Annotated in this window: 50 protein-coding genes and 3 pseudogenes (2 of these 53 cut by a window edge); 29 read left to right on the forward strand and 24 right to left on the reverse strand. The window is 64.2% G+C overall.

Annotated features, from left to right (window positions below):
* From CTP10_RS22250 to CTP10_RS22275, 6 genes and pseudogenes are all read left to right on the forward strand, one after another.
* A protein-coding gene (locus tag CTP10_RS22250) for a YbfB/YjiJ family MFS transporter (protein ID WP_116321140.1) crosses the window boundary here: on the forward strand, window positions 1-4 show its final stretch. 1217 nt of this gene lie to the left of the window's left edge; the window shows 4 of its 1221 coding nt (coding positions 1218-1221); its start codon lies beyond the left edge, outside the window; it ends in the stop codon at window positions 2-4.
* 90 nt (window positions 5-94) lie between these two features.
* Window positions 95-1210 carry an NADH:flavin oxidoreductase/NADH oxidase gene (locus tag CTP10_RS22255; RefSeq protein ID WP_116321139.1) on the forward strand — a complete coding sequence of 372 codons (1116 nt, stop codon included), beginning with the start codon at window positions 95-97 and terminating at the stop codon, window positions 1208-1210.
* 117 nt (window positions 1211-1327) lie between these two features.
* A pseudogene (locus tag CTP10_RS22260) lies at window positions 1328-1966 on the forward strand (RNA-guided endonuclease InsQ/TnpB family protein); the annotation flags it as partial.
* A 203-nt stretch (window positions 1967-2169) separates the two neighbouring features.
* The gene (locus tag CTP10_RS22265; protein ID WP_271815899.1) at window positions 2170-2670 is read left to right on the forward strand and encodes an RNA-guided endonuclease InsQ/TnpB family protein; all 501 of its coding nucleotides are present in this window, start codon (window positions 2170-2172) and stop codon (window positions 2668-2670) included.
* 12 nt (window positions 2671-2682) lie between these two features.
* Window positions 2683-3105, forward strand: a complete 423-nt coding sequence (locus tag CTP10_RS22270; RefSeq protein ID WP_116321138.1) for a VOC family protein — start codon at window positions 2683-2685, stop codon at window positions 3103-3105.
* Between the two features lie 214 nt (window positions 3106-3319).
* Complete coding sequence (locus tag CTP10_RS22275) at window positions 3320-3487, forward strand: hypothetical protein (protein WP_165971435.1); 168 nt, start codon at window positions 3320-3322, stop codon at window positions 3485-3487.
* A 44-nt stretch (window positions 3488-3531) separates the two neighbouring features.
* Here CTP10_RS22275 and CTP10_RS22280 read toward each other — a convergent pair whose 3' ends face one another.
* The 4 genes from CTP10_RS22280 to CTP10_RS22295 form a co-directional block, all read right to left on the reverse strand.
* A complete protein-coding gene (locus CTP10_RS22280) occupies window positions 3532-5388 on the reverse strand; it encodes an ATP-binding response regulator (RefSeq protein WP_116321137.1) in 1857 nt (618 codons plus the stop codon).
* A complete protein-coding gene (locus CTP10_RS22285) occupies window positions 5385-6023 on the reverse strand; it encodes a response regulator transcription factor (protein WP_116321136.1) in 639 nt (212 codons plus the stop codon). Before CTP10_RS22285 ends, CTP10_RS22280 begins: the two co-directional genes overlap by 4 nt.
* 348 nt (window positions 6024-6371) lie before the next feature.
* Window positions 6372-8036 carry a hypothetical protein gene (locus CTP10_RS22290; RefSeq protein ID WP_116321135.1) on the reverse strand — a complete coding sequence of 555 codons (1665 nt, stop codon included), beginning with the start codon at window positions 8034-8036 and terminating at the stop codon, window positions 6372-6374.
* Window positions 8037-8241: 205 nt separating this feature from the next.
* The gene (locus CTP10_RS22295; protein ID WP_116321134.1) at window positions 8242-8946 is read right to left on the reverse strand and encodes a Crp/Fnr family transcriptional regulator; all 705 of its coding nucleotides are present in this window, start codon (window positions 8944-8946) and stop codon (window positions 8242-8244) included.
* 156 nt (window positions 8947-9102) lie between these two features.
* Here CTP10_RS22295 and CTP10_RS22300 point away from each other — a divergent pair, with 156 nt between their 5' ends.
* Window positions 9103-10737 (forward strand): acyl-CoA synthetase, encoded by a 1635-nt coding sequence (locus CTP10_RS22300; RefSeq protein WP_116321133.1) that lies wholly within the window; start codon window positions 9103-9105, stop codon window positions 10735-10737.
* 19 nt (window positions 10738-10756) lie between these two features.
* Here CTP10_RS22300 and CTP10_RS22305 read toward each other — a convergent pair whose 3' ends face one another.
* The 3 genes from CTP10_RS22305 to CTP10_RS22315 all read right to left on the reverse strand — a co-directional run bounded on the left by CTP10_RS22305 (window position 10757) and on the right by CTP10_RS22315 (window position 11839).
* A complete protein-coding gene (locus CTP10_RS22305) occupies window positions 10757-11029 on the reverse strand; it encodes a hypothetical protein (protein WP_116321132.1) in 273 nt (90 codons plus the stop codon).
* Window positions 11030-11043: 14 nt separating this feature from the next.
* Window positions 11044-11322 (reverse strand): hypothetical protein, encoded by a 279-nt coding sequence (locus tag CTP10_RS22310; protein WP_116321131.1) that lies wholly within the window; start codon window positions 11320-11322, stop codon window positions 11044-11046.
* A 268-nt stretch (window positions 11323-11590) separates the two neighbouring features.
* Window positions 11591-11839: a hypothetical protein gene (locus tag CTP10_RS22315; RefSeq protein ID WP_116321130.1), complete on the reverse strand. Its 249-nt coding sequence runs from the start codon at window positions 11837-11839 to the stop codon at window positions 11591-11593.
* A gap of 178 nt (window positions 11840-12017) precedes the next feature.
* Between CTP10_RS22315 and CTP10_RS22320 the strand changes: the two genes are divergently transcribed.
* Entirely contained in the window at window positions 12018-13139 is a 1122-nt protein-coding gene (locus tag CTP10_RS22320) for an AGE family epimerase/isomerase (protein WP_116321129.1), read from the forward strand.
* A gap of 88 nt (window positions 13140-13227) precedes the next feature.
* On the opposite strand, the gene CTP10_RS22325 is transcribed toward CTP10_RS22320, so the two are convergent.
* From CTP10_RS22325 to CTP10_RS22345, 5 genes are all read right to left on the reverse strand, one after another.
* Window positions 13228-13434 (reverse strand): hypothetical protein, encoded by a 207-nt coding sequence (locus CTP10_RS22325; protein WP_116321128.1) that lies wholly within the window; start codon window positions 13432-13434, stop codon window positions 13228-13230.
* Between the two features lie 180 nt (window positions 13435-13614).
* The gene (locus tag CTP10_RS22330; protein WP_116321127.1) at window positions 13615-13983 is read right to left on the reverse strand and encodes a hypothetical protein; all 369 of its coding nucleotides are present in this window, start codon (window positions 13981-13983) and stop codon (window positions 13615-13617) included.
* 67 nt (window positions 13984-14050) lie between these two features.
* The gene (locus CTP10_RS22335) at window positions 14051-14734 is read right to left on the reverse strand and encodes an alpha/beta hydrolase (protein ID WP_116321126.1); all 684 of its coding nucleotides are present in this window, start codon (window positions 14732-14734) and stop codon (window positions 14051-14053) included.
* 155 nt (window positions 14735-14889) lie between these two features.
* Window positions 14890-15189, reverse strand: coding sequence for a hypothetical protein (locus CTP10_RS22340; RefSeq protein ID WP_116321125.1), 300 nt, complete (start codon window positions 15187-15189; stop codon window positions 14890-14892).
* Window positions 15190-15366: 177 nt separating this feature from the next.
* Window positions 15367-16413, reverse strand: coding sequence for an alpha/beta hydrolase (locus CTP10_RS22345; protein ID WP_116321124.1), 1047 nt, complete (start codon window positions 16411-16413; stop codon window positions 15367-15369).
* Window positions 16414-16777: 364 nt separating this feature from the next.
* Between CTP10_RS22345 and CTP10_RS22350 the strand changes: the two genes are divergently transcribed.
* The 4 genes from CTP10_RS22350 to CTP10_RS22365 all read left to right on the forward strand — a co-directional run bounded on the left by CTP10_RS22350 (window position 16778) and on the right by CTP10_RS22365 (window position 19999).
* The gene (locus CTP10_RS22350) at window positions 16778-17206 is read left to right on the forward strand and encodes a hypothetical protein (protein ID WP_116321123.1); all 429 of its coding nucleotides are present in this window, start codon (window positions 16778-16780) and stop codon (window positions 17204-17206) included.
* A gap of 266 nt (window positions 17207-17472) precedes the next feature.
* On the forward strand, window positions 17473-18039 hold the full coding sequence (locus tag CTP10_RS22355) for a TetR/AcrR family transcriptional regulator (RefSeq protein WP_116321122.1): 567 nt from the start codon (window positions 17473-17475) through the stop codon (window positions 18037-18039).
* A 422-nt stretch (window positions 18040-18461) separates the two neighbouring features.
* A complete protein-coding gene (locus CTP10_RS22360) occupies window positions 18462-19196 on the forward strand; it encodes a copper resistance protein CopQ (RefSeq protein ID WP_116321121.1) in 735 nt (244 codons plus the stop codon).
* A gap of 215 nt (window positions 19197-19411) precedes the next feature.
* A complete protein-coding gene (locus CTP10_RS22365) occupies window positions 19412-19999 on the forward strand; it encodes a TetR/AcrR family transcriptional regulator (RefSeq protein ID WP_116321120.1) in 588 nt (195 codons plus the stop codon).
* On the opposite strand, the gene CTP10_RS22370 is transcribed toward CTP10_RS22365, so the two are convergent.
* The 10 genes from CTP10_RS22370 to CTP10_RS22415 form a co-directional block, all read right to left on the reverse strand.
* Window positions 19985-20737, reverse strand: a complete 753-nt coding sequence (locus CTP10_RS22370; protein WP_116321119.1) for an alpha/beta fold hydrolase — start codon at window positions 20735-20737, stop codon at window positions 19985-19987. The genes CTP10_RS22365 and CTP10_RS22370 overlap by 15 nt on opposite strands.
* A gap of 16 nt (window positions 20738-20753) precedes the next feature.
* Window positions 20754-21779, reverse strand: coding sequence for a M14 family zinc carboxypeptidase (locus tag CTP10_RS22375; RefSeq protein ID WP_116321118.1), 1026 nt, complete (start codon window positions 21777-21779; stop codon window positions 20754-20756).
* Window positions 21776-22663: a LysR substrate-binding domain-containing protein gene (locus CTP10_RS22380; RefSeq protein WP_116321220.1), complete on the reverse strand. Its 888-nt coding sequence runs from the start codon at window positions 22661-22663 to the stop codon at window positions 21776-21778. Before CTP10_RS22380 ends, CTP10_RS22375 begins: the two co-directional genes overlap by 4 nt.
* Window positions 22664-22870: 207 nt before the next feature.
* Window positions 22871-24547: a glucosamine inositolphosphorylceramide transferase family protein gene (locus CTP10_RS22385; protein ID WP_116321117.1), complete on the reverse strand. Its 1677-nt coding sequence runs from the start codon at window positions 24545-24547 to the stop codon at window positions 22871-22873.
* Window positions 24548-24766: 219 nt separating this feature from the next.
* A complete protein-coding gene (locus CTP10_RS22390) occupies window positions 24767-26920 on the reverse strand; it encodes a phosphocholine-specific phospholipase C (RefSeq protein ID WP_116321116.1) in 2154 nt (717 codons plus the stop codon).
* A gap of 96 nt (window positions 26921-27016) precedes the next feature.
* Complete coding sequence (locus CTP10_RS22395) at window positions 27017-27205, reverse strand: hypothetical protein (protein WP_116321115.1); 189 nt, start codon at window positions 27203-27205, stop codon at window positions 27017-27019.
* 73 nt (window positions 27206-27278) lie between these two features.
* Complete coding sequence (locus tag CTP10_RS22400) at window positions 27279-29333, reverse strand: LamG-like jellyroll fold domain-containing protein (protein ID WP_116321114.1); 2055 nt, start codon at window positions 29331-29333, stop codon at window positions 27279-27281.
* A 237-nt stretch (window positions 29334-29570) separates the two neighbouring features.
* Entirely contained in the window at window positions 29571-29699 is a 129-nt protein-coding gene (locus CTP10_RS22405; protein WP_116321113.1) for a DUF2474 domain-containing protein, read from the reverse strand.
* On the reverse strand, window positions 29699-30706 hold the full coding sequence (cydB, locus tag CTP10_RS22410) for a cytochrome d ubiquinol oxidase subunit II (protein ID WP_116321112.1): 1008 nt from the start codon (window positions 30704-30706) through the stop codon (window positions 29699-29701). Before cydB ends, CTP10_RS22405 begins: the two co-directional genes overlap by 1 nt.
* A 4-nt stretch (window positions 30707-30710) precedes the next feature.
* On the reverse strand, window positions 30711-32144 hold the full coding sequence (locus CTP10_RS22415; RefSeq protein WP_116321111.1) for a cytochrome ubiquinol oxidase subunit I: 1434 nt from the start codon (window positions 32142-32144) through the stop codon (window positions 30711-30713).
* A 394-nt stretch (window positions 32145-32538) separates the two neighbouring features.
* Between CTP10_RS22415 and CTP10_RS22420 the strand changes: the two are divergent.
* Window positions 32539-32827: pseudogene (locus tag CTP10_RS22420) on the forward strand (sulfite exporter TauE/SafE family protein); the annotation flags it as partial.
* A 15-nt stretch (window positions 32828-32842) separates the two neighbouring features.
* Here the strand turns inward: CTP10_RS22420 and CTP10_RS22425 are convergent.
* Entirely contained in the window at window positions 32843-34120 is a 1278-nt protein-coding gene (locus CTP10_RS22425; protein WP_116321110.1) for an RNA-guided endonuclease InsQ/TnpB family protein, read from the reverse strand.
* Between the two features lie 36 nt (window positions 34121-34156).
* Here CTP10_RS22425 and CTP10_RS22430 point away from each other — a divergent pair.
* Window positions 34157-34531, forward strand: a pseudogene (locus tag CTP10_RS22430) (TSUP family transporter); the annotation flags it as partial.
* Here the strand turns inward: CTP10_RS22430 and CTP10_RS22435 are convergent.
* Window positions 34528-35463: a LysR substrate-binding domain-containing protein gene (locus tag CTP10_RS22435; protein WP_116321109.1), complete on the reverse strand. Its 936-nt coding sequence runs from the start codon at window positions 35461-35463 to the stop codon at window positions 34528-34530. The pseudogene CTP10_RS22430 and the gene CTP10_RS22435 sit on opposite strands and share 4 nt — an antisense overlap.
* Before the next feature lie 143 nt (window positions 35464-35606).
* Between CTP10_RS22435 and CTP10_RS22440 the strand changes: the two genes are divergently transcribed.
* The 15 genes from CTP10_RS22440 to CTP10_RS22510 all read left to right on the forward strand — a co-directional run.
* The gene (locus CTP10_RS22440) at window positions 35607-36623 is read left to right on the forward strand and encodes a tripartite tricarboxylate transporter substrate binding protein (RefSeq protein WP_116321108.1); all 1017 of its coding nucleotides are present in this window, start codon (window positions 35607-35609) and stop codon (window positions 36621-36623) included.
* Window positions 36624-36688: 65 nt separating this feature from the next.
* Entirely contained in the window at window positions 36689-38212 is a 1524-nt protein-coding gene (locus CTP10_RS22445; protein ID WP_116321107.1) for a UxaA family hydrolase, read from the forward strand.
* 36 nt (window positions 38213-38248) lie between these two features.
* On the forward strand, window positions 38249-39724 hold the full coding sequence (locus CTP10_RS22450; protein ID WP_116321106.1) for an NAD-dependent succinate-semialdehyde dehydrogenase: 1476 nt from the start codon (window positions 38249-38251) through the stop codon (window positions 39722-39724).
* Between the two features lie 39 nt (window positions 39725-39763).
* Window positions 39764-40573 (forward strand): 4-hydroxy-2-oxoheptanedioate aldolase, encoded by an 810-nt coding sequence (gene hpaI / locus CTP10_RS22455; RefSeq protein WP_116321105.1) that lies wholly within the window; start codon window positions 39764-39766, stop codon window positions 40571-40573.
* A gap of 60 nt (window positions 40574-40633) precedes the next feature.
* Window positions 40634-42037: an FAD-binding oxidoreductase gene (locus tag CTP10_RS22460; RefSeq protein ID WP_116321219.1), complete on the forward strand. Its 1404-nt coding sequence runs from the start codon at window positions 40634-40636 to the stop codon at window positions 42035-42037.
* A gap of 226 nt (window positions 42038-42263) precedes the next feature.
* Entirely contained in the window at window positions 42264-43337 is a 1074-nt protein-coding gene (locus tag CTP10_RS22465; RefSeq protein WP_116321104.1) for an MBL fold metallo-hydrolase, read from the forward strand.
* Window positions 43338-44478: 1141 nt separating this feature from the next.
* Window positions 44479-45270 carry an ABC transporter permease gene (locus CTP10_RS22470; RefSeq protein ID WP_116321103.1) on the forward strand — a complete coding sequence of 264 codons (792 nt, stop codon included), beginning with the start codon at window positions 44479-44481 and terminating at the stop codon, window positions 45268-45270.
* Entirely contained in the window at window positions 45267-45929 is a 663-nt protein-coding gene (locus CTP10_RS22475) for an ABC transporter ATP-binding protein (RefSeq protein WP_116321102.1), read from the forward strand. Before CTP10_RS22470 ends, CTP10_RS22475 begins: the two co-directional genes overlap by 4 nt.
* The gene (locus CTP10_RS22480) at window positions 45926-47056 is read left to right on the forward strand and encodes a chain-length determining protein (RefSeq protein ID WP_116321101.1); all 1131 of its coding nucleotides are present in this window, start codon (window positions 45926-45928) and stop codon (window positions 47054-47056) included. The genes CTP10_RS22475 and CTP10_RS22480 overlap by 4 nt, the downstream gene beginning before the upstream one ends.
* A gap of 2 nt (window positions 47057-47058) precedes the next feature.
* Window positions 47059-48807 carry a polysaccharide biosynthesis/export family protein gene (locus tag CTP10_RS22485; RefSeq protein WP_116321100.1) on the forward strand — a complete coding sequence of 583 codons (1749 nt, stop codon included), beginning with the start codon at window positions 47059-47061 and terminating at the stop codon, window positions 48805-48807.
* Between the two features lie 73 nt (window positions 48808-48880).
* On the forward strand, window positions 48881-50299 hold the full coding sequence (locus CTP10_RS22490) for a mannose-1-phosphate guanylyltransferase/mannose-6-phosphate isomerase (protein WP_116321099.1): 1419 nt from the start codon (window positions 48881-48883) through the stop codon (window positions 50297-50299).
* 57 nt (window positions 50300-50356) lie between these two features.
* Window positions 50357-52810, forward strand: a complete 2454-nt coding sequence (locus CTP10_RS22495) for a capsular polysaccharide export protein, LipB/KpsS family (RefSeq protein ID WP_116321098.1) — start codon at window positions 50357-50359, stop codon at window positions 52808-52810.
* A 10-nt stretch (window positions 52811-52820) separates the two neighbouring features.
* The gene (locus CTP10_RS22500; protein ID WP_116321097.1) at window positions 52821-54752 is read left to right on the forward strand and encodes a glycosyltransferase; all 1932 of its coding nucleotides are present in this window, start codon (window positions 52821-52823) and stop codon (window positions 54750-54752) included.
* A gap of 14 nt (window positions 54753-54766) precedes the next feature.
* Window positions 54767-56149: a tetratricopeptide repeat protein gene (locus CTP10_RS22505; RefSeq protein WP_147316226.1), complete on the forward strand. Its 1383-nt coding sequence runs from the start codon at window positions 54767-54769 to the stop codon at window positions 56147-56149.
* Between the two features lie 5 nt (window positions 56150-56154).
* Window positions 56155-56871 carry the 5' portion of a hypothetical protein gene (locus CTP10_RS22510; protein WP_147316225.1) on the forward strand. The gene runs 363 nt beyond the window's last position, so only the first 717 of its 1080 coding nucleotides appear in the window; it begins with the start codon at window positions 56155-56157; its stop codon lies beyond the right edge, outside the window.

Consider the following 56871-nt stretch of genomic DNA (forward strand, 5'->3'; position numbering starts at 1 on the left):
GTGAACGCCGCCGGCAGCAATCCCGGCATCGGCCTAGAATCCAGATTTCCCCGGCCCCGCTGCGGGCCAGCAAGACCTGCAAGGAGCAGCACGCATGAGCCATCTGTTTGAACCTCTCGAAATCGGCAACCTCCGCCTCGCCAACCGCATCATGATTGCGCCGATGTGCCAGTACTCGGCGCACGACGGCAACGCCGGCGACTGGCACATGATCCACCTCGGCACGCTGGCGCTGTCCGGCGCCGGCATGCTGATCGTGGAAGCGACCGCGGTCTCGCCGGAAGGGCGCATCACGCCGCAGGACCTGGGCCTGTACTCGGACGACAACGAGGCGGCGCTGGGACGCGTGGTGCAGGCGATGCGCGCGCATTCGCCGATCGGCATCGCGATCCAGCTTGGCCATGCCGGGCGCAAGGCCTCGAGCCACGCGCCGTGGGATGGCGGGCAGCAGATCGCGCCGGACGCGCCCCGCGGCTGGCACGCCGTGGCGCCATCGGCCGTGCCGCATGGCGACGGCGAAGTGCCGCCGGCCGCGCTCGACCGCGCCGGCATGGACAAGGTGCGCGACGACTTTGTTGCTGCGGCACTGCGCGCGGCGCGGCTCGGGCTGGACGGCATCGAGATCCATGCCGCGCACGGCTACCTGCTGCACCAGTTCCTGTCGCCGCTGGCCAACCATCGCGACGACGAATACGGCGGCAGCCTGGAAAACCGCATGCGCTTCCCGATCGAAGTCTTCGACGCGGTGCGCGCCGCGTTTCCCGCGGAGCGGCCGGTGTGGATGCGCATCTCGGCCACCGACTGGGTGCCGGGCGGATGGGACATCGATGGCACCGTGGCCTTGTCCAGGGCAGTGAAGGCGCGCGGCTGCGCGGCCATCCACGTCACCACCGGCGGCGTCTCGCCGCAGCAGGCGATCAAGCTCGGCCCAGGCTACCAGGTGCCATACGCACAGCGCGTCAAGGCCGAAGTCGGGCTGCCGACGATCGCGGTCGGCCTGATCACCGAGCCCGAGCAGGCCGAAGCGATCATCGCCAACCAGGAGGCCGATGCCGTCTCGCTGGCGCGCGCGATGCTGTACGACCCGCGCTGGCCGTGGCATGCGGCCGCTCGGCTGGGCGCCAGCGTCCATGCGCCGAAGCAGTACTGGCGCTCGCAGCCGCGCGAGCTGAAGGACCTGTTTGCCGGCGCAGCGTTCGGGATGCGCTAGGCCCACGACATGTTCAGGAGATGCCTCTAGGTAGCATGAACGTGTCGATAGGTGCATAATCGTGCATGCCCAGCGTACGCTCTTAAGCCGCGATCTGGAACACAAAGGCCGCTGCCAATGCTGCTCGCCCATACGATCGAACTTGTGACCAGCCAGCGCGAAGTCGATTACTTCGCGAGGGCGGCTGGGTGTGCGCGTTTCGTATGGAACTGGGCGCTGGCAGAATGGAACCGCCAACGCGCAGCCGGCGGTAAGCCGAGCGCAATGGCGCTGAAGAAGTCCTTTAACGCCATCAAGTATCAACAGTACCCGTGGATGGCCGACATCCATCGTGACGCGCATGCCCAGCCATTCGCTAATCTATCCAAGGCTTGGTCGAAATTCTTCTCTGACATTAAGTCGGGGATAAAAGCGCATGCCCCGAGGTTCAAGAAGAAAGGTCAATGCAAGGACGGATTCTACGTCGCCAATGATAAGGTAAGGTTTGACGGACGGTCGGTTGTGCTGCCATTGATTGGGCGGGTTGCCATGCGGGAGGCGCTGCGGTTCCCCGGGCGAGTCATTGGCGCCACCGTGAGCCGACGCGCTGATCGTTGGTTCATCTCGGTCCAGGTAGAGGTGGCGGACGACGTGGCGTTCGTCCCTCGCACCGGCAATGGCGTGGTTGGCGTGGACCTTGGGATCAAATCGGCCGTCACGCTTTCGACGGGGGAAACGTTCGAGGGCCCAAAGCCATTGAAAGCAGCGCTACGGCGCCTGCGAATCCGGTCTCGACGCCTTTCCCGGAAGGTTGAGATGGCGAAGCCAGGGCGCGCGGCCTTCAGCCGAGATTTCATTGGGCCGCTACGTCCGAACACCAAACCACAGCCGGCGCGGTCTTCTGGCCAGATCGACAGTGCTGCACGGCTGGCACGCCTGCACGCCTGCACGCCCGCGTCGCTAATATCAGGCAGGATTTCCTGCACAAGACAACCACCAGGCTATGCCGTGAAAACCAAGCGATTGGCCTGGAGGATCTCAACGTCGGCGGTATGCTCAAGAATGAGCGTCTTGCACGCTCACTATCAGACATGGGGCTGAGTGTGTTTCGCCGGCAAATGGAATACAAGGCGAAGAAATACGGCACGCACCTTGTGTTTGCCGATCGCTGGTTTCCCTCGAGTAAGCTGATGTCCTGCTGTGGCCATAAGCTCGACAGGCTTGCGCTTAGCGAGCGTCGTGTCGTGTGCCCGGCCTGCGGCATGAGTCATGACCGCGATTACAACGCAGCGATCAACCTTGAACGGCTCGCAACCGAAACTGCGCTACCCGTGGCGAGTGATTCGGCAACGAATCGCACTGCGAGAGGCATGTTGCCAATCGCAGGCGGGAAAGTTACGTCCGTCAGAGACGAGGTCGGCCAGCAAGGAGCCACGGGGCGGGAAGGAAACGGCGCGCACATTTGCGCACGTTTTTCATAGCAGGGTAGTGCCATGAAGCCTCGCATCACACTCGTCACGCTGGGCGTCGACGACCTGGAGCGCGCCGTGCGCTTCTATCGCGACGGTTTGGGATTGTCGACACCCGGCATTGTCGGCCAGCAGTTCGAGCACGGCGCGGTCGCGTTCTTCGACCTGCAGTCCGGGCTGAAGCTGGCGCTGTGGCCGCGCACGAGCCTGGCACACGATGCCGGCCTGACCATGACACCGCGGGCGTCCACCGATTTTTCGCTGGCCCACAACGTTGGCGACAAGACGGAAGTCGATGCCGTGATGGCGCAGGCACTCGCAGCGGGCGCCACCGAGGTCAAGCCGGCGCAGGACACGTTCTGGGGCGGTTATGCCGGCTATTTCCAGGATCCCGACGGACACCTGTGGGAGGTCGCCTGGAACCCGGAAATGCCGCCTGCCAGCTGATTTGCCACGACTCCTTGTTGCGGCGCCGCACCAGCCGTGGTGCGGCGCCGCAAAGGGATTTCCATGATTGCCACGACCCCGCGAACTCCCGACTATCCTTGTAGACAGCCATAGCATGTCGGCGGAGCGCCCCCCCACGCATTGCCTTTGCATCACGCTTCGTCGGCAGACCACCGAAGTAAAGCAATAAGAACAAATGGCAAGGGAGACATCCATGCAAGTCTATGACAGCCTGCTGTATGTGACTGCGATGGTGCTGGTGTGCTTGTATGTGTACCTGGGCGTGCTGTCGCGCAGCGCCGCGATTCGCCTGGGTTCACCGGCGATCGTGGCGGGACTGGTGCTCGCCTATTCGCTGTCCCCGCTGCATTCGGGCGGCTGACGCCCGCAGCGGTGCGCGGCCTTCCTTGATGCGGAAGGGCCGTCCTACTCAGCCTCGGCCTGAGTCTGGCCGTGGTGTGTCTCGCCCTGCGTCTGCCGCGCTGGCGCCTCGCGCAGCAGCGTGTCGATCGCTGCGTGCAATTCCTGCGGAACCACTGGCTTGTGCAGCAGCAAGGTGCCGGTTGCATGCGCGCTGCGCAGCCGGTCCGCCGCCGTATCGCCTGTGATGATGATCGCCGGCACATGGTGGCCCACCTGCTGCCGGATCGCGTCCAGCGCTTCCTGGCCGGTGCGGTGGCCGCGCAGGCGGTAGTCCGCAAGCACCAATGCGGGTTGAAAGGCCGCAAGCATGGCCAGTGCCTCGTCCTCGGATTCGGCCGTGCGGCACTCGCATTGCCATGCGCCCAGCAACTCCGACATGGCAGTGCGGATCGCTTCGTCATCGTCGATCACCAGTACGCGCAACCCGTCCAGGCCACGAGGCGCGAGGGGCCGTGGTACGTTTTCCGGCGTGCTCCAGGCCAGTGGCATGCTGAAGCGGAACACAGACCCGCGCCCGGGGCGCGAGCCCAGCGTCACGCGCGTGCGGATCGTGCGCGCCAGCCCGTCGACGATGGCCAGGCCCAGCCCCAGCCCCTTGCGCTGGTCGCGCTCCGGATTGCCGAGCTGGTGGAACTCGCGGAAGATCTCGCGATGCTGCGCGGCAGGGATGCCGATGCCGGTGTCCCACACCTCGATCACGGCATGCAGCCGGCGCCGGCGGCAGGCCACCAGCACGCCGCCGTGCCGGGTATAGCGGATCGCATTGGCGATCAGGTTGCGCAGCACCAGTTCGACCAGCGTGGGATCGCCATATAGCGTCGTGGTGGTATCGCGCGTGCGGTACACCAGCCCGCGCGCATCGGCCTGTGGCGCGAATTCGTTCTCCAGCTTGTGCAGCAGCGGCTGCAGGCGGAACGGCCGCAGCCGCGGCGTGATGACCCCGGCTTCGAGCTTGGAAAAGTCGAGCAGCGAGTTCAGCATCTCGCGCGCGGCGCCGGACGACGCCTCGATATGCGCCAGCAACTGGCGCTGGCGCGCATCCAGCGCGGTGCGGCCCAGCGACACCAGGAACAGCCCCATCGCATGCAGCGGCTGGCGCAGGTCATGACTGGCCGAGGCCAGGAACACCGACTTGGCGCGGCTCGCTTCCTCGGCCGCGTGCTGCGCCGCCTCGGCGCGCGCGGTCTGCTCGCGCAGCTGTGAAATCAGCTCGACATTCTCGAAGCGCAGCGCGATCGAATGCCGCGCCACGCGCGAATAGTTGCGCGCGAACATGATCAGCACGAACAGGTACAGCGGCGTGCCGAGGAACATCGGCAGGTATTCGATATCGCCGGTGGCCAGGAAGGCAATCCAGACCGGCACGATCGACGGGACAAAGAAGCCGATCGCCACCGGCAGGCAGGCGGAGAATACCGCCAGCGCTGCCGCGCTCATGCCGGCGATCAGCGACAGCACGCAGATCACCACCGCCGGCGTGCGCACGTCCAGGTACAACCACGCCACCCATCCCCACAGCGCGCCGATCAGCGCGAGCATGGCGGTCATGCCGCGCGCATAGCGGTACGCGCCGGATTCGGTCAGCCGCGCGGGCAACGCCAGCCGCCCGAAGTACGCCACCGCGCAGGCCGCTGCCATGGCGCAGGCCCAGGGCAGGGCGCCGGGGCGGTCGCCCGACAGCGTCAGGCCCGCGGCGAGGATAAAGGCCGCCAGCGAGCAGCCCAGCATGGCGATGCCGAAGCTCTGGTCGATCAGCTCCATCTGCGCGGCCAGCAGCCGGGGCGCATCGAAGCGCGGCAGCAGCCGCAGGCCTTGAGGGCAATCTTCCCTTACGCGCGGCGGCGCCTTGTCCGCGCTCATCGCGCCGCCTGCACCAGCCCGCGGCGCTGCGCTTCCAGGATGGCTTCGACACGGCTGACCACGCCGAGGTGGTCGAGGATGGCGGCCACGTGGACGCGCACGGTGTTTTCGGACAGGCCCATATGGTAGGCAATGACCTTGTTCGAGCGGCCCAGCGTCAACTGGTGCAGCACCTCCAGCTGGCGCGGCGTCAGTGCGCTGGCAGCATACGGTGCCTGCGCGACGGCCCGGCCGGCGGTATTGGCGTCATCGGAGAAATGGGTGCCGCCGGTCAGGCAGCAGGCGATCGCTTCCTCGATCTCGCGCGCATCGGCTGACTTGGGCAGGAAGCCGGCGATCTCGCGCCGGACATCGGCCGGAATGATTTCAAGGCCGGAGGTGCCGGACACGATCAGGATGCGCGCCGCCGGGAAATGCCGGCGCAGCACCTTGACGCCCTCGATGCCGTTCAGTCCGGGCATCTGGATATCGAGCAGCAGGATATCGACCACGGCGCCGCCGTGATCCTGTACCGCCTGCATCACGGATCCCGCTTCGATGATCTGCCCGACGCTCGGGCTGTCGGCCAGGACCAGGCGCAGGCCGGTGCGGAACAGGGTGTGGTCGTCGATCAGCAGCAGGCGGGCTTGTGGCATTGGGGGCAGGGCACCGCGTATGGCCGGTGCAGGACAGTGGATGCCGTCGCAGCCGGCACGGGGCGACAGGTATTGGACAAGAATCCGCCGCGCTTGTCCATGCAACAGACGCGTGAGCGCGACTAGTCCGGAAAGATTATTGGCCGTGCGCGCCGTCAGTGCGAAGATCCTCGGCGTGGACAGTTCCGCGACGTGTCCACAACCACTTTTCGTTACCCACTACCACCCGGCTGTGGGTATTTTTTTGCCTGCGCGGTGCAATGGGCAAAGAAAAAGGCCGGCGTCGCGGGGCGGCGCCGGCCTGGAGCGTCTCCGGACAACATTTGTCCGGATTCGCCATGCAGTCAATTACGGACGATTGACCGAGATGCTGTAGAAGTTGGCGTTGTTCACGCCGATCGACACGTTCACGCCGGTGTTGCCCAGCACCATCGCGATCGACTCGGATGCGGCGGTGCTCGGTTCGCGATAGCGCAGGCCAGGCGCCGGGACGTTCTGCTTCCAGCTGTCCAGGCGGCCGTCTTCGACGCGCTTGCGGGTATAGATGCCGGTTTGCGTGTCGGCCGATTCCACCACCGTGCTCCACTTCTCCGTACCGGTGAAGTTCAGCACAGGCGTGCCACCGCCCAGGGGCGGCAGGTACATCACCGCGTTATCCCAATAGGCGTTGCTGGTGCCGACTACCGGCAGCGCGCGGTCGGCCTGCTTGTTGAAGACCATGAAACCGTCTTCATGCGGGATTACCGCCATCACCTGGCCGTCGGTGCCCTTGAACGTGTAGACGGGCTGCGCGGTGGCATAGAGGTCGTTGAAGCCGAAGATGCCGTCGCCGATTGCGGAGAAGGTCGGCAGCTCGGCTGCCGGCCAGCTTTCGCAGCTGTTGAGGCCCGTGCAGTCGGCGCCCGCGGTCGCCTTGCCGGCGGCATCCAGGCTCAGCGTGACGCGGCTCGGCTTGAGTGGCGAGCTGGCGTCCTCGCGCTCGTAGCCAAGGCCGTTCCAGTTGCCGGCGAGGTCGGCCAGGGTCAGGGACTGGGCAGGAATCAGCATGCCCACCGCCACGCTGCTCGTGGCCACTGCCGGTACAACCAGGCCAACGCCGGACTTCGACATCAGCACAGTCGACGCACTGCCGCCTGACGCCACGGTGAAGCGGCAGGCTTCGGCGGCATCCGGGGTCAGCGTCAGCGACGGGCCGGAGGTCGCATCGGCGCCGAAGCTGGACTTCTGGGTGATCGTCAGCGCGCTGGCGTCGACCTCGGCAATCGTGCCGGACGGATAGCTCAGGCCCACCAGGTGGTACTTGCCCGTGCGCAGCCCCGCGCAGCTAGCCGCCGCCGGTTGCAGTGCCGTCTGGACCGCCGTTGCGCCCGCATTGGAAGCCACCGCCGATGACAGCTCGTCGAGCGTGGTCTTCGACGATTCCAGCCGCTCGCCGAGCTGGTCGAGCAGCTTGTCCTGCGCGTTGCCCGCATTGTTGCCGTTGGCCGCCACCAGCGCGCCCTTGAGCGGGTCGACGCCGGTCAGGTCGACCACGCCGGTCAGCACCAGCTTCACTGCCTCGGTGGCCGTGCTCAGGCCGCTGGGGGTCAGCCTGGCTTGGGCGCTGGCGTCGAACTGGTTGAAGAAGGCGTCGGTGTCGCCCTGTGCCAGCGAGGCGGTGATCAGCTCGGTCAGCGGCGTGATGTTGGCCGTGGCGGTGGTGCCGCTGCCGACTTCCACGACCGAATGCAGCGTGGTGCCGTCCGGCGTCGTGACGCTCAGCACGCACGGGCGCGTGGCGTTCGGGATATCGATGGTGAAGGTGCCGTCCGCCGCGGTGGTGGCGGTGCCGCTGCCCGATGCGCACTTGGCCTGCACGCTGGCATTGCCCAGCGCTGCACCCACTGCGGCGGTGCCGCTGATCTTGGTGGTGGCCGGCGCCGAAGCCGCCGGAGCCTGGCTATCTCCTCCACCGCCGCATGCCGTCAGCACTGCAGCAGCCAGACCCGTCAGAAACAAGTTTGTGGTTTTCATCCCTGTATTTGCTTTGTGTGATTCTAGTTATGGCAGGGATTGCGCTGGTCGACCCGTGGCTCACGCGAGCCCTGCCAACAGGGTGGCTGGCCCGCCCTGCGGGCGCGAGTGTGCGCGAACGGCGGGGTGCAAGGTAACCCGTGTTCTGGTGATTGACACACAAATAAGACATGTGGCTGGCAGCCGGCGCCGCCAACCTCGGCGGCTACAGCTCTGACAGCCCGTAGCTGCGCAACCGCGGCAGGTCGGTCACGCGGATGCTCTGGTAGGACAGGTGAACCATGCCGGCCTCGGCCAGCCGGCGCAGCGCCTGGTTGACGCGTTGCCGTGACAGCCCGGTAAGCAGGCCAATTTCTTCCTGCGACAGCTCCAGCACGGGGCTGGTGCGCGGATACAGGTCGGGATGGAACAACTGTGCGATCGCCTGCGCCACGCGCGCATCGGCACCGAGCAGGCGGTCGTTCTGCACCGTGGCGATGAACTGGCCCATGCGCTCGTTGAGCTGGCGTACGACAAAGCTTGCAAACGGCAGGCTCTGCGCCAGCAGCGTGTTGAAGACCGGCTCGGGCACCAGCAGCACCTGCGAATCGCGGATGGCGATCACGTCGTAGCGGCGGTCTTCGCGCTTGATCACGCTGCCTTCGCCGCACCAGCCGCCGGCCGGCACGCCGGAAAAAGTGCAGCCGCGCCCGTCCGGCGTGTACACCGCCAGCTTGATCAGGCCGCTGTCGACCCCGATCCAGTAGCGCGATGGCTCGCCGCGCCGGGCAATGAAGGCGCCCGCGGCAAAGGCCTGCAGCAGCGTTTCGCGCGCGGCCAGCGCCTGGTGTTCAGCCGCCAGCGCGGCGTACCACGCATGGCTGGCCAGCGTGCTTTCCGGGGCGCGGGCAGGGTTCTGGGATGCGGTCATGACATCGGCGCGAGCGGCTGCGCGGCACTTTGTAAGATTTGCGTAAGCCTTGGCTGGCGCGGGTTTGCGGGGAGTTTGTCATCCGGACGACAGTGCGCCGGGCGTGTGCGATGATAGCCTTGCCCCAGAAAAAGTGCGACAAGCGGAGACACAGCAATGCCAACTGATTTCGACAGCGGCCTGGCCCGCAATGCGGCCAATTTCGTACCGCTCACTCCCATCGACTTCCTGGTCCGCGCCGCCGAGGTGTACGGCGACCGCCTGGCCATCGTGCACGGTCCGGTGCGCCAGAACTGGCGCGACACCTATGCGCGCGCGCGCCGCATGGCCAGCGCGCTGGCGCGTGCCGGCGTCGGCAAGGGCGACACCGTGGCCGCGCTGCTGCCCAACACGCCGGCCATGGTCGAGGCGCATTTCGGCGTGCCGATGGCGGGCGCCGTGCTCAATGCGCTCAACATCCGGCTCGATGCCGCCAACCTGGTCTTCATGCTGCGCCATGGCGAGGCGCGCGTGCTGCTCGCCGATACCGAGTTTGCCGACCTTGCGCGGCAGGTTGCGCTGGAAATTCCCGGGCTCAAGGTGATCGCGGTCCATGATGCGCTGGGCCCGCAGGCCGAGCCTTTCGGCGAAACCGACTACGAATCCTTCCTGGCTGCAGGCGACCCGGCCTACGCATGGCGCATGCCCGCCGACGAGTGGGAAGCGATCGCACTGAACTACACCTCCGGCACCACCGGCGATCCCAAGGGCGTGGTCTATCACCATCGCGGCGCGGCCATCAACGCGATCTCCAACATCCTGGAGTGGGACCTGCCCAAGCATCCGGTCTACCTGTGGACGCTGCCGATGTTCCACTGCAATGGCTGGTGCTTTCCGTGGACCATCGCGGCGCGCGCGGGCGTCAACGTCTGCCTGCGCAAGTTCGAACCCGGCCTTGTCTTCGACCTGATGCGCGCGGAAGGCGTGACGCACTACTGTGCCGCGCCGATCGTGCATACCGCGCTGGTCAACGCGCCCGCATCGTGGCGCGAGGGTGTGCGCGGCCCGGTGCGCGGCATGGTCGCCGGCGCGCCGCCCCCGGCAGCGGTGCTCGCGCAGATGGAGGCGATGGGCTTCGAACTCACGCACGTATACGGCCTGACCGAGGTCTATGGCCCGGCCGCGGTCTGTGCCGAGCAGGATGACTGGCGTGCGCTGTCGGAACAGGACCGCGCCGTGCGCAAGGCGCGCCAGGGCGTGCGCTATCACCTGCAGTCGCAGGTGGCCGTGCTCGACCCCGACTCGATGCAGCCCGTGCCCGCCGACGGCGAGACCATCGGCGAGATCATGTTCCGCGGCAATATCTGCATGAAGGGCTACCTGAAGAACGAGAAGGCCACGCGCGAGGCCTTCGCCGGCGGCTGGTTCCATACCGGCGACCTCGGTGTGTGCATGCCCGACGGCTATATCAAGATCAAGGACCGCAGCAAGGACATCATCATTTCCGGCGGAGAGAACATCTCCAGCGTGGAAGTGGAAGATGCGCTCTATCGCCATCCCGCGGTGCTTGCCGCGGCGGTGGTGGCGCAGCCTGATGCCAAGTGGGGCGAGACGCCGTGCGCCTTTGTCGAGTTGAAGGACGGTGCCAGTGCCACCGCGGAGGATCTGATCGCGCATTGCCGCACGCTGCTGGCCGGCTTCAAGGTGCCCAGGGCGGTGTACTTCGGGCCGCTGCCCAAGACCTCGACCGGCAAGATCCAGAAGTTCGAGTTGCGCCGCAAGGTGAAGTCGGACTCCGCCATCGATGTCTGAACGCGGCGGTTGCCAGGGCCTAGGGCTGCACGGCTTCCTCGGCATCGCGCAGGCCGGCGATATAGGAGTCGATGGCTTCGCGGCCCCACGCCATGCCCGCGCGCGTGGCATCGCTGGCACAGCCAAAGCGCATCTGCATCACGGGGCACGGCCATGGCAGCCGCGCGCCGTGATGCCAGACCTCGGCACGCAGCGTCCACCAGCCGTCGTGCTGGCTGCCATAGCGCAGCGCCGCGACATGGATGCGATAGCCGCGGTAGCTGGCGTTCTCGTCATGGCATCCGCTGGGCATGCGCTATCGGGCGTTCAGCGTGCCCGTGTTTCGTGCGGACTTCCATGGATGCGGGGGCGATGCCAGTCCTGGGCAAGGTCGGGGAACACCTCGCATTCGCCACGCACGATGTTCTCGATGGTGGCGCACACGCATTCGGTGCCGCGCGGCCCCACGCACACCAGGCTGCGCGGATGATCCGTATGCTGCGGAATGGCATAGACGCGCATGCCCTCCTGGTACAACGGATGCTTGCTCAGGCGCTCGTTCATCAGCTCGACGAAGCGCTGCGGAGAGACGACCGGCTTTTCCATTTCATGCTCCTGCGGCCCTGCCCACCCCACCGATGGCAAGCGCGGCGAGGCGACCAGGTCAGTTAAGGCCAGGAAGATGACAGGCAGGTGGCAGGGAACCACCCGGGCCGCGGGACGGCCAGGGCGTGGCCGGAACGGAGAATCGCGGGCAAACAGCCAGCCCGCGTTGCCACTGCCACGATTCCAGACTAGGACATGCGTGGCAGCGCGCAAGGATTCGTGCCGCCCATACGCCCGCGCCTGCACATGGCAGCGCGGGCGGCGGGCTTCAGGTGGTGCGCAGTTCGCTCGCGGAGCGCGGGCCATCCAGCATGCCATTGCCGGCGGCCCAGCAGGCTGCCTCGGCCTCGGCATGCGAACCGTACGTGGAGGGCGCTTCAACGGTGCAGTCGGCGTCCGCCGCGCCGCACAGTTCTTCCATGATGATGCGCCAGGTGTACTGGCCGGATGGCTCCTCCAGCACGTGCAGTACCAGCGTGCGGTGATGGTCCGAAAGCGTAAGGGGCAGGGTCGACATTGGCGCCTCCCGTAGGCAGGTGGGACGCATTGATGCTAGCAACTGCAAGCGCCCGGTGCCATCAGAGAATTGCAACCGCGGCATGGCAAGATAAGCGTGCCGCGGCTTCCCCCGCCGCACCGAATCCAGTAACCTTCTGCGCCTGACGCCACGTGCCGCCTGCTTCTCGCCACCGACCATGCAAAATTCGCCCGCGCTCAACCAACAGGTCGCCGCCCTGACGGCCCACTACGACGCCACGGTGTTGCCGCTGTGGACCGCCAGCGGCTGGAATGCCGGCCTGTTCCTGCCCTATGAGGCCCTTGACGGCGCCACGGCCACGGCGCTGCCGGCGGCACGCTACCGCGCCATGGCATGCGCGCGGCAGCTTTATGCGTTTTCGGTGGCGGGCCAGCATGCGCATGCCGATACGCTGTTCGGCTCGCTGCAGGCGTATTTCGGCGACGGGGCGGGTGGCTGGATCTACAGCGTCGGCCCGGACGGCTCGCCGCTGGACACCACGCGCGACCTCTATACGCATGCCTTCGTGGTCTTTGCATGCGCCAGCTACCACGCGCTGCGCGGCAATCCCGATGCACTGGAGGTGCTCGACGAAACCGTCGACATCGTCGAAGACCGCTTCGCCGAAGATGGCGGGCTCTACCACGCCGCGCTCAGCGAGCACTTCCGCCCGAAAGGCGCGGGCGTGTTGCAGAACCCCGTGATGCACCTGACCGAGGCCTACCTGGCGGCGCTCGATGCCACCGGCGACGAATGGTATGCCGAACGCCTGCGTGAAATCGCGATGGCGGTGTACGAGCGCTTCGTCGATCCGGCCACGGGTTGCATTGCCGAGCTGCCGCAGGGCACTGCGGACAACCGCATCGAACCGGGCCACCAGTTCGAATGGTTCTCGCTGGTCGCAAGCCGGCCGCAACTGTTCGGCGACTTGCCGCTGGAAGGCGCGCTGCGCCAGGCCTTCGACTTTGCGCAACGCCACGGTGTCACGCCTGGCACGCTGGGCGTCAGCGCGGCGCTGGATGCGCGTGGCGGGTTGCTGGACGGCACCCAGCGCATCTGGGCGCAGACCGAGTATGCACGCGCACTGGCGCTGCATGGACAACCCGAGGCGCTGGCCACGCTGGAAGCCTGGGCCGGGCAGTTCCGCAGCCGCTTCCTGCATGCGCAGGGTTGGCACGAATGCCTGGCACCGTCCGGCGACGTGGTGCGCGCCGAGATGCCGTCGACTTCGCCGTACCACCTTGCAACGTCCTACCTGGCGCTGGCACAAGTCGCCGGTGTGCCCTGGCCGACCAGATAACGCGACGCAATCGTTATCAATTCTTTGCAGTCGCGGCCGGGGGGCGCAACTAGACTCAAGCCCGCGCTCCGCCCGTGCGTTGTCCTTCTTAACTACCTGGTCGTCGTTCTGAAGTCGCGGGCCGGGGCGCATCCGCCGGCGATGATGGCTGCGCGCCTACGCGGACTTCCATCTGCCGTACCCTGGTGGCGGCGCGGGTTTCTGCGTGGTCATCGAGGATCAGGCACAGCAGCGTCAGCAACGTCGCTGCGATCATGCTCAGCGCGATCCAGGCGAGGCAGTGCTTGCGTTCCATGGCGGAATGGATGGGGCATTATGGGAGCGCGCAGTGTAAGCGCCCGTCCGCAAAGCGATTGTCAACCTTTGCAAACGTAGCGCTTAGGCCATGTCTGGACACTTTGGGCCAATCGCTCCCTTCCACCAATTTGGCGTTTTCGCCAGTTCCGGCAATGCTGGCGAGAGTGGCGTATCAGCTTTATTCGGTCACGCCATGCTCGCGCAGCAGCCGTTCGCATTCATCGAGCATGTCGTGCGCAAAGGCTGACTGGTAATTGGGATCGAGCGCTTCCATCATTTCATGCGCGGCATACAGGCCCGCTTCGCGCGACAGCGTCTCGGCCAGCTGGCGTGCGAACTGGTCGCTGAGTTCGGACAGCAGGCGCCGCTCGGACAGCGGCAGCTGCAGCCGCGAACGCGACAGCCACTCGCCCGCGAGCGTCGCGCCCTGCGCGTCCGTCATCCACTGGCGGTGCTCGTAATAGGCCGACAGGCGCTCGGCGGCCAGCGCGAACAGCAGCGCCTTGCGGGTGTTGAAGTCGATGCGGGGCAGTGGGGCGAGGCTCATGGGTACGGCTTGCTGCCCGGCGCAAGGCCTGCAGCGATCTTGTCAGGGTGTCAGCGTTTTGGTGAGGTCAGGCAGCGGCAGGGCCGAAGCGTTCCGCCAGCCATGCGCCGATGGCAACGATTTCTTCCAGGCAGACCGAATGCCCCATCGGGTAGGACTGCCATGTCAGCGGATGCTCGCGCGCCTGGATAAAGTCGCGTGCGGCAACACCCAGCTGCAACGACACCACATCGTCCTGCGTGCCGTGCGCGGCAAACACCGGCGTGGCGGCATTCGCCGTGCTGGCCTGCGCTGCCAGCGCGGCGGGCGCGGGAATATAGGTGGATAGCGCCACGATGCCGGCAAGCGGCTCGGGATGCGTCAGGCCCGCGGTATACGCGATGGCCCCGCCTTGCGAAAACCCGGCCAGCACGATGCGGTGGCAGGGGATGCGGCGCGCATTCTCGCGCGCGACCAGCGCACGGATGGCGTTGCACGAGGCCTGGATGCCGGCCTCATCGGCACGGCGGCCTGCCTCATCGAGGGAGTAAATGTCATACCATGCCGGCATGACATAACCGCCGTTGCAGGTCACGGGAATCGCCGGCGCGTGCGGGAAAATAAAACGCACGCCAGGTGAGGCGGGCAGCCGCAATTCCGGCACCACGGGGGCGAAGTCACTGCCGTCGGCACCCAGCCCGTGCATCCAGATCACGGCGCAGCGGGGATCGGGCGCGGTTTCGATTTCAATGGCAGGCAGCAGTTCGCTCATGGGCAGGTTCCTGTGTGACGGCGTGCCCGCGCGCCGGTGGGCGCGGCAGGCAGCGCGAGTATCGCACAGGTCAGGCCCGCTGATGGCGCAAGCAGGCGCAAGCAGCCGCAAGCCGCCCTGCGTCCGCTACGCGGGCAGGGCGGCGTACTGCCCGCTCAGGCAGCCGACGGAACGATCGGCACGGTAGTCAGGCCCGGCGCGCGCGCGCTGTGCGCGGCAGCAGGCAACTCCGGCATTGCAGGCATGGCGGCGCGGCGCTTGTCCACCACGTCTTCCACGCCCTTGGCCGAGACATCTTCCAGGAACGCGACCATGTCGCGGTAGTAGGCCACCTGCATCTGCGCCTCCAGCATCCGCCGTTCGGCCTGGAATAGCGTCAGCCTCATGTCTTGCAGTTCCCTTTCGGCGATTTTTTCCGGGGTCGGCGGACTGAACAAGTTTGCAAGCCAACGCATGGCAGAACCTCCAGTGCTGTCAAAGCGAAATTGCGATGCTTGTGCGACGAGGACAAATATAGACAAGAAATCGACAAAAGGCCTCTTGGCCACTTTGCCGTGGCGCCTCGCCCACAAGGATGATTGCCGCTGGCGGAAGTCTGCGGTAGATTGTCCGGCGACTTCGTGGCGCCCCCCTCACTGCTTGCCTGGCACGCGCATCGAACCGCTGTTTTCGCGGGGATTTTCGTGCGAATTTTCGTGCGAATTTTCGTGCAAATGCCCGCCCTGGCTGCCTTCCCTGCCTGCTTCCACCACGTCCACGCGCGCGCCGGTTTCGACTAGCGAGCCGCTGTCCATATCCTGCACGTAACGCACGATCGGCGCCCAGAATGCGGCGAGATGATCCGGCGCGATGGCCGCTCCATGCGGCATGGCGTCGTGCATGACCAATCGATGCAAGTGCCGCGCGGCAGCGGCCACGCGCTCTGCATGGCCGTGCGCGAACACGGCATCGGCACGGCTGTGCACCACCAGCAGCGGGCGTTCGAGGCGGCTGGCGCGCGCGACATTGTCCCAGGGATCGGGCAGCAACCACGCGGCCCACGCCGGCACGCGGCCGGTCTGCACCGCGGCGCGGCGCGCCGAACTGAAGCCGGCGGCGATGACGTAGCCATCGGGCTGCGGCGCGAAGAGCCGTGCCACATCAAGCAGGATGCCCGAGCCCAGCGAATGGCCCAATACGACGCGGCGCGACGCCGCGGGCGCGGCCGCAAGAAACTGCCGGTACGCAGTGATGGCGTCCTGGCGCAGGTGGCGCACGGAAGGGCGTCCGCTGCTGCGGCCATAGCCGCTGTAATCGAACACGAATGAAGCAATGCCGGACTCCACCAGCATGGCCTGTACCGGCAGCCAGTCGGCCAGGGTTTCGTTGTCGCCATGGCAGACCATCAGCGCGGGCGCGTCGGGCCACGCGGCGGGAACGAAGCGGGCATGCAGCTCGCGATCGCCGCTGGCGAACGTGGTATGCCGCACAGGCATGGATGACCACGGCACAGGAATCTCGGTGCTTGTTTCATCCATTCGCGTGACAAATGCATTGCGCTCCACCGCACGAAACAGTAGGTGGCGTGCAACTCCGGCGGCCAGCGCGACCCCGGCCGCCACGGCGAGCCAGCGCAGCGTGCCTGGCGCCGCCGGCGTGGGCGAGGGTGCGACGGGGTCGGGATGCGAAGTCTCGAACATGAGATAAGGGCGTGCCGTGGTGAGGGGCCTGTGTATTCAGGCTAGCAGGCGACTGTGAACATGTGAAGAAACGTCCATCCCGGCAAAGGGAATTGTCGTGTGGGGCCGATCGGCTATCGCGCCAATAGAAAAGTTTTACCTTGACTATCTACCTAGTAGTAGATAGCATTCTCTCCATGGAACCGCTGCACCGCCAGCAACAAGCAGGAAGGGTGGAGAAGTGGCGATCCCATTGCAATACCGCTAGGCGGTCTTTTTTTAACACAGGCTCTCTATCTACTAGTAGATGCGAGTCATGAAAGAGACCCCAGGAAGCCACTGACACCGATAGACGCGATCCGAAACATCGCCCCAGGAGCCCATCATGACCAAGTTTGCCAAGACCCTGATCACCGCCGCCACCCTTGCCGCCGCCTTCGCCGGTGGTGCCGCCCATGCTGCTGGCGTGCAGGACAGCAGCTTTGCCGGTGACAAGTACGGTTACCAGTTCCGCGTCGGCAAGACCGACGCCTTCACCGACGGTGCCCGCACCGGCAAGTTCGATCCGTTCACCGAAGGCGCCCGTACTGGCCAGTTCGACGTGTTCACCGAAGGCGCGCGTGTCGGCAAGACCGATCCCTACACCGAAGGCTTCCGCACGGTAGCGGGCCTGGACCGTAGCGGTGTGTCGTCCGAGCCGTCGCGCAGCATCGATCCGTACACGGACGGCGCGCGCGTTGGCAAGTTCGATCCGTACACCGACGGCAGGCGCGTGGGCAAGTTCGATCCGTACACCGACGGCGCGCGGGCCTGATCGCTGCCGGCCAGCGGGCCGGCGGCTTCACCACTTTTACGGCAAGCGGCCACTGAGGCCGCTGCCCGATGGAGTCCATCATGAGTTTGCGTGACAGCATCCTGCTGCTTGGCGGATGGCTGGTACTTTGCGTGACGAGTGGCTCGATGATCACCTTCGCCGCGCAGGTCTTGCCTGGCTAAAGCCGATGCCTCGGCGCTAGGGGATTACCCGGCGCCGGGGCATTTCAACTTGAGCGCCTATCTTCGCGTAGATACACTGCTTTCATGAAAACGCAATCCGTACGCGAGCAGTTGCTCGAGCACACCCTTGTCCTGATCCGCCGCCGCGGCTTCAACGGCTTCAGCTATCGCGACCTGGCCGAGTTGGTGGGGGTAAAAACCTCCAGCATCCACTATTACTTCCCGACCAAGGACGACCTCGTCCTCGAGGCGGTGAAGGAATACAGCGCGCGCCTGAGCGAGCACCTGCGCGCCATCGACACCAAACTGCCGGTGACCGAGCAGGCCGCGATCTACCTGGCGCCGTTCCGCAACAGCTGCGGCTCTGACCAGATCTGCCTGTGCGGCATGCTGTCGACGGAGACCCTGTGCCTGCCTGAATCCGTGCACAAGCTGCTGCAGGGCTTCTACCAGATGCACGAGCAGTGGCTGACGGGGCTGCTGGAGCGGGCGCAGCCGCTGCGCAGCACGCCGTTCCCGGTGCCGCCGCCGCGGCTGGCGCAGGTCGTGTTTGGTTCGCTGCAAAGCGGCTTGATCGCGGCGCGCCTGTTTGGCACGTCCGACCGGGTCGAGGCTGCGGCCGATACGCTGATGGCAGCGGTGGCCGGCTAAGGATTTCATGTCGTATTTTTCGCGCAGTCAGTGGCGCGTCCGGAGCCGTCGTGTGGCGAAAGCTGCCCGACGGCTCTTTTCATTGACGAGGCACGACGTCGCATCGCGCTGCTCCATTCTTCCGTAACTCCTTGCAAATCAATGACTTGACTGCTGGATCCCGTTTCACTATCGGCCCGATAGAAATATTCTTCCTTGACTATCTACCTAGTAGTAGATAGTATTTGACTCATGGAAGCGCCGCAGCGCCAGCAGCAAGCAAGAAAGCAGGGCCCAGCGACGATCCCATTGCATGACCGGAGGCGGTCATTTTTTCAGGACCGGTTATCTATCTACTAGTAGATAACCGGTCCGGAAGAAAAAGCCGCAAGCCACTGACACCGATATACGCAATCCGAAACATCGCCCCCCAGGAGCCCATCATGACCAAGTTCGCCAAGACCCTGATCACCGCCGCTACCCTTGCTGCCGCCTTCGCCGGTGGCGCCGCCCACGCCGCAGGCGTGCAGGACAGCAGCTTTGCCGGTGACAAGTACGGCTACCAGTTCCGCGTCGGCAAGGCCGATGCCTTCACCGACGGTGCCCGCACCGGCAAGTTCGATCCGTTCACCGAAGGCGCCCGTGCCGGCAAGTTCGACCCGTTCACCGAAGGTGCGCGCGTCGGCAAGGCCGACCCCTACACCGACGGTGCCCGCATCGTCGCCGGCCTCGACCGCAGCGGTGTCTCGGCTTCTCCGGCACGCAGCGTCGACCCGTACACCGATGGCGCGCGCGTCGGCAAGCCTGATCCGTACACCGACGGCGCCCGCACCGTAGCCGGCCTGGACCGCAGCGGTGTCTCGGCTTCTCCGGCACGCAGCATCGACCCGTACACCGATGGCGCACGCGTCGGCAAGGCTGATCCGTACACCGACGGCGCCCGCACCGTAGCCGGCCTCGACCGCAGCGGTGTCTCGGCTTCTCCGGCACGCAGCATCGACCCGTACACCGATGGCGCACGCGTCGGCAAGGCTGATCCGTACACCGACGGTGCCCGCATCGTCGCCGGCCTGGATCGCAGCGGTGTCTCGGCTTCTCCGGCACGCAGCGTCGACCCGTACACCGATGGCGCACGTGTCGGCAAGGCTGACCCCTACACCGACGGCGCGCTCGCCTGAGGCAAGCGTCTGAAAAGCGGCCGGCAATTCGCCGGCCCCCTGTAACCGCCGGGCCGCCAGCGCGGCCCGGTACTTGGAGTCGATCATGCGTTGGCGTGACACTGCGCTGATTCTGGGCGGATGGGTAGGGCTTTGCCTTGTGAGCGGGTCTCTCATCACGCTCGTCGCACGCGCGACGGCCTGAGCCGCGCGGTACCGAAGAAGGAGCTGAAACAATGAAAACCCGGTCTGTACGCGAAGAGCTGGTCGAACATGCACTGGTGCTAATCCGCCGTCGGGGGTTCAACGGGTTCAGCTACCGCGACCTGGCCGAACTGGTCGGGGTCAAGACCTCGAGCATCCACTACTACTTTCCGACGAAGGACGACCTGGTGCTGGAAGCGGTGCGCGAATACAGCACACGCAAGCAGGCGCGCCTGGACGGCATCGACAGCAGCCTGCCGACGGCCGAGCAGGCACGCCAATACCTGGCGCCGCTGCGAGCCGGCTCCGGCACTGAAGAGGCCTGCCTGGTCGGCATGCTGGCGGCGGATGTGCTGATGCTGCCGGAATCCGTGCGCAGCGCGATGCGCGACTTTGTCCGCCTCAACGAGCAATGGCTCGCGCGGCTGTTCGAGCGCGCGGCGTCGCAGCGGCAGGCGCCTTACCCGGCGTCGCCGCAGCAGTTGGCACAGATCGCATTCGGCGCGCTGCAGAACGGCCTGATCAGTGCGCGGTTGTTCGGCACCACCGAGCGGCTGGATGCCGCCGCCGCAATGCTGTCGAGCCTGATGCCGGCGGAGCAGGCGTTAGCGCTTGCCTGACGCCATCGTGGATACGGCCTCGCACAACCACTTCGGATCGTCGTGGGGCAGGTCGTGGCCGGCCCAGTGGTGCACCAGCACCGGCGCGTCCCAGGCCTGACCGATTTTTGTGGAACAGGCCGGGTCGACCAGCCGGTCCGATGACGACGCGATCAGCAGCACAGGGCAGTGAGGCGCGTTGGCCGGCGCGCAATAGCGCGCCGCGGCCACCAGTTGCGCCAGTGCGGCGCTGCGGCTGACCGGCGCATCGGCGGCAATGGCACGCCAGGCCGCGATGTCGGCCGCGAGCGTATCCGCGCGCGCGCAGGTGATGGCATGGATTGTGCGCTCGCAATAGGCGCGGTCGTGCCAGCGCTGCGCGATGCGCAGCAGCTTGCCCCAGTTGCGCGGCCGCAGCCGCTGCGTCGGCGTGCAGAAGGGCCGCATGCTGGTATTGACCAGCGCCAGTCCGGCGACTTCGTCCGGATAACTGCAGGCCCACTCGGTGGCGACCATCGCGCCCAGCGACATGGCCAGCACGCGGTACGGTCCGCGCGCTCCGGCGGTCGACAGCTGGCGCCGCACCGCGCTGACCATGTCGCGCACGCTCCAGGGCGCGGGCTGCACCGACAGCGCGCCATTGCCCGGCAGGTCGGGCAGCAGCGGCCGGCCCAGCCCGGCTGCTTCCCACTGCGCGGGCAGGTCCCCCCAATGGCGCGTCTCGCGCGTCAGGCCCCGCAGGAATACCCATCGGCTCATGCCATCCTCATCCAGCTCATGGCAACGCTTCCGTCTGCCAGTGCGCGCGCGCCTGCCGGAGCAGCGCCTCGCGCTGCGGCCCGCGCGGCAGCCAGCGTTCCGGCGCAAATGCGACGCGCCCGAGGAAATCGAACAGGCTCACGTGGCGGCGCAGCACGCGCGCGGTGCGGTGCGCCTTGATCGGGTTGAACATCCCCTCGCGCGAGAACAGCTGGCGGGGGTTCTTCTTGATCCACAGCCAGGAGCCCAGTTCCAGCGTCATCGGCAGGAACAGGCTGCCCGACGGCGCAAGGTCATACGCGTGGTCCCACAGGTCGCCATGCAGCAGGTACTGGTGGCTTTGCGGCTCGAAGGTGTAGCCGTGGTGCGGGTGCGCCTGCTCGAACAGGCTCTTGAGCAGGTACATCTCGGCCAGGTGCGCCATCGGCCGGCGCGTGCGCGCGTACGGGAACCAGATGCTGTCGCGCCAGCCGTAGCCGGAGTGGCAATCGACCGCAAAACTGAGCGGACGCGGCAGCAGTTCTTCCTGCACCACACGCAGCAGCGCGCGGCTCTCCAGCTCCATCGGCCGGCCTTCCGGGCCGCGATACCAGGGCAGCCAGGCGCCAACGCGCTGCCCGCCGGCCAGGAACGGCACGCGCGCGTCGGCGTCCTGCGGGCCGTTGCGCATCAGGTCGACGCCGTTGGGATTGGCCCGGGTGCCGGCCCACATGCCGCCGGGATTGACGATCGGCATGAACACCAGCCGCACCGCCTGCAGTTCGCGATGCAGCAACTCGTCCCACGCCAGCCGGCCCAGCACCGAGCGCAGGTAATCCAGCACCAGCTGCGTGCCGATGCGCTCCAGCCCATGGATGCCACCGAAGATGCCGATGGCCGGCGCCTGCGGGTCGCGGCTGCCGAGCGTGGCCACATGCACGCCGAAGCGGTGCCCCTGCACCGTGGTTTCGCACACCACGCGGCAGTCGAGCACATGGCTGCCGCTGTCGAGCAGCGCCAGCAGCTGGTCGTATTCAGGAAAGCCGGCGGCGCGGGCGATCATGCAGCCTGCGGCTCGGCGGCGGCATCGGCCGCCGTCACGCAGGCCAGGAAGGCACCCACCAGGCGCGTGCCGTGCCGGCTCTGCAGGCAATAGAGATACTCGTTCAGCACCGGCGCGCCGTGCGCGAACGGCACCACCCGCAGCAGCGGGTCTTGCGGCACTTCGCCCAGCGGCACCACGCTCGCGCCCAGGTTCTGGCGGATCGCTTCGTAGATGGCCTCGCGGCTGCCGATCACGGTATGCCGCGGCAGCTTCTGCGCGCAGGCGGCGAGCGCATCCTCGGTCGCCTTGCGTGTCATCGAGCCGTGCTCGCGCACCAGCAGGTGGCAGCCGTGCAGCTGGGCCAGGTCCACCTGCGGCAGGCGCGCCAGCGCATGGTCCGGATGCACCACCAGCACCATCGGCGCCGAGGCCAGGCGGATGCGCGCAAGGCGGTCGTCTTCCACCGGATGAGACGACACGGCCGCGTCGATGCGGTACTCGAACAAGGCTTCGAGCATCTGCTGCGAGTTGCCGATGTCCAGGCTCACCTCGATCGCCGGATAGCGCTGCCGGAACGCGGCCACCGCGCGCAGGATGTAATAGGGCCCCGTGGCGCCGAGCCGCAGGTTGCCGAAGCGCAGGTCGCCGGCGTTGCGCAGCAGGTAGTCGGCCTGCCCTTCGTGTTGCATCAACTGCTCGACCACCGGCATCAGCGCCAGGCCCACGTCGCTCAGGTCGACCCGGCTGGCGCGGCGGTGGAACAGCTCGACGCCATACGACTCTTCAAGCTGGCGGATGCGGCCGGTGACGGTGGGCTGGCTCACGCGCAGCTGCCTGGCCGCCATGGTGATGCTGCCCTGGCGCGCCACTTCGAAAAAGGTCATCAGCAGGTCGCCGAGCATGGTCATCCGCGTAGAAGTTGGGGGAGGCGGACCGGACAGGTCCGGACGACCGCGCAGTCTAGCGGGGCAATATGACAAAACGGCGACGCCCGGTGAGGCCTGACCGTGTTCAACGCCGGGGACCAAGACGTGCGCATGGCCAACGGCGCGGCTGATGTGCATGGCCAGGCCAGTGCGCCGGCGCGGCGGCACCACGGCCGCACGCCACTACACTTCCAACACGCATCGCAGCAAGGGATCGTTGCAATGCTGGTAGATGCCAACGCAAAGCAAGCGCTGCGCCGCGCGGGTGATGCGAGAGGTAATGCGAGATGTGATGCGCGACGTGATCCTGCGTCGCAGGACCCAATAGTTGATAACGGAGTGCTTGCCATCCACCAGCGTACGATCTCCCAAAGCCGACATCGTGTGGATACCATGTGGATTCAGTTGATCTCGTTCCGGGCTGACAGTTCGAATCACCTCCTCTCTATAGAGGGTTGGCGTGCAATGCAGTATTCGATTGACAGCGATCGCCTGCCCATATCCGCTCTTGCATACCTGCGCGACACGCAATAGCTCATCGCCGTCCTTGATGACGGCGCCCGCGGAGCGGGATGACTGGTGATCGATCTTCACCGGATTCTGTGGATGGGCGTGCCATGGCCCGAGAAGATCGGAGGCATAGCACAGGCAAAGGTTGTCGAACGCACCCAGTGATACGTCGGTGTACGCCAGCCAGAAGTATCCCTGGTGCCTGAAGATCGTGGGGTCGGCGACCTCGGTATTGTCAAGGATCACCGCGACCTGCGCCCAGCGCCCGCCTTCGTCGAGCCGGTTCAGCACGCAGCGACGGCTTTGCGCTGATTCCGCGACGCAATACAACGCGCCCTTGTGAGGGAACAGATACGGGTACGACAAGTGCCCCGCCAGCCCGAGGTCGACATGCTCCGGCGGATCCGGCTCGGCAGACCCGTTAAGCTTCAACCTGACAATGCGGCCAACGTTCCGCTTGAGATCGAACTCCTCGCAATAGATCTCATCCTTGCTGCCGGGCACGCCAAACGGGTCAGCCCAATACTGGGTCCCCCTGCGCTTGCCGATCCATCGTACCGGCAAGTGTTGCGAACGCATTGCTTCGGTCAGCCGCATGTCGACGATGCCCACCATCCAGTAGTCGACCAGCAGGCAGCCCCTGAGCAAGCGCAACAGGCGGTTGCGCAGTTCTCGCAATTTCCACATCATCCGTTGCACCAACGTCGCACGCTTGCCGTCTGGCTTCCATGCGGGACGCGGCTGCAGGGTGCCGAGCACAGCAATCTCGCGCGCTGCCGAAAGCAACAAGGTTGCCGCAAAACCGCACAATCGCTGCATCGATACGCGCTCGCCCGGACATGCAAAGGCGCCCGCCTTGTCGATCAGGGTGGTTCCCGCTGACGTGCTCGCAACCAGGTGCAGGTGAATGCCAACGCCCGCCGCTATGGTTTCGAGTCCGTGGTGCTCTTCACCCAGTACTACCCCTTGCCGATCGCAAATGCGCCATACACCCTCGGCGGTATCGCCGTGGCAGTCCGTGCCAAAGTGGCCGGTGAGGTCGACGATTGCAGTGATGTCGCGAACCTGGGGTGCAGCGTCATCGCGACTGGGACGCGCCGAGCCTGCGCAGCTGCCATGTTGCGCTGCAAGCTCCCAGACCAGGGTCTCGCAGATGCCGGACGCCCGCAGCCGATTGACCAACTCGTGCTCCCAGGACGTACCATGGCGTGAGTTGAGCACGAAAACCAGGACGGGGAGCACCGCAGCACCTGGCACTTCGCTCACGCTCCGGGAGCTATCCCTCCTCGGCTCGCGAACCAAATCAGATTCTGTATGCATCACGTCGCTTTCTGTGGCGATTTCTTGCATGAGAACTCCTTCTTCCCTTGCAGTCAATTGTTGCTCATGCGCTCGCCGCAATCAAAACGCAAACGGGTGGTTGGTCTACCTGTTTTGTGCGCGGCCATACAAAGAATGCCGCCATGACAGCCGCGGGCCGCGTCTAACGCGGCCTCTCCGGAAAGTTGTCTTGTCAAGAAGGCGAGTGCGGCCCGCGTGGAAACTGCGGGGCCGCACCAGGGCCAGGCGTCAGCCGGCCACACCCATCGCCGGATCGGACACGCTGTCCTTGCCGGTCTCGATGCGCCCGGCAAAGCGCCGCGTGAAGCCGCCTTGCGCCGTGGTCACCGTGAAGTCGTACCAGTTGCCCTGCAGGCCCACCGGCCAGTGCTGCTGCAGTTGCTTTCCGGCCGGCACTTCGAAACTCCATGGGCCGTCATTGCGATAGGCATTGGGCCGGACGGTGAAGGTGGTGGCCGCGCTGCCGGTGTTGATCAGGTCCAGGTAGACCGCCGCGTTGGCGATGTCGTAGCAGACGCGGATCTCCGGCGCGCTGGCGCCAGCGGCGCCGGCCGCGGCAACGTCGCCGCTGAAGGCGCGATGGAAGCCGTTCGGTCCCAGTACCCACAGGTCGTACTTGCCGGCATCGCTGGCGAAGACGTCCCAGCTGCCGTGCAGTTCCTTGCCGGGCTCAACCATATAGCGGCGCGGCACGCGGTCCAGGTGCAGGCGGTCGTAGACATGGAACACCGCGGCGGCCTTGCCGGTGTTGGCGAACAGCAGCCGCATCACGCGTTCGCGGGCGTCCTCGCGGGCGCTGACATGGAGTTCGTAGGGCAATGCGCGCGACGGACGCGTGCCGCGCTCCTGCGGCGGCAGCGGCTGGCTGCCTGCCGCGGGCAGCGGCACTTGCGGCAGCGCGCCCTGCGCGGTGCGGATCGCGTCGGCACTGACCTTGTCCCGGTTCGGTAGCGACGGCAGCGGATTCGCGTTCGGGCTGATGAAGTTGAACGCCGAGGTCAGGTCGCCCGCCACCGCGCGGCGGAAGCTGCTGATATTGGTCTCGGCGACGCCAAAGCGGGCTTCCAGGAAGCGCAGCACCGAAGTGTGGTCGAACACCTGCGAGCTGACCCAGCCGCCGCGGCTCCAGGGCGACACCACGTACATCGGCACGCGCGGGCCGGGGCCGTAGGGATGCTTGTCGACGTGGTATTCGGGCGCCAGTTCGCCAGCGTCCAGCGTGGTCGCGCCGGCCAGCGTATCGCCGTCGTAGGCGGGGGCGCACGGCGGCGGCACGTGGTCGAAGTAGCCGTCGTTCTCGTCGAAGTTGATCAGCAGTACGGTCTTGCTCCAGATGGCGGGGTTGGCGGTCAGCGCGTCAAGCACCTCCTGCGTATACCACGCGCCCTGCACCGGGCTGGACGGCCCGGGATGCTCCGAATAGGTGGCCGGAGCCACGATCCACGACACCTGCGGCAGCGTGCCGGCGGCAACGTCGTCGCGTAGTGCCTGCAGGAAGCCGCCCTCCGGCATGGTGTTGGCCACGCCCTTGAGCAGCGGGCTGATGGCGTCGTCGGCGCTGGTGTACGGCGGGTAGGGGCTGCCGTTGGCGAGGTTGCCGCGTGCCGCGTTGGCGTCGCGGTATTGCTTGAAACCCGCGAGCGGGTTGTCGGTGAAATTGTCCGGCATGTTCTGGTAAACCTTCCAGTTGATGCCGGCCGCGTTCAGCCGCTCAGGGTAGGTGGTCCAGGTGTAGGGCGTGTTCGAGCCGGTGAACGAGTCGCCGCTGTTGTCGATCACCGGGCCCCCTTGCGTGCCGGCCGGATCGTTGGTGCCGGTCCAGTGGAACAGCCGGTTCGGATTGGTGCCGCCGTGGAAGCTGCAGTGGTAGGCATCGCACAGCGTAAAGGCATTGGCCAGCGCCACCTGGAAATCCAGCTCGGCCTCGGTGTAGTAGCCCATCGACTGGGTCTGCTTGTAGGTCGGCCACTTGTTCATGCGGCCCAGGTCCCAGGCGGCTTGCGCATCGGGATAGGAGTGCGGCGTGCCGCTGACGCGCTGCGCATTGCCGGCGCTGCTGTCGAGGTGGTAAGGCAGCACGGTGCGCGTGGTGCCGCCGTTGGTATAAGTCTGCTGCCAGACGTTGAGGCCGCCAGCCAGCGGGATCGGGAAGCGGTCGCCGAAGCCGCGCACGCCGCGCAGCGTGCCGAAGTAGTTGTCGAACGAGCGGTTCTCCTGCATCAGGATGACCACGTGCTCGACGTCGCGGATGGTGCCGGTGGCATTGTTGGCGGGGATCGCCAGCGCGCGGCGGATGGCCGGCGGGAACGAGGCCAGCGCGGCGGTCGCGGCGGCGCTGCTGCCGGCGAGCTTGAGGAAGTTGCGTCTGCTATGCGAATTCATTGGGTTCTGGGCCGGATGGGTTCAGGATAGACGGCGATGCGGGCGGCTGCGCTCGTTGGCCGCAGTCGTTGGCCGCAGTCGTTAGCCGCAGTCGGTTCAGGGCGCGCAGCGCAGCTGCGGCGTGACGGCGGGCGGCTGGCCGGGTTCGTTGCCGCCACCGCCTGGGGTGCCGCCCGGTGTGCCGCCTGGCGTGCCGGGGGCCGGGCTGTCGCCGGAGTCGCCGCCGCAGGCGGCAAGCGCCAGGCACAGCAGCAGGGCGGCCAGCGTGGAAGATCGGAGAGTCATGGTGTCGTGCTCCTGCAGGGACGGGGCGGCGCTGCGCCCCGGAGAGTTGTCGGCGGTTCAGCGGTTCAGCGGTTCAGGGGTTGAGGCTGGACAGCGGCTGGCGCGCGCCGGTGATGGTCTTCAGCTCGTCGAGCGTCAGCACCCGCGTCCACATCGCCAGGTCGTTGAAGCCCATCACGCCCTTGAGCGCGCCGGGGTTGTTGCCCACGTAGTTGTGCGTGGCGTCGTCGTTCACGCCCCAGCCGGTGCCGAGCCCGGCCAGCTTGGTGACGTCGGTATTGGCGATGGCCTTGTTCTCTGTCTTCTGCAGGCCCAGCACCGGGTCGATGACATAAGCGCTGAAGCGCTTGGCGGCAGCATCGACCGACAGCGCCAGGTAGGCCCACTGGTTGGCCGATACCTTCATGCCGTTGATATCGTCGCGCTTGCCGCCGCTGCCAAGGTTGAAGCGGAGTTCGCAGCTGCCGAACAGGCCGATGGCGATGCCCGGGTTGCTGCCAGAGAAGTAGTTCTTGTTAGCCACTACCGGCGCACCGGTGCCGTTGCCCTGGGTGCAGTCGGTGCGGAACCAGAAGCCGATGGTGAATTGCGGGCTCAGTGCGATATCGGCGCCGTTATGCACCAGCTTGTAGGCGTCGACGTTGGAATCGACCCGCAGCGACTTGCCGGTGAAGTTGTCGTCGGCAAGCGAGCCGCCGTCGGTGCCGGCAACCCATGGGCCGAGCGTGGCGCCGCCCTTGCTGTCGACAAACGGCTTGCTGTCCATGCTGAAGTACGTGGCCAGGCCATCGCGCAGCGTCGCCGCCAGCGTGACGGGTTTGACGTAGTGGATCTGCGCCAGGTACGACACCGGCACGTCGTTGCGCACCAGCGTGTAGTTGAAGCGGTACAGGCCGGTGGGCATGTCGAAGGCGCTGTCGGTAAACTCGCGCGCACCCGGCGCCAGCGAAGCCACTACCACGCCGTCGCGCAGCACGCGCATGGTGCCGAAGGATTCGGTGGGGTTCTGCCAGCTCAGCGTGATGGCGTCGCCGTAGCGGCCCACGCTGGCGCCGATCGCCCGCACGCCGGCGGCGGCCGTCTGCAGCGGTGCGCCGTCGAGCCGGCTGGCTGCCGGATTGGCGGCAACGCCGGCATGCGCGAGCATCGTCGGGACCAGATCGGCCTCGGTCGGCAGCGCCGACAGTTCCGCCGCGGTGAAGGGCATGGCTGCGCCGGGCCGGGCCAGCGCGGCGTTCAGCGTCTTGTTGGTGGCGAGGAATGCGGTGCGGTTTTCCACGGTCGGCGCGGCGGTTGTGGCGCCGGTGGCATCGAGGCCGTGGCTGGTGGTGACCAGCACCAGCCAGTCTTCGCCCGGCTGCGCCTGGCGGCGCGCGGCGACGGCGGCCAGCAGTTCGCCCACCGACTTGTCGGTGTCGGCCAGCGCGCGCGCATAGGCGCCACCGCCGAAACCGCCGGTCTCCGCGGCGGCTGCCGGTGCGCTGTACTGGGCAAACACCACGCCATAGCCGGATTGCAGCTGGCGCAGCGCGTTCTGCGTAACGCAGTTGTCCACGCCGACACAGTCGACCAGCGTATCGAGCGCGCCGGTTTCCTGCTCTGCCTTGAGCAGGGCCGGCAGTATCGTCGAGCTGGTCACGGCGCCTTGCTGCAGGCCGGGCTTGCCGGCGTCGCGCAGATGGCGGAAGACGGTGGGCGCCTGCAGCGGCGTGCTGCCGGTGTCGTCGTCGACGCCGTGGCGGTTTACCCAGGTGCCGGTGAGTACCGTGGCCCAGCTGGGCGCGTCCAGCGTCGGCTGCGCGGTGACGGTGCCGGGCGCGCCGCCGGTGGCGGCGGGCACCACGTTCAGTTGGGCCAGGTTGGGCAGCTCGCGCCGCAGGATCGCGCCCTGGACTTGCGCGTAGGTGGCACCGTCGATGCCCACCAGCAGCACACGCGGCCCGCTCTGGCCGGCGGGCGCCGGGGCCGTGGTCACGGTGTCGGCCGGTGCGGGCCCGCTGGCCGCGGTGTCATCGCCGCCGCAAGCCGAGAGCGTCGCGGCCAGTGTCGCCGCCAGCGCGCTCAGCGTCGCGCCGGCCCGCGCGCGCCCGTTGCCGTGTGCGCCACGCGCTGCATGGTTGCCTGCCATTTGTCATTCCCCTGTCTGTCTGCGTTGTTCTGCGCCGGCGACTGGTGTCGCGTGGCGGATTGCGCCTCCCGCAATGCGCTCGCAGAGTAAGAACCGGGGTTGTCACCGTGGTGACAGAGGGGGAAAGAATGCTGATGGGGCTATTCAGATTCTTGCAGGCATTGCAGACAATGCAGATGTGACAAGGCCGCGCGGAGGCCGGGAACCGCCGCGCGGCATCGGGGAAAAGAGGGGCCGTCAGCTACGGAAGCCGACGCCCTGCATGATGATGCGCAGCACCCACGCCGCCACGCCCAGCGCCGCCACGCTCGCGACCCAGATCAGCACCAGCCAGCCCAGCCGGCGCAGCCATGTCGGCGCGGCCATCAGTGATAGCCCTCGCCGTGGCGCACCTTGCCGCGGAACACGTAGTAGGCCCACACCGTGTACATCAGGATGAAGGGGATGATGAACAGCGCCCCGACCAGCGCAAAGCCCTGGCTCTGCGGTGGCGCGGCGGCGTCCCAGATCGAGATCCCGGGCGGGATGATATTGGGCCAGACGCTGATCGCTAGCCCGCTGTAGCCGAGGAACACCAGCCCCAGCGCATACAGGAACGGCGCCATGTCCGGCTCGCGGCGCAACGCGCGCATCAGCATCAGCATGCACAGCGCCACCAGGATCGGCACCGGCGAGAACCAGAACAGGTTCGGCAGGCTGAACCAGCGCTCGGCGATTTCCGCGTGCGTCAGCGGCGTCCACAGGCTGATCACCGCGATCACCGCCAGCAGCAGCCACGCCAGTGCCCCCGTCAGCCTGATCATGCGCTGCTGAAGGTCGCCTTCGGTCTTCATGATCAGCCAGGTGCTGCCCAGCACGGTATACGCCACCACCAGCCCGACGCCGCAGAACAGCGGGAAGGGCGCCAGCCAGTCCAGCGGACCGCCGGCAAAACGGTGGCCTTCCATCTTGATGCCGTCGATATAGGCGCCCAGCGCCACGCCCTGGAAGAAGCTGGCGGTGGCAGAGCCGAGGATAAAGGACGCGTCCCACACGGGGCGTTCGCGGTCGTTGGCCTTGAAGCGGAATTCGAACGCCACGCCGCGGAAGATCAATCCCAGCAGCATCAGCATCAGCGGCAGGTAGAGCGCGCTCAGCACGACCGAGTACGCCAGCGGGAACGCCGCCAGCAGCCCGGCGCCGCCCAGCACCAGCCAGGTTTCATTGCCGTCCCAGACCGGCGCCACCGTGTTCATCATCACGTCGCGGTCATGGCGGTCGGGAACGAACGGAAAGAGCATGCCGATGCCCAGGTCAAAGCCGTCCATCACCACGTACATCATCACGCCAAAAAAGATGATGATGATCCAGAGAAGAGAGAGATCGATGCCCATGGTGTCAGCTCCGGGTGCGCGCGGCGGGGTTGGGGGCAAGGACTTCGTCGTCGTCCACGGCGGACAGCGGGCGCGCCGGCGTATGCTCGCGCCCCGGACCGCCTTCCGGCCTTGGCGCTTCCAGCACCGGCCCCTTGCGCACCAGCCGCATCATGTAGGCGATGCCGACGCCGAACACAAAGAAGTACGCGATCACGAAGATCCCCAGCGTCAGCGCCAGTTCGGGCACGCCGTGCGGCGAGACCGCGTCGGCGGTGCGCTGCAGGCCGTAGACGACCCACGGCTGGCGGCCGACTTCGGTGGTGTACCAGCCGGCCAGGATCGCAATCACGCCGGCCGGGCCCATCCACAGCGCCATGTGCAGGAAGGCGCGGGCGCGGTACAGCCGTTCGCCACGGCGCAGCAGCAGGCTCCAGGCGCCCAGCGCGATCATCAGCAGCCCCAGCCCCACCATCACGCGGAAGGACCAGAACAGGATGGTCGAATTGGGCCGGTCCTCCGGGGCGAATTCCTTCAGGCCCTGGATCTGGCCGTCCCAGGTGTGCGTCAGGATCAGGCTGCCCAGGCGCGGCACTTCCACCGCGAAGCGGGTTTCCTCGCGCTGCATGTCGGGCCAGCCGAACAGCAGCAGCGGCAGCCCTTCGTTGCCGTGGTTTTCCCAGTGGCCTTCCAGTGCAGCGATCTTGGCGGGCTGGTGCTTGAGCGTGTTCAGGCCGTGCAGGTCGCCGATCACGGCCTGGATCGGCGCGACGATCAGCAGCATCCACATCGCCATCGACAGCATCTTGCGGATGGCCTGGTTGTCGCGGCCGCGCAGCAGGTGCCACGCCGCCGAGGCGCCGACGAACAGCGCGGTGGCCAGGAACGCGGCCACGCTCATATGCAGCAGGCGGTAGGGGAAGGACGGGTTGAAGATGACCGCGAACCAGTCAGTCGGAACCACGCGGCCGTTGATGATCTCGAAGCCGGCCGGCGTCTGCATCCAGCTGTTCGACGCCAGGATCCACGTGGCGGAAATCAGCGTGCCCAGTGCCACCATCACCGTGGCAAAGAAATGCAGGCCGGGCCCGACGCGGTTCCAGCCGAACAGCATCACGCCCAGGAAACCGGCTTCCAGGAAGAAGGCGGTCAGCACTTCATAGGTCAGCAACGGCCCGGTGATGCTGCCGGCGAACTCGGAGAAGAAGCTCCAGTTGGTGCCGAACTGGTAGGCCATCACCAGCCCGGAGACGACCCCCATGCCGAAGTTGACGGCAAAGATCTTGGACCAGAAGTGGTAAAGGTCGCGGTAGTGCGGGCGCTTGGTGCGCAGCCAGCAGCCTTCCAGCACCGCCAGGTAGGCGGCAAGGCCGATGGTGATCGCGGGAAAGATGATGTGGAACGAAACGGTAAAGGCAAACTGGATGCGGGCGAGGTCTAGCGCGGTCAAACCAAACATAGTTGTTCTCCGTGGCGCTGGCCTGGCGCACGCCTGCGGACGGCGCGGCGCTGCGGGGGCAGGCCGGCCAGCCGGGGGGCGCGCCGGGGCGCGGGCCGTAGGCGCGTGCGGTGAGCGTAGTGTACGCCGCATACAGCGCGATGGGCAGCGGGGCGGGCGGGTGACATTTCGCCGCAGCGGGCGGCGCGGGCACTGCCTTTTGCCAACTGCCGGGGATCATCCTACCCATCGAGGCGCGGCAATAACAGCATCACTTTCAAGAGAAAAGACCGTATCAGTTTTGCGCGGTGCAGCAGCGTCCGCTACTGACATGCCAGGCAAAGAAGTGCATAGTGACGCGCTTGCCCCAATGCTCCTGTCTGGCGCCCACACCCGTGGCGCGCGTCCTGCCTCCATGGATTCCACCTTGCTGATCGTGATCACCGGCGCCGCCGTCGCCGGTTTTGTCCAGGGCCTGTCTGGCTTTGCCTTCGGCATGGTGGCGATGTCGTTCTGGGCCTGGGCCATCGAGCCCCGGCTGGCGGCGGCGATGACAGTGTTCGGCGCGCTCACCGGCCAGTTGCTGGCGGCGGCTTCGGTGCGGCGGGGGCTGTCGTGGCGGCGGCTGTGGCCGTTCGTGGCCGGCGGCGTGGCCGGCATTCCGCTGGGCGTGGCGGGTCCTGCCAATGCTCGATGCCCTGTGGATGAACTCTCCACCGCTAAGCGTCTGGCGACGCTATAGCGAGGGGTTCGCGGGTCACGGACTTTGACTTGGGGCGTTGCCGCGCCAGCGGTTTCGGTCTCGCCGCTACGCCCGTTCCAGGCGCATGCGCATCGATCAGGACGACCGACGCTGCGTTTTTGTCGCGTTGTGCCGTGTGTCCGCAGTGCGTGCACACGTGCATGCGTTGCGCGAGCGTCTTGGGCACGATCTCCCAACACGCGGCACAGCGCTGCGACGGTTTTAATTGGCGCGTGTTTGAAACGTGCAGCCGCGTACCAGCCTCTACCGCTTTATACGCGAGCATGTTATGCGCCATACTCAATCCAGCCGACAGGATCTCGCGATTGAGTCCGGCCTTTTGCCGGACCATCCGGCCGGGCTTGTCCTGCGTACCCTTTGCCGAACGACTCATATTCTGTGTGCACAGTTCTTCCGTGGCGATGAGGGCGCAGGCCGCTACCAGGCGCGACGTCGTCTTGTGCAGGAACTCGCGGCGAAGATTGCCGATGCGCTCATGCACCTTCGCAACCTGCTTGCCCAAGCGCTTATAGCGAATGGATCCGCGTTTCTTGCGCGCCTGCTGCCGCTGCAACTCCGCCATGCGCGGCATCTCATTGCGCACGAAACGCGGATTTGCGATCGTCTCGCCGTTGTCGAACGTCGCCCAGTCGTTGAGGCCGAAGTCGACGCCTCGCTGAGCGTCGCCGGTACGTGCGCGAGCGCATGCGTCTTCCGATACGCGCAGCGTGACACTGGCGAACCACTCGCCATGCTTGCGCGTAATCGTCAGATCGTTGGGCTTCGCGCCGTCACCAAAACGATGCCGGCCTCGAGCGCGGATGGACATTGCGTCCTTGCCGCTACCCAGGCGAATCGTGGCGCCACGCGTGCCGTTTTGCGCCAGTTTCCAGCCGGCCGGATCGGGATAGCAGAAGCCCGAAAACCGCCTGCCTGCCTTGAAGCGCGGAAATCCGGGCGTCTGCCCCGCCTTGATACGGCGAAAGAACGCCTGAAACGCGAGATCCAGTTTGCGCAGCGTTTGCTGCAGCGCGTGCGAACCTAGCGCGACGAATTCCGGCCGCGCCGCTTTGATCTCCGGCAACACGTTCTGCTGATCGTAGTAGCTGATCGACTTTCCGCGCTTTTGATACGCACTGATGCGCTCCTCGAGTGCCGCGTTGTAAAGCTCACAGTGCAAGCGGGTCCAGCCTGTCAGGCGTTCGGCTTGACGGGCGTTGGGGTACAGCTTGAAGGTGACCTTGCGGCGTTCCACGGCTGCTAGACTAGCACAAAGGACTCGTTAAGAACTCTGGCCGACGGCGTGGCCGGCGCGGCAGGCGGCGTCATGGGCGGCATCGGCGGCTTCACCGGCGTGATCCCGACACTGTGGTGCACGCTGCGCGGCTTCGACAAGGATGAGCAGCGCGCGGTGATCCAGAACTTCAACCTCGCCACGCTGGCGGTGACGATGGCCGCCTACGTCGGCAAGGGCATCGTCACGCGCGAGATGCTGCCGATGTTCCTGGTGGTGGCGCCTGCCATGCTGGTGCCGACGCTGCTCGGCACGCGCCTGTACCTGGGTATCAGCGAGGCCACCTTCCGCAAGGTGGTGCTGACGCTGCTGACGGCTTCGGGCGTGGCCTTGCTCGCGACTTCCGTGCCGGCGCTGCTGGCGCGCGGCTAGGCGCCTTCCGCGGCGGCCTGGCGCAGGCAGGCCAGCAACTGCTCCGCGCTGAGCGACGGTGCGCGTTCGCGCAGCGTAATGATGCCGACCGGCGGCAGTTCCACCGGCACCTCCATCGCCAGCACCTGCAGCTTCCCTTCTGCCTGCATCGCACGCGCGACCGATTGCGCCATGAACCCGGCCGCGCCGCGCTGGGCGACGAAGGTCGTCATCGCCAGATAGGAAGACGTCTCGATCACGTCCTGCGGCGGATGCAGCCCGTAACGGTAGAACGCCTGCTCGATCTTTACCCGCAGCGATGCCCAGGGCGGCGGCAGCACGCAGGGCATTGCCGCCAGGTCGGACCAGCCGGGCCGGGTCTTGCGCCCGAGCTTGTGGCCGCGCTTGACCACCACCACCATCGGCTCTTCATACAAGGCTTCGGTGACCAGGTCGGGCGCAGCATAGCCGGGCTCCAGCCGGCCGAGGATCAGGTCCAGTTCGCGCAGGCGCAGCTTGGGCAGCAGGTGCGTCAGGTCGCCTTCCTCCACCAGCACGGTGGCACGCGCATGGCGGTCCTTGAGCAGGCCCACCGCGCGCGCCAGCAGGACCGGCAGGGCGGCGCCCATCGAGCCCACCTGCACGCGCCCCGACGCGCCGCTTTGAACCGCCGCGATTTCGTCGCGGGTCTGCTCGTACTGCGCCAGCACCGAGCGCGCGAAGCGCACCAGCGATTCGCCGGCGGGCGTGGGCTCGGTGCCGCGCGTCGAGCGCGTGAACAGCGTCAGCCCCAGCATCTTCTCGACTTCGGTCAGCACCCGCGACACCGCGGGCTGGCTCACCGACAGGAACTCCGCGGTACGGCCGAGGTGGCGGAATTCATCCAGTGCCACCAGCAATTGCAGATGGCGCAGCTTGATGTTGGAGCGCAGCGCGCGATCGATCTTGACCATGCCCGCAGTCTACCTAACGAAAACGTTATGAAGCAATGCTAGTTTTTGATTGGATTGTTATGTTCCGCAGCCACAAAATGCGTGACATGACAAAGCCGGCCATGCACCGGTCGCCCATAATCAAAACACGGAGACACCCGCAAATGACCCAAGGACTCCCCATCGACCTGAAGCGCCGCAACCTGCTCATCGGCGCTGCCGCCGGCGTGGCTGCCGGTGCCGCCGGCGTGCTGCTGCCGGGCTCGCGTGCGCTGGCCTCCGCGTATCCCGAGCGTCCCATTACCTTTATCTGCCCGTGGCCGGTTGGCGGCACCGCTGACCAGTCGATGCGCGCGCTGTGCCAGGTGGCCGGCGGCATCCTCAAGCAGTCGATCGTGGTGGAGAACCGCGCAGGCGCCTCCGGCATGATCGGCACCAAGGCGCTGGCGCGTGCCACGCCGGATGGCTACACCATCGGGCAGATCCCGATCTCGGTCACGCGCTTTGCCCAGCTCGGCATGCTGCAGCTGGACCCGCGCACCGAGCTGACCTACCTGGCGCGCACGTCGGGCCAGACCTTCGGCATCGCCGTGCCGGCCAACTCGCGCTACAAGACGCTGCAGGACGTGGTGGCGGCGGCCAAGGCTAGCCCGGGCAAGATCACCTATGCGCACGCCGGCATCGGCGGCGCGACCCATGTCGGCATGGAGCAGTTTGCGCTGGCCGCTGGCGTGCAGTTCAACGCGATCGCCTACAAGGGTGGCGCCGCCGCGCTGCAGGACGTGCTGGCGGGTCAGGTGGACCTGCTGGCCGATTCCAGCTCGTGGGCACCGCATGTGGAAGCCGGCAAGCTGCGCCTGCTGGCAACCTGGGGCGAGCAGCGCGCGTCGCGCTTCAAGGACACGCCCACGCTGAAGGAACTTGGCTACAACGTGGTGGTGGAAGCGCCCAATGGCATCGGCGCGCCCAAGGGCCTGCCGCCCGCGGTGGAGAAGACGCTGCGCGATGCCTTCCGCGCAGCGGTGGCGAGCAATGAATTCAAGCAGGTCGCGGCACGGCTGGATGCACCGCTGATGTACCTGGACGGCCCCGACTACAAGAAGTACGTGGCCAGCGTCTATGCCCAGGAAACCGAGCTGATCAAGCGCCTCAAGCTCAAGGAACTGCTGCAGCAAAGCTGAGCTTAGTTGCAACCCCAGCCGCCCCACCTGTCGCACCACCAGCCGTCCACCAAAGCGAAGCCCAAGTGAAGCCCAATCCCGTCATCCGCCTGCACGCCAACGACAACGTGCTGGTTGCCCGGCATGAACTGTCGCTGGGCCAGCAGCTTGTCGAACCCGCCGTGCGCGTGCGCGCGCAGGTGCCGGCCGGACACAAGATCGCGGCCTGCGCCATTGCCGCGGGCACGCCGGTGCGCAAGTTCGATACCGTGATCGGCGTGGCCGCGCGCGATATCGTGCCCGGCGAGCACGTGCATTCGCACAACCTGACATTGGTCGATTTCTATCGCGACCCGGCGTTCTGCCAGGACGTGCGCCCGGTCGACTACGTGCCCGAGGCGCAGCGCGCCACGTTCAACGGCTTCGTGCGCGCCGATGGCCGCGTCGGCACGCGCAATTTCATCGGCATCCTCTCTTCGGTCAATTGCTCGTCCACGGTGATCCGGCAGATTGCCGCGCATTTCACCCCGGAACGGCTGGCAGCCTATCCCAACGTCGATGGCGTGGTCGCATTCGCGCAGACCAGCGGCTGCGGCATGTCGTCGCCGAGCGAGCATTTCGACGTGCTGCGGCGCACGCTGGCAGGCTATGCACGCCATCCCAACCTGGCGGGCGTGCTGATCGTCGGGCTGGGCTGCGAGCGCAACCAGGTCGCATCGCTGGTCGAGTCGCAGGGTCTCGAGCCCGGACCCGCGGTGCATACGCTGGTGATGCAGGACACCGGCGGCACGCGCGCCACCATCGCGGCGGGCATCCGCGCGGTCGAGGCGATGCTGCCCGCGGCCAATGCCGCGAAGCGCCAGCCGGTGCCGGCCAGCCATCTCAAGATCGGCCTGGAGTGCGGCGGCTCGGACGGTTTCTCGGGCATCAGCGCCAACCCGGCTCTGGGCGCGGCCATGGACCTCCTGGTGCGCCACGGCGGCACCGCCATCCTGTCGGAGACGCCTGAGATCCACGGCGTTGAATTCATGCTGACGCGCCGCGCTGTCTCGCCGGAAGTCGGGCAGAAGCTGCTCGACCGGCTGGCCTGGTGGGAGCGCTACACCGCCGGCCAGAACGCGCAGTTCAACGGCGTGGTCGGCCACGGCAACCAGCAGGGCGGCCTGGCCAATATCTTCGAGAAGTCGCTGGGCTCCGCGATGAAGGGCGGCACCACGCCGCTGCAGGCGGTGTACGAGTATGCCGAACCGATCGACCGCGCCGGCTTTGTCTTCATGGACTCGCCCGGCTATGACCCGGTCGCCGTAACCGGCCAGATCGCCAGCGGCGCCAACCTGATCTGCTTCACCACCGGCCGCGGCTCGATGTTCGGCTCCAAGCCCGCCCCGACGATCAAGCTCGCGTCCAACTCCGCCATGTTCCAGCGGCTGGAAGAGGACATGGACATCAACTGCGGGCTGGTGCTCGATGGCGAGCTGACCGTGTCCCAGATGGGCGAGCGCATTTTCCAGCATATCCTGCGTGCCGCTTCCGGCGAGCCGACCAAGAGCGAGATGCTGGGTTTGGGCGACAACGAGTTCGTACCCTGGCACCTCGGCATCGTCAGCTGATTGCTGGCTTTCCCACCATTTTTGAATCGACATCCGATGGCCCTGAACCTTGCCGAGCCCGCGCTGCTGCGCAGCCAGAACCTGATCGACGACCACTGGCGCGATGCCGGCCTGGGCGGTCGCCTGTCCGTCACCGATCCCGCCACCTGCGAGGCCTTTGCCTTCGTGCCCGACAGCGATGCCGGCGATGCGCGCCTGGCGGTCGATGCGGCCGCCGCCGCATTCCCGGCCTGGAGCCGGCGCACCGCACGCGAGCGTGCGCAGCTGATCAAGCGCTGGCATGCACTGATCCTGCAGCACCAGGAAGACCTGGCCCGCATCATCTCCACCGAGCAAGGCAAGCCCCTCAAGGAAGCGCGCGGCGAAGTGCTGTACGGCGCGTCCTACGTCGAATGGTTCGCCGAGGAAGCGACCCGCATCTGCGGCGACATCGTCGCGGAAGCTGTGCCGGGCCGCAAACTGCTGGTTCTCAAGGAGCCGGTAGGCGTGGTCGCCGCGATCACGCCGTGGAATTTCCCGCTGGCGATGATCGCCCGCAAGATCGCTCCCGCGCTCGCCGCCGGCTGCACCGTGGTGGCCAAGCCCGCCGAAGACACGCCGCTGACGGCGCTGGCGCTGGCATGGCTGGCGCAGCAGGCCGGCATTCCGGCGGGCGTGCTCAACATGGTCACCGCCTCGCGCGAGCATACGCCCGGCGTGGTCGATGCCTGGCTGGTCGACAGCCGTGTGCGCAAGGTCACGTTCACCGGCTCCACGCCGGTCGGCAAGCACCTGGCGCGCGAATCCGCCGCCACGCTGAAGAAGCTGTCGCTGGAACTGGGAGGCAACGCACCGTTCATCGTGTTCGAGGATGCCGACCTGGATGCCGCGGTCGACGGCCTGATGGCGTCCAAGTTCCGCAACGGCGGCCAGACTTGCGTTTGCCCGAACCGCGTCTATGTCCATGAGGCGGTCCACGACGACTTTGTCGGGCGGCTGGCACAGCGCGTTGGCGCGCTCCACGTCGGCCCCGCGACGGAAGACGCCGCGCAGATCGGCCCGATGATCAATGCGCGCGCCGTCGACAAGATCGCCCGCCACGTCGATGACGCCGTCGCCCGCGGCGCGCGCGTGGTCACCGGTGGAAAGCGCGTGCGCACCGACGACGGCCCGAACTACTACGCGCCGACCGTGCTGGTCGATGCCACGCCGGCGATGGAGCTGTCGTGCGAAGAGACCTTCGGCCCGGTCGCGCCGATCTTCCGCTTCCGCGACGAAGCCGAGGTCATCCGCGACGCCAACGACACGCCGTTCGGACTGGCCGCCTATTTCTATTCCAACGATATCCGCCGCATCTGGCGCGTGGCGCAGGCGCTGGAAACCGGCATGGTCGGCATCAACGAAGGCGCGATCGCCGCGGAGGCAGCGCCGTTCGGCGGCGTCAAGGAGTCCGGCTACGGCCGTGAAGGCTCGCGCCATGGCCTGGACGACTACATGCACACCAAGTACCTTTGCCAGGGTCAGCTCGGCTGAAGCGCCGGGCAACCGTCAGATCGAACAGGAAGAATCCACATGCCCGCAGACAACCCCTTCAAGACCGCGCTGGCCGCGCGCCAGCCGCAGATCGGCCTGTGGCTGTCGATGGCCACGCCGTACCTGGCCGAAGTGTCGGCCACTGCCGGTTTCGACTGGCTGCTGATCGACGGCGAGCACGCGCCCAACGACCTGCAAACCACGCTGCAGGCGCTGCAGACGCTGGGCGCCTATCCGTCGCAGCCGGTGGTGCGCGCCGTGTCCGGCGACGTGGCACTGATCAAGCAACTGCTCGATATCGGCGCCAAGACGTTGCTGGTGCCGATGGTCGACACCGCCGAGCAGGCACGCACGCTGGTCAGCGCGACCCGCTACCCGCCGCAAGGCATCCGCGGCGTGGGCAGCGCGGTGGCACGGGCTTCGCGCTGGAGTTCGCGCACCGATTACCTCGACGTGGCCGATGACGAAGTCTGCCTGCTGGTGCAGGCCGAGACCGTCACCGCGCTGCAGAACCTGGAAGCCATCTGCGCGGTGGACGGCGTCGACGGCGTCTTTATCGGCCCCGCCGACCTCGCCGCATCGATGGGCCATCGCGGCCGCCCCGGCCATCCCGAAGTACAGGCTGCGATCGAAGGGGCGATGCGGACCATCATCGCCAGCGGCAAGGCCGCCGGCACGCTGACCTCCGATCCTGCGCTGGCGCGCCGCTACCTCGAACTCGGCTGCACCTTCGTGGCTACCGGCGTCGACGTGCTGGTCTATGCCAACGCCGCGCGCAAGCTGGCGGCATCGTTCCGCGAGCAATCGGCCGACGCTGCCGCCGACACCAAGCCCTCCGCCGCGTACTGACCCGCTTCAGGACTAACCATGCAAGCCGTCCCCCAGACTCACGAATCCACGCTGCGCGCGATGGAAGCCATCGTCGGCGCCAACGCCTGCCGCACCGGCGAGGCCGACACCCAGGCCTACGTCACCGACTACCGCGGCATCTACCGCGGCCAGGCGCAGGTGGTGGTGCTGCCATCGTCGACGGAACAGGTCAGCCAGGTGCTGCAGTGGTGCCATGCCAACCGCGTGCCGGTGGTGCCGCAGGGCGGCAATACCTCGCTGATGGGCGGCGCGGTGCCCGACGACAGCGGTACCGCGGTGGTGGTCAACCTGGGCCGCATGAACCGCGTGCTGGAAGTCGACACTATCAACGACACCATGACCGTGCAGGCCGGCGTGACGCTGAGCGCCGCACGCGGTGCAGCCGAAGGGGAAGGGCGCCTGTTCCCGCTGCGCATCGGTTCTGAAGGCTCGTGCCAGATCGGCGGCAACCTGTCGACCAATGCCGGCGGCACCGCGGTGCTGCGCTACGGCAATATGCGCGACCTCGTGCTCGGCATCGAGGCGGTGCTGCCCGACGGGCGCATCTTCTCGTCGCTGCGAGGCCTGCGCAAGGACAACACCGGCTACGACCTCAAGCATTTGTTCATCGGCGCCGAAGGCACGCTTGGCATCATCACCGGTGCCGTGCTCAAGCTGATGCCGCAGCCGCGCAGCACCGCCGTGGCGCTGGTTGCGGTCAAGGACCCGGCCGCCGCCGTGGCGCTGCTCGGCGAAGCCAAGCGGCTCTCCGGCCAGGCCGTCAGCGCCTTCGAGCTGATTTCGAGGCCCGCGCTGGAACTGGTGCTGGAATTCCTCGGTAACGTTGCCGCGCCGCTGCAGGACCGCCACGACTGGATGGTGCTGGTCGAACTGACTTCCGGCACCGACGCTGAAAGCCTCAACGCCACGCTGATGGAAATCCTCGAGTCCGGCTTCGGCCAGGGGCTCGTGCTGGATGCCGCCGTCGCCTCCAGCCTGTCCGACGTCCAGACCTTCTGGCGCATCCGCGAAGAGATCTCTGACGCCCAGACGCGCACCGGCGGCAGCATCAAGTGCGATGTCTCGGTGCCGCTGTCGCGCATCGCAGCCTTTGTCGAAGAGGCCTCCGCCGGGGTGCTGGAACTGGTGCCGGACGCGCGCATGGTGATCTATGGGCACATGGGCGACGGCAATGTCCATTTCAACCCGCTGCGGCCCAAGGACCTGGCGGCAAAGGATTTCCTGGCGCGGTGGTATGAGCCGGTGTCGACGCTGGTGGATGGCCTGGCTTACGCCGGCAACGGCTCGGTGTCGGCCGAGCATGGCATCGGCGTGGGCAAGCGCGACGACCTGGTGCGCTACAAGTCGCGGGTCGAACTGGAACTGATGTGGCAGGTCAAGCAGGCGCTCGATCCGCTGAACCTGCTCAATCCGGGCAAGGTGCTGCCGGTGCTTGGCGCATAGGGCGTTGTTCCGCCGCCAATCGCGGTGGCGGGCAGGTGAGGCCACAAGGGCCGGGTAAAGCGCACGCGTGGCATGAACCGGCCAACTCGGCTAAGGTGTGTGTTCAAGACACGGGCCGGATGCCGGTGATTCGTCACACGGCGTCCGGCGCAACAGGGCCGGTTGCCTGCACGGGTTCCACAGCGCAGGCAACATGGCCCGGACCACATCGCCCCGACAGCCCACCATGAGCGCTCACGCCACCCCCAGCGTCCCCGGCCTCGAAAAGCCCGAACTCCTTTATCCCTGCGGCGAGCCGCCCGAACCCGGCCGCGCCATCGAAGTCGCGCCCGGCGTGATGTGGCTGCGCATGCCGATGCCGCTCGGCCTGAACCATATCAACCTGTGGGCAATCCGCGACGACAACGGCTGGGCCGCGGTCGACTCCGGCCTGCAGACCCCGCAAACCGCGCAGGCCTGGCGCACGCTGTTCGGCACCGACGGCGCCCTGGCCGGCGGCCTGACACGCCTGTTCGTCACCCACATGCACCCCGACCATGTCGGCATGGCCGGCTGGCTCACGAGCAAATTCGGCTGCCAGTTGTGGATGACGCGGCTGGAATACCTGATGTGCCGCGTGCTGGCCGCCGACACCGGCCGGGCCGCCCCGGCCGACGCCATCGCGTTCTACCGCCGCGCCGGCTGGGATGACGAAGCCATCGAGGTCTACCGCGCCCGCTTCGGCGGCTTCGGCAAATTTGTCCACGCCTTGCCCGAAAGCTTCCGCCGCCTGTCCGACGGCGATACCGTCCGCATCGGCGCGCACGACTGGCAGGTCATCGTCGGCACCGGCCATGCGCCCGAGCACGCCTGCCTGTACTGCCCGGCGCTGAAAGTCCTGGTGTCCGGCGACCAGGTCCTGCCGCGCATCTCCTCCAACGTCTCCGTATTTCCCACCGAGCCCGATGCCGATCCGATGCAGGACTGGCTCGCCTCGCTCGACAAGGTGCGTGCCACCGTCCCGGACGACGTGCTGGTGCTCCCCGCCCACAACGAACCTTTCCGCGGCCTGCACGCCCGCCTCGACTACCTGCGCGCCAGCCAGCTGCAGGCGCTCGACCGGCTGCGCGGCGCGCTGTCCGAGCCCAGGCGGGCGGTGGATGTCTTTGGCGAGCTGTTCTCCCGGCCGATCACCGGATCCGGCGGGTTGCTGGGGATGGCGACAGGCGAGAGCATCGCGCACCTGAACTACCTGCTGCACAGGGGCGAGGCGGTGCGGGAGCTCGGTGAGGACCAGTGCTACTGGTATCGCATGGGGTAGCAGCCCCGGCTGCGGCGGGCCGAAACGGCCCGCCAGTGTTGCCAAAGTGCAACGAGCCCTGGCTCGGACTGTTCCCAACTTTGTCCCCTTTGTAGCCAGCGCTTGCAGCATGGCCATGCCTGCGCGGCGACCCGCCGCCGCCCGCGCGAAGGCCGTCGGCCTATTACAAAATCCGATTCGTGCGCCGCCTTCGCCGGTCCTCGGTGAGTAATAAAACCTCGGAAAGTACTGACTCCCAAAACAAGCGCGGGTGACACCGCCGCCGAGGCGATGCACGCGGGATTGCCTCTTGCATTCGCAGAAATACCATAGGGTTTATGCCCATTTCTCAGAGACAACGCCCTCATCTTGTGTCTATGTGACTCCACACCAAGTTTTGAGGCGAACCAGGCACCTGTGATGCCTGAGATCGGTTGGTGGCTTGGCCCCGGTGCTCGGATCATGTGTGCAGTATACATCACACAGTTATCAGGATAATAAATGAATTGATTATACAATCGGCTAATGTGATTGTTGTTGGAGTGATTTAATCCTGATTTTTAGAGCGTTCACGAACCCGATTATTTAAGTGTTTTAATATTAACTTGTGCCAAATATTTGCGTCGGATTAATCGTATTCTGCATTGCAGCAAAAAAAGTATGATAGAGCCTGAAACCCAATGTGGGCACGGATCTCGGCAGTGTCGAGAGGGCCACTAAACGGTTTGTACGTGGACAATAGGACACCTTTCACCTGTACAAAGTGATGTCACCCCCCTTTTGGAGTATGTGAGTGAAAAGTTGTTACAGGATGTTGTCTATGCTGCAGGTGCACCGTATTATTGCGCGCTGTCAACGCGACGGCCGCGCAAAAGCAGCCGCCCGGTACAAAAAAAGACCAGATTCGAATAATGAACGCAGTCGTTCAGGGAGCGGTTGGGGGCCAAACGCCCGCAGCCTTGATGTCAATGTCCAGTCTGCAGCCTTGGGCAACCGTGTCGGCATCCGCCGAGGGGCCTCTGCGCGGCTCGCGGATGCCACGCGGAAGCGTAGTCGCGGCACAACGCTTTAGCGCTGAATGCGTCACATTTGATGCGTGGGCCAACCCACGCATCTCAGATACGCCTGTCTTCGGCACGCCAGATCCAAGCGGCACGAAGCTATGAGCCGGACCTCAGTCCGGTCGGACGTCTCCGTCGCGGTTTCCGTTTGGAAGGCGCTGTTCCTGCGCGAGGCCAGCGCTCGCCTGGCTTCCGGCCGCGCAGCCTGGCTATGGATCCTGGTCGAGCCTGCTGCTCACATCATCTTCCTGATGGTGGTTGTTGGTGTGATCCGGCACCGCGTAATGGCAGATGCCAATATTGAAGTTTTTCTGTTGGTTGGCATTTGGGGCTTCTTTCTCGTGCGCAACGTGGCGAGTCGCTGCATGGAGGCGGTCAGCGCTAATCAGGCGCTGTTTGCCTACAGGCAAGTGCAGCCAGTAGATACCGTGCTGGTCCGGGCAAGCCTCGAGGTTGTCGTCAACATCATTGTTGGCGCGGTACTGTTGGCCGCGCTCGCGATGTTTGACATCGATATCTGGCCAAGCGATCCGCTTTTTGTCATCTGGGCGGCCTTCCTGTTATGGGTGTTCGGCCTGGGCCTGGGCCTGATCTTCTCCGTCATTGGAAAGTTGTCCTCCGAAGGCGGCAAGCTTATCCGTCTTACGTTCATGCCCTTGTACTTCCTGTCGGCGGTGATGTATCCCGTCTCGAGTCTGCCGCGGGGTATGCGAGAAGCGGTTCTCGTCAATCCGATCGTCCATGGCCTTGAGGCAATGCGGACGGGGTACTTTGCGGCCTATCGCGGCGAGGCGCATATCAGCCTCGGCTATCTGGCCTTCGCCGCATTGGTTTCCGTGTTTCTCGGGCTTGCGCTGCATGCGCGGTTCTCTACAAAGCTGGTGGCGCAATGATTGAGATAAGGGATATCCACAAGCGATATCGCTCCAGTCACGGATCCAGATGGGTGCTCAAGGGTGTGACGTTCAACATCCCGCCTCGCTGCAGGTTAGCGTTGATCGGTGCAAACGGCGCGGGTAAATCAACGCTGCTGCGCCTGGTGGGCGGGATCGACCAACCAAACCAGGGGCGCATCGTACGAAACTGCCGCGTCTCCTGGCCGCTCGGCTTGTCAGGTGGCTTCCAGGGATCGCTCAGCGGCAGACAGAACACCAAGTTTGTCTGCCGCATACATGGTGTTAACGGCGATCTCGCGGAGAAACTTGAGTTCGTGCGAGAGTTTTCGGAGTTGAACGATGCGTTCGACGATCCTGTGAAAACATATTCGTCGGGCATGCGCTCGCGTCTGGCATTCGCCATGTCGCTGGCGTTTGATTTTGATACCTATCTCGTCGACGAACTGACCGCAGTAGGCGATGCATCCTTTAAGGGGAAGTCGCAGAAAGCCTTTGAAGACCTTGCAGACAGGGCGGGGCTGGTGATGGTCTCGCACAGTGAATCGACGCTACGTAATTTTTGCCAATCTGGAGTCTGGTTGCATCAGGGCCGTGCGCACTGGTTCGATTCCGTGGATGACGCCCTGAAGGCTTACAGGGAAAGCATTGCAGCATGATCAAGACGTTGAAGATGAGCGGGGCTGTGCAGATACAGCGTCTGCATGGGATGAACAGAATCGGGCAAGTGGCGCTTGGCGCTTGCCTAGTCGCGGTCCTGTACTGGAGTTTGATTGCCTCCGATATCTATGTGTCGGAAGCACGTGTGGTGGTGGAGCGTAGCGATGGTGTAGGCAGCAATGCTTCGGACTTCTCCTCGCTGCTGCTCGGTGGTGACACGGCGTCTCAGGATTTGCTGCTGCTGCGGGAGTACCTGTTGTCCACCGATATGCTCAAGAAACTGGACGCAAAGCTGCATTTGCGTGGCCACTTTGCGGATAGCCAACGCGATCCTTGGTCGCGGCTGTGGTTTGAGAATGCCTCGCTGGAACGCTTTCATGATTACTATCTTAAGCGCGTAAGTGTCGAATACGATGACTTCTCCCGCGTGCTGGTGATCAAATCTCAAGGGTACACACCGGACATGGCTCAGGCGATCACCCGGGAACTGGTCGCCGAAGGCGAGCGATTCATGAACGAAATGACGCATCGCATCGCAAGCGAACAGGTGATCTACATCGAGAAGCAGGTAAAAGACCTCGGTGAAAGGGTCAAAACCGCTCGTCAGGCATTGCTGGCATATCAGAACGCAAATGGCCTCGTGTCGCCTCGCGGTGAAGTGGAGAGCTTGTCTGCTGTTGTTGCAAGCGCAGAGGGCACCCTGGCAGACCTTAACGTCAAGCGTAACGCGCTCAAGGATGTGTTCACGGCGCAGTCGCCCGCGATCCAGCAACTGGATGCGCAGATTGCAGCGGTGGAGCGCCAGATTTCCGAACAGCGTGGGCGCATGGTTTCGAGCAAAGGCAAAGGTGGCTTGAACAAGGTCGTCGAAGAGCACGATCGCTTGCAAGCTGCGGCCGAGTTTTCCTTCGATGTTTACAAGACAGCGCTCGGTGCCTTGGAAAAGGCGCGGATTGAAGCCACTCGCAAACTGAAGAACGTTGCCGTGCTTCAGAGTCCGACGCTGCCGGAGTACCCACTCCAGCCGCGGCGCATTTACAACATCGTGGTGTTCGTGCTGGCGACAGTGATGCTGGCCGGGGTGCTCCAACTGCTGGGCGCCATTATTCGCGATCACCGGGACTGATTATGGTTCGCAGACTTATTGCTATTGTCGTGGTCGCATGCGCAGCGATCGGCTCTACCCACGCACTTGCCCAGAGTAGCTTGCGCGGGGCACAACTTGCTGCCATGACGCAGCCGGATTTTGCAGTCCTGGCAGCACAAGGCGCACTATCTCCGTCTGTGGGCGCCAGCGCTCCGGTAGAGAATACGCCGCCCATGGTTCCGGCACGTCCCGACCAGCCATTGCCGGATAGCGCGCCGCAGAACAATGACTACACCGCCAACATGGCGAGTGACGCCTTTGGCGCGCAGTTGTTTACCGGCGCCTTCAGCCGAGACAGTGCTTCGGTATTCAACCCGAGCCATGTCGTTTCGGTGGGTGACAAGATCCAGCTTCGAATCTGGAACGGCTACAACGTTGATACCGTGCTGACGGTGGATGCCGGCGGAAACATTCTGCTTCCGGAAGTAGGGCCATTCCGTGTGCAGGGCATTACGAACGGCAACCTGCAAAGCGCCATCAGCAATGCGATGCGAAGGGTATTTGCCAGCAAGGTTTCCATCTATGCCAGCCTGCTCGCGGCGCAACCGGTACGTGTGTACGTGACTGGAGCGGTGCGCCGGCCGGGTATGTATAGCGGTACATCTAGCGACAGCATCCTTCGCTACCTGGACCAGGCGGGTGGTATCGACCCCGATCGCGGCTCGTTCCTTGATGTCGCCGTCAAGCGTGGCAATCAGACTCTGGATATCGTCAATCTCTACGATTTCCTTCTCAAAGGCGAGCTGTCGTCCCGCCAGCTCAACAACGGTGATGTCATTTTCGTGCAACCCCGAAAAAAGACGGTCAAGGCTGGCGGGCTCGCCGAGAACGCCAAGCGGTTCGAGTTCATTGGGGACCATGCTAGGCTGGATCAGGTCGTACTGCTGGCCAAGCCTTTGCCGGAAGCAACAAATGTGCGAGTGACCCGAAACACCGGCTCGGTCCGAAACGTTGAATACTTTCCGATCTCGCAGGGCCACGAAATCGTACTGCGCAATGGCGACGAGATCGAATTCACTGCCGACAAGCGGCCGGGCACCATCACCGTACGGGTGGAGGGCGAGCACACCGGACCTCAGGAATATGTCCTGCCGTATGGATCGCGGATGGGTGAGCTGCTGAAGCAAGTGCACTTTACGCCCGAGTCGGACGCAGCCAGCATCCAGTTGTTCCGCCTCAGTGTTAAGGACCGTCAGAAGACCTTGCTGGCGGCGACGCTGCGCACTCTCGAGTCAAGTGTCCTCACTGCTCGCTCGGGTACAGCTGAGGAAGCGCAATTGCGAAAGGAGGAGGCTGCTCTCGTCCTGCAGTGGGTGGAGCGTGCCAAGAAGATTGACCCGTCAGGCCAGACCGTCATCTCCAAGTCGAGCGTTCGTGATGAGTTGTTGCTGGAGAACGGTGATGTCCTGCGCGTTCCGGTCAAGGACGGACTGGTGCTGGTGAGCGGTGAAGTGCTTTTCCCCAACGCGGTCGCCTTCGACAAGAGCATGGACCTAGACGATTTGATTCGCCAGGCGGGTGGCTATTCGCAAAATGCTGATACATCACGCGTGATTGTTGCTCATCGCGATGGAAGTTTCTCCGATGGCAAGAAGGACGGAACCGTGCGTGCTGGCGACGAAATCATGGTATTGCCGAAGGTGGACTTCAAGACTAGGCAGTTTGCCAAGGACGTGTTCCAGATTCTGTATCAGATCGCCATCAGTGCGAAAGTGGTGCTTGGGCTCTAGTGCTGCGAGTGAAATCCTTTTGAAAACTGCAGTGCTACGCTTTGCGAATAATTGGAAGAACTGGTAGTCAACGATGAAATTAGTTCCGGTAATCTTGTGCGGCGGAGCGGGGTCTCGCCTTTGGCCTCTCTCTAGGCAACTCCATCCCAAGCCCTTCATTCGCTTGCCCGATGGGACCAGCTTCTTGCAGAAGGCATTCCTGCGCGCCACTGACTTGCCCGGCGTGTCGGATGTCTGGACGGTCACTAATCGCGAACTCTATTTCAAGACGGTCGATGAGTATCACGAACTCGGCCGTGATGATGTCTCGACCGGCTTCATACTGGAGCCCGTAAGCAGAAATACTGCCGCAGCGATTGCCGCAGCCGCATTGCAAATATCGAAGCAATACGGTGAGGAGACGCTGGTTCTCATTCTCGCGGCTGACCACTTGATTGACGACCAGAAGGAGTTCGGATCTGCGGTGAGCTTGGCAAGTGAGCTCGCATTGCAAGGTAAGCTGGTCACTTTCGGCATTCAGCCGGACGCACCGGAAACCGGCTACGGCTACCTCGAGGTGGAAGGAAACAATGTTGTACGTTTCGTCGAAAAGCCGTCACTTGAAAAGGCCACCGAGTTTGTCGACTCCGGGCGATTCCTCTGGAATTCCGGCATGTTCTGCTTTGCTGCGGGAGCGATGCTTAAGGAGATGTCGGTACACTGTCCTTCCATTCTGAGCGCAACTCGGCAATGCATCGAAAAGTCGCGGTCATGGGTCGAAGACGGTAAGGGCGTCCGTCTCGAACTGGACAAGGCAACCTTCGAAGATGTACCCGACGCCTCGGTTGACTACGCTGTCATGGAAAAGGCGGCCGCGATTTCGGTCGTACCGTGCGATATCGGCTGGAGCGATATCGGGTCTTGGACAGCGCTTGGTGAAATGTCTCCCGCAGACCCCGACGGCAATCGCCTCGAGGGTAGCGTCGAGCTTCACGATACCCGGAACTGCACCATCCATAGCAATCATCGGCTGGTGGGAGCGGTGGGCCTGGAAAATCTCATTATTATCGACAGCCCCGATGCCGTCCTCGTTGCGGACAAGGGTGCGGCGCAAGATGTGAAGAGGATCTACGCCAAGCTCGAATCAAGAGGGCATGAAGCGCATAAGTTTCACCGGACCATGCATAGGCCATGGGGAACTTATACGGTCCTGGAGGAAGGTACGGGCTTCAAAATCAAGAGAATTGAGGTTAAGCCGGGTGGCCGTCTGAGCTTGCAGATGCACCACCACCGTAGCGAACACTGGATCGTGGTGAGTGGTATGGCGAAAGTCGTTAACGGGGAAAGGGAATTCTTCGTGAGCACGAATGAATCTACGTATATCCCGGCAGGGCATAAGCACCGATTGGAAAATCCTGGCCTGATCAAGCTGGTCATGATTGAAGTACAGAGTGGTCCGTATCTGGAGGAAGACGATATCGTTCGCTTCCAGGATAGCTACGGACGAGCTTGAATTGTCTAGTACCCGCTGAGCGCTGACGGAAACCACTCCAAACCGAGTATCTGCAAGATGGCTATTTCCAAAAAACTTCGAAAGCTGCGACGAGATCCTAAGGCCTTCTTTAGAGACTCGAAGAATCCGCTATTTAAGAGCGTCGGCGTATTGCTGATCGATGATATGCGCAAGCCTCAGCCGGTGGCGGCAGCGACCAAGCCTGCGAAGCCAGCCATAGCGTCGAAGGCTGCAAAGGCCCCGGGCCGCGCGCAAAGCGCCGGCGGAAAGGGCGACCTCGAGGCAGTACGGACGATGGAGGCGATCTTTCAAACGCCCTCTTCTGCCGATCTTTGGAAAGCGTACCGCCACGGTGCAATGGACCGCGTTGACGGGTCGACTTCCGGCTGGACAGTTGCACTGTATCCCACTGGGGTTCCGTTCCTAGACCGTGCACGAAGCCGCATGTATCAGGAAGAAGGCTATTCGGTTGTCTATCTGCCGTTGTGGGAGCATTTTGACCAAGGCGCAGACCTCGACGATGTGGAGTTCCGGGCGAACAAGGCACCACTTGAGGCCAATGCAATTGCGCGTAAGATGCTCGCGTCCATCAAGGAGCGAAATGTCTTGGCCGTTGTGTTGCCATACGATGCCACCTCGTTGACGCGGGCCATTGCGATCCAATGCCGGGCGCTTCGGCTCGTGAGCATCTGCCACTTTCCTGTGGCATCGAGTTCAACGCTTGAGTTGTATGGAGAGACACGTATCGCATCCATGCCGATCTGCGAGCGGTTGGTGGCTGATCAGGTCGTTGCGGGGAAAATGAGTTTCCCCGCACGAGTGATGCAACGGTGCTCGGTGCTTCCGTATAGCGCCGACATTGCTTCCGCGTTTGATGAATCTCATAGGGAAACCATTCGAGCCGGCATCGGCGCAGGGGCTGCGGAAGACGTCCGCTTGCTGGTTCTTCCGCCTCTGCAGAATTCGCTTTCGAACGAGCGATTGACGGATGCCGTGTTTGCAGAGGTGGAGTCATTGCTGTCCCGAACGCAGCCTACCGACCACCTTCTGATCGTGGCTAAGCGGCGGAAGAACGGCTTCCTCAACGGAGCGGCAATCAAGCTGCTTCGCGAGAAGTATCGAAAAGCGATCCGCTTCTACGACGAGGATGGTGATCTTGCCGAGTGGGTCGGCATCGCGAAGGAAGTCGTTGCGCCCGAAGGGCTACTTGGTATCGATCCCGCTGAAGGCCAATCGATGCGGCTCTATTCCATTGACGAGGTGGCCCAAGATCGAACGGGCGCCTCCACTGTTGATGTGGCCATGGACCTCTCCACGGAAGGAGCGATTGATGGCGAGAAGCCTGCGATTGCGCAGGCTCGGCCTCATTCGAGCTTCCGCGAGCTCATCGAAAGCCACCAGCCTGGTGTCGCGATCCCTGGGCTGAGCAACAGCATCTATGAGGATGTCCTGTCCCGGATTCTGGACAAGGATGGCGTGGGTCTGGATGTGATTGGTGTTCCGGACCCGATCAACAATCTCCCGATTACCGAGGGCAGGCAGAAGTATCTGCTCGAACTGCTTTCGGCAAACCGTCGCGTTACGGGCGCAGGAGCGCTGCAAGGGGCAAATGCGGCAGAGCTCTTTGTTCAGTGGGGCGCAGAGCCGAGCGAATCCAAGGAGCGGCCGGAAGTGTTCAGGAGCGAGCTTGGTCGCCCGCGTCTCTATCTGGAAGATGGATTCATTCGGTCGCAAGGACTTTGGACCGATCCGAATGAGCCAACGCTGTCGGTCGTAATGGACACGCGGGCAATCTATTACAACTCGCTTCAGCCTTCTCTGCTTGAGAGAATACTCAATTCCGATTTCGAGCTTAATGATGCGCAGCTTGCTCGCGCCAAGCGAATTATTTCGGATATTGTTTCCAACCGAATCTCAAAATACAACCACGCCCCGGTACTGAATCTCGATTTCCGCACTCGTGGAAAGAGGACGATCTTGATCGTCGACCAGAAGGCCGGCGATATGTCCATCAAGTACGGAAGTGCGACGGACGAGAGCTTTTCGGCAATGCTGCAAGAAGCCCTTGACCTGGGTGAGGAGGCAGAGATCATTATCAAGCAGCACCCCTGCGCCATTAGCGGGGGTGCGCATGAAGCACACTTTACTGCGGAATCGCTCGGTCCCGTCGCGCGGCAGAAGAACGTCCATCTCATTGGCTTTGATGTCAACCCTTATTCCCTCATCGAGGCTGTCGATGAGGTGTGGGTGGTGAGTTCCGGAATGGGGTTCGAGGCGCTGATGGCAGGCAAGAAGGTTCGCTGCTTCGGGGTGCCGTTCTACTCAAACTGGGGTATCACACAGAATCAGGTTGACGTGCCGCGCCGACAACGGCAGCGCTCGTTGGAAGAAATTTTCTATGTCTTCTATCTGATCCTGTCCCGCTATGTTGACCCGCAAACAGGGAAGCTCTGCGAAGTCGAGCGGTTGATCGAGTACTTCTCCGACAAGAGTGAGCAGCGTGCTGCGTGAAAAAAGTGTCATGTCGAACGACCTGCTAACGCAAGTAGTCTTCTTCGGTTCCGAGGCAATGACCGTGAGGGGCCGCATTCAGTTTGCCGAGATTACGAGCAATCTGTCGCAGAGTTGTGTCCAGATCTGTGGTGAGTCGGCGCTTGTAAAGTACTGTGAAGACATCCTGGGGGCCACGCCCAGCGATGAAACGCGACGCGTCGAGATCCTGTTGAATGGTTCTGTGTCGCTCGCTGCTATTCGGCGTGTCTGGAACGATTTGCGCGGTGCGCGTCGCCAATCGTTGGCGCTGCGCATCCGTCTCGCGTCCTCGGAGGTCCCAAGCGGAGGTGCCAATTCAAAGCGCCTTGTGATTGACCTCGATGGACACCGTCTGGTGGACTTCCAGAATAAACTGGAAGCGCTGTCACGCCATGTGCCCTCGAATGACGCTGTGCTGTTGGCAGGCGAAGTGCCTCTGGTTTGGCCACGCTATGCTTCTGTCTTCTGGTTGTCTGATGATCCCCAGAATCTTCTATTTGATGCATTGGACGAGGTCAAGATTGCTCGCGATTCGCAGGTAATCTTCCTTCGATCGAGTGAATCTCAGTTGCACACCAAGATTGCACGCGATTTTTGGAAAAGGCTATTTGCCGGCGAACTGCCGGATGTTCTGGCGTTCGACGATACGCATAATCTTGCTCCATTGCGGCTGTTTGAGGAAAGTGCAATCGAAACTCTCTTCGTGTTTCCCGAGCGAATGTTGCCCCTCCAGCGAGCATATTTCGCTAGAGGGTTTGATCTGCTACTGGGACTCAACTATGGTGGTGAACCAACTGCGGCATTGGTCTTTGGGCCAGACAACCGCGACCTCGAGCGAATCCAGCGTGCTCTCGAAATCGTTTGTCCGCGAGTGGTGACACATCCGTTGAAAAGAGGGGGATATCCTGCGACGCATCGGTTGGTGAGACGGTCGGAAACTTTTGTGCGCCGGATGTTGGGGGTACACACCATGCCACCGATGCGCTTTTCGGAGCGCTGTTTTGTATTTGGCACGGAGCGCCACACTAAGTTGCTGGAAGGCGCCATTGAAGGGCTTCCCGCGCTGAGGAACGTCGTCTATACAGGTGCTTGGTTTACGCCTTCAATCATGCCGTTGAAGGAAAAGAGACCGTCTGTAAAGTGGTATTGCGACACGCACGATGTGTTTTTCGTGCTAGACCGGGATTCAAATCATAGCGAGCGACGTGTTCTATATAGCGCCAAACGCCAAAGAAGTTCGGAAATAAGCCTGCTTAACCAGACAGATGGTGTCATTGCGATTTCCGATGCGGATCGTGCATCTATAGTTGGGGCGGGTTGTTCTAGCCACGTATTGACTGAGAGCGGCTCGTTCGCGCATGCAGCCCGCGGGGTCAAGATGGACAAGGCGCCGACCGAACTTGTTTTCGGCTTTATCGGTTCAAACAATACTAACAACGAGAAGTGCTTGCGCATCGTTCGCACAAGCTGGTGGCCGGCAATTTTGGAACACTATCCAAATGCAAAGTTGAAAGTTGCCGGTGGTATTTGCAAATCGAAGGAGGCGGAGAATCTGGAGAATGAATTCTCAGGCGCCGTGCAGCGCTTGGGCTTCGTTGATGTTCTGAGTGAATTCTATGGTTCCGTCCAAGCGATGCTTTCGCCCATCGCGGTCCAGGGAGGACTGAACTTCAAGAGCGTCGAGGCGCTAGTCGCCGGTAGGCCGTTACTCACCAATGAACTAGGGACTCGATGCATCGGAAATGATGTGACAGGCGTATGCGTTATTGGGCCGGATGCAAAGGAGATCAACGAGATTGTTGAGCGCATTGGGCATGCCGAGGATGCAGTCCGCTGGCGTGAGACTATTCATCAGCACGCCCTACAGAGGTTCGGTGATGATGCCGCCTATCGTGGATTGATTGCAAGACTCAAACAATAATGAGTAACGGCGGCATGGCTAGCCATCAAGTTCTGCTGGACGACCAGGATTTCCGGATCACGCTGCATGACACGGGCAGTGATGTGCTGATCGTTGCCTTTTCTCCTATGGAATGGCCGGGGCAGGACGTGAAGGGGCGGTTCTGGGGGGATAAGGTAGCCCACAAACTTCCGTTTGCATGGCTATCAATTGATGCCAAGAGACCCCATTGGTTTTGCGCTGCCAAATGGAACGGCATCAAAGGATTGGTCGAAAGTGCGACGGCTCGATTTCCGAGAAGGATCGGATACGGTCACAGCATGGGTGCGTACGCGGCACTCAAGCATAGCGGCACCTATTTGCCGGATGCCATCCTTGCATTCGCACCGCAATGGTCAATTGATCCCATGGATGTTGGGGACTTTGATACACGTTATGAACAATGGTTTGAGTTGGATTCTCACAAGGAGATGAAAATTCAGCCGGCGGATATCCGTGGCAAGTCGTGGATCTTCTTTGATTCACGGTTTGAGACGGATAGTGCCCATGTTCGCAGTATTCGGGGAGGGGCGGTCAATCGCATTTCTGTTACGCACATGCGGCATGATGTGATTTACGCGACCAAAGGGGCTAATTCCCTAACTTATCTGGTCATGCGTGTACTGCTTGGAGGGGAAGGCGCCGCCAAAGAAGTACACCGACATCTTCGTGTAGAGAAGAAGAAGACGTCTACGTACCTGGTCCATATGGCCTTCAGGACGCTGAAGGCGAGGCACGCTGGATGGGCCCGGAATCTTTCTGCGCGCGTGTTGGAGAATGCGGCCGATCACGTCGGTGCGCTGCTTATCTTTCTGCAAGCATGCGCCAAATTGGGCCAGCCAGAGGGCGTAGCGACAGTGGTTGAAAAGGCGAGATTTTCTGCACTGTCGGATGCAGAGATCTTTATCGCAGCGAAAGCGCTGGTAGAACTCGGTTTTAGTGATGTGGCCGGCGGTCTATTGGACAGACCTGCCATTGCTAGCAAGGAAAACGTAAAGTCGATTCGGAATCTTTCAGAATTACTGCTGACCCGTGGTGAGCTGGATGCGGCAGTGCTTCTGCTGGAGAAGACAGTAGTGATTGCCCCTGAGGACCCCCACTGCTTGGCTCATCTGGCCAAGGCTCTGGTCAGAACAGCTAAAGGCTCCCGTGAAACGCTACTCCGAGCACTAGGCTTACTTGAGCATGCGCTCGAGTTGAATGAGTCAGTGGTTGGCTTCTGGAAGGCTTATGCTTTCGCGCTCGAGGCATATGGAGATGTGGAGGGTGCGGTGGTCGCGTGGCAACGGATCGGGCAATTCGCACCCATCGAGGGAAAGGATCTGGAGAGATTTGAGCGCCTGAGCCGGACCATAGGCACGCTTGCAAGGGTTGGGTAGAGAGCATGAAAGCAATCCTGAAACTTCTGGCAGCCGGCCACCTGGCGTTGGGTCTACTTGCGGCAACGGTAGCAAATGGGGCGCCATTGGCTGGTGAGGTTGTCTTGACTTGTGGACAGTTGAAGGAGAACAGCCTTCGAGTGGCGGCCGCGACGCGCGACTTGACGCAGGCGGATATCAACGTCGAGGTTGCATCCGAAGCACTTGACTCGTGTGAGGCATTGCTGCAACGGGCGGCGGTGTTTCCGGTGAATGTTGATCTGAGAGGGAAAGGATCAAGGCTCAATGAGATTCCAAATTCCGACTTTCGGAATTGGCCTGGCGCGAGCAGAGTGGAGTATGGTGCGCCAAGGTTTGGAGAGCGCCAAACCTATAGTGGTACCGGAGGACGTAAAGTTGAGCACGCGCGCTGCTGGGTATCCAATGTATGGGGGCTTTACGGCGGCGGAGTCATTAGTCGGATTGAAGATAAGAGCGAGAAGTTCTTGAACTGGGTGGGAGATAGCACAAGTCCTCCACCGAACCAATGTGGTGGAGAGCGACGGCGATGCAGCGATGATCCAGATGCAACCGGTTTCCATCACGTGTTTGATCCGGAAGCTCGGCGGCTTGTCCGGGCCGGGACTGCTGGCCATGATTTGAGCCAGCTGATTCCGGTGCGCGATTACTTGATGGATTGGGTAAGCGTGAGAGTGCGCATCCGGTACAACAAAGGAAACGAG

It is taken from the genome of Cupriavidus sp. P-10, from assembly GCF_003402535.2.
Lineage (GTDB): Bacteria > Pseudomonadota > Gammaproteobacteria > Burkholderiales > Burkholderiaceae > Cupriavidus.

Excerpts from the sequence above, each read along its gene's own strand:
- CTP10_RS22255 (WP_116321139.1), top strand. The coding sequence starts at position 95 with ATGAGCCATCTGTTTGAACCTCTCGAAATCGGCAACCTCCGCCTCGCC.
- CTP10_RS22270 (WP_116321138.1), top strand. The coding sequence starts at position 2,683 with ATGAAGCCTCGCATCACACTCGTCACGCTGGGCGTCGACGACCTGGAG.
- CTP10_RS22275 (WP_165971435.1), top strand. The coding sequence starts at position 3,320 with ATGCAAGTCTATGACAGCCTGCTGTATGTGACTGCGATGGTGCTGGTG.
- CTP10_RS22280 (WP_116321137.1), bottom strand. The coding sequence starts at position 5,388 with ATGAGCGCGGACAAGGCGCCGCCGCGCGTAAGGGAAGATTGCCCTCAA.
- CTP10_RS22285 (WP_116321136.1), bottom strand. The coding sequence starts at position 6,023 with ATGCCACAAGCCCGCCTGCTGCTGATCGACGACCACACCCTGTTCCGC.
- CTP10_RS22290 (WP_116321135.1), bottom strand. The coding sequence starts at position 8,036 with ATGAAAACCACAAACTTGTTTCTGACGGGTCTGGCTGCTGCAGTGCTG.
- CTP10_RS22295 (WP_116321134.1), bottom strand. The coding sequence starts at position 8,946 with ATGACCGCATCCCAGAACCCTGCCCGCGCCCCGGAAAGCACGCTGGCC.
- CTP10_RS22300 (WP_116321133.1), top strand. The coding sequence starts at position 9,103 with ATGCCAACTGATTTCGACAGCGGCCTGGCCCGCAATGCGGCCAATTTC.
- CTP10_RS22305 (WP_116321132.1), bottom strand. The coding sequence starts at position 11,029 with ATGCCCAGCGGATGCCATGACGAGAACGCCAGCTACCGCGGCTATCGC.
- CTP10_RS22310 (WP_116321131.1), bottom strand. The coding sequence starts at position 11,322 with ATGGAAAAGCCGGTCGTCTCTCCGCAGCGCTTCGTCGAGCTGATGAAC.
- CTP10_RS22315 (WP_116321130.1), bottom strand. The coding sequence starts at position 11,839 with ATGTCGACCCTGCCCCTTACGCTTTCGGACCATCACCGCACGCTGGTA.
- CTP10_RS22320 (WP_116321129.1), top strand. The coding sequence starts at position 12,018 with ATGCAAAATTCGCCCGCGCTCAACCAACAGGTCGCCGCCCTGACGGCC.
- CTP10_RS22325 (WP_116321128.1), bottom strand. The coding sequence starts at position 13,434 with ATGGAACGCAAGCACTGCCTCGCCTGGATCGCGCTGAGCATGATCGCA.
- CTP10_RS22330 (WP_116321127.1), bottom strand. The coding sequence starts at position 13,983 with ATGAGCCTCGCCCCACTGCCCCGCATCGACTTCAACACCCGCAAGGCG.
- CTP10_RS22335 (WP_116321126.1), bottom strand. The coding sequence starts at position 14,734 with ATGAGCGAACTGCTGCCTGCCATTGAAATCGAAACCGCGCCCGATCCC.
- CTP10_RS22340 (WP_116321125.1), bottom strand. The coding sequence starts at position 15,189 with ATGCGTTGGCTTGCAAACTTGTTCAGTCCGCCGACCCCGGAAAAAATC.
- CTP10_RS22345 (WP_116321124.1), bottom strand. The coding sequence starts at position 16,413 with ATGTTCGAGACTTCGCATCCCGACCCCGTCGCACCCTCGCCCACGCCG.
- CTP10_RS22350 (WP_116321123.1), top strand. The coding sequence starts at position 16,778 with ATGACCAAGTTTGCCAAGACCCTGATCACCGCCGCCACCCTTGCCGCC.
- CTP10_RS22355 (WP_116321122.1), top strand. The coding sequence starts at position 17,473 with ATGAAAACGCAATCCGTACGCGAGCAGTTGCTCGAGCACACCCTTGTC.
- CTP10_RS22360 (WP_116321121.1), top strand. The coding sequence starts at position 18,462 with ATGACCAAGTTCGCCAAGACCCTGATCACCGCCGCTACCCTTGCTGCC.
- CTP10_RS22365 (WP_116321120.1), top strand. The coding sequence starts at position 19,412 with ATGAAAACCCGGTCTGTACGCGAAGAGCTGGTCGAACATGCACTGGTG.
- CTP10_RS22370 (WP_116321119.1), bottom strand. The coding sequence starts at position 20,737 with ATGAGCCGATGGGTATTCCTGCGGGGCCTGACGCGCGAGACGCGCCAT.
- CTP10_RS22375 (WP_116321118.1), bottom strand. The coding sequence starts at position 21,779 with ATGATCGCCCGCGCCGCCGGCTTTCCTGAATACGACCAGCTGCTGGCG.
- CTP10_RS22380 (WP_116321220.1), bottom strand. The coding sequence starts at position 22,663 with ATGCTCGGCGACCTGCTGATGACCTTTTTCGAAGTGGCGCGCCAGGGC.
- CTP10_RS22385 (WP_116321117.1), bottom strand. The coding sequence starts at position 24,547 with ATGCAAGAAATCGCCACAGAAAGCGACGTGATGCATACAGAATCTGAT.
- CTP10_RS22390 (WP_116321116.1), bottom strand. The coding sequence starts at position 26,920 with ATGAATTCGCATAGCAGACGCAACTTCCTCAAGCTCGCCGGCAGCAGC.
- CTP10_RS22395 (WP_116321115.1), bottom strand. The coding sequence starts at position 27,205 with ATGACTCTCCGATCTTCCACGCTGGCCGCCCTGCTGCTGTGCCTGGCG.
- CTP10_RS22400 (WP_116321114.1), bottom strand. The coding sequence starts at position 29,333 with ATGGCAGGCAACCATGCAGCGCGTGGCGCACACGGCAACGGGCGCGCG.
- CTP10_RS22405 (WP_116321113.1), bottom strand. The coding sequence starts at position 29,699 with ATGGCCGCGCCGACATGGCTGCGCCGGCTGGGCTGGCTGGTGCTGATC.
- cydB (WP_116321112.1), bottom strand. The coding sequence starts at position 30,706 with ATGGGCATCGATCTCTCTCTTCTCTGGATCATCATCATCTTTTTTGGC.
- CTP10_RS22415 (WP_116321111.1), bottom strand. The coding sequence starts at position 32,144 with ATGTTTGGTTTGACCGCGCTAGACCTCGCCCGCATCCAGTTTGCCTTT.
- CTP10_RS22435 (WP_116321109.1), bottom strand. The coding sequence starts at position 35,463 with ATGGTCAAGATCGATCGCGCGCTGCGCTCCAACATCAAGCTGCGCCAT.
- CTP10_RS22440 (WP_116321108.1), top strand. The coding sequence starts at position 35,607 with ATGACCCAAGGACTCCCCATCGACCTGAAGCGCCGCAACCTGCTCATC.
- CTP10_RS22450 (WP_116321106.1), top strand. The coding sequence starts at position 38,249 with ATGGCCCTGAACCTTGCCGAGCCCGCGCTGCTGCGCAGCCAGAACCTG.
- hpaI (WP_116321105.1), top strand. The coding sequence starts at position 39,764 with ATGCCCGCAGACAACCCCTTCAAGACCGCGCTGGCCGCGCGCCAGCCG.
- CTP10_RS22460 (WP_116321219.1), top strand. The coding sequence starts at position 40,634 with ATGGAAGCCATCGTCGGCGCCAACGCCTGCCGCACCGGCGAGGCCGAC.
- CTP10_RS22465 (WP_116321104.1), top strand. The coding sequence starts at position 42,264 with ATGAGCGCTCACGCCACCCCCAGCGTCCCCGGCCTCGAAAAGCCCGAA.
- CTP10_RS22470 (WP_116321103.1), top strand. The coding sequence starts at position 44,479 with ATGAGCCGGACCTCAGTCCGGTCGGACGTCTCCGTCGCGGTTTCCGTT.
- CTP10_RS22475 (WP_116321102.1), top strand. The coding sequence starts at position 45,267 with ATGATTGAGATAAGGGATATCCACAAGCGATATCGCTCCAGTCACGGA.
- CTP10_RS22480 (WP_116321101.1), top strand. The coding sequence starts at position 45,926 with ATGATCAAGACGTTGAAGATGAGCGGGGCTGTGCAGATACAGCGTCTG.
- CTP10_RS22485 (WP_116321100.1), top strand. The coding sequence starts at position 47,059 with ATGGTTCGCAGACTTATTGCTATTGTCGTGGTCGCATGCGCAGCGATC.
- CTP10_RS22490 (WP_116321099.1), top strand. The coding sequence starts at position 48,881 with ATGAAATTAGTTCCGGTAATCTTGTGCGGCGGAGCGGGGTCTCGCCTT.
- CTP10_RS22495 (WP_116321098.1), top strand. The coding sequence starts at position 50,357 with ATGGCTATTTCCAAAAAACTTCGAAAGCTGCGACGAGATCCTAAGGCC.
- CTP10_RS22500 (WP_116321097.1), top strand. The coding sequence starts at position 52,821 with ATGTCGAACGACCTGCTAACGCAAGTAGTCTTCTTCGGTTCCGAGGCA.
- CTP10_RS22505 (WP_147316226.1), top strand. The coding sequence starts at position 54,767 with ATGGCTAGCCATCAAGTTCTGCTGGACGACCAGGATTTCCGGATCACG.